This window comes from Novosphingobium sp. BL-S-19, assembly GCF_055521675.1.
This window is the reverse complement of record NZ_CM145498.1, coordinates 2,497,695-2,552,775: the sequence shown is the minus strand read 5'-3', so window position 1 is coordinate 2,552,775 and position 55,081 is coordinate 2,497,695. Positions and strand designations below refer to the sequence as shown.

At 65.2% G+C, this 55,081-nt stretch carries 53 protein-coding genes, 3 tRNA genes and 1 pseudogene (2 of these 57 only partly in view); 34 read left to right on the top strand and 23 right to left on the bottom strand.

What is annotated here, in order from left to right; all coding sequences use genetic code 11:
- A protein-coding gene (locus ACZ1JV_RS20220; protein WP_465150244.1) for a S8 family peptidase crosses the window boundary here: on the top strand, positions 1-113 show its final stretch. Its footprint begins 2,269 nt before the window's first position; 113 of the gene's 2,382 nt are visible here — the last part of the coding sequence; the start codon falls outside the window, past its left edge; the stop codon is at positions 111-113.
- A 48-nt stretch (positions 114-161) separates the two neighbouring features.
- Here the strand turns inward: ACZ1JV_RS20220 and ACZ1JV_RS20215 are convergent, their stop codons facing one another.
- Positions 162-809, bottom strand: a complete 648-nt coding sequence (locus tag ACZ1JV_RS20215) for an RBBP9/YdeN family alpha/beta hydrolase (protein WP_465150243.1) — start codon at positions 807-809, stop codon at positions 162-164.
- A gap of 272 nt (positions 810-1,081) precedes the next feature.
- Here ACZ1JV_RS20215 and gor point away from each other — a divergent pair, with 272 nt between their 5' ends.
- From gor to ACZ1JV_RS20165, 10 genes and pseudogenes are all read left to right on the top strand, one after another.
- Positions 1,082-2,428, top strand: a complete 1,347-nt coding sequence (gene gor / locus ACZ1JV_RS20210; protein ID WP_465150242.1) for a glutathione-disulfide reductase — start codon at positions 1,082-1,084, stop codon at positions 2,426-2,428.
- 334 nt (positions 2,429-2,762) lie between these two features.
- A complete protein-coding gene (locus ACZ1JV_RS20205) occupies positions 2,763-4,289 on the top strand; it encodes an acyl-CoA carboxylase subunit beta (RefSeq protein WP_465150241.1) in 1,527 nt (508 codons plus the stop codon).
- Positions 4,290-4,559: 270 nt separating this feature from the next.
- Positions 4,560-5,741 (top strand): beta-ketothiolase BktB, encoded by a 1,182-nt coding sequence (gene bktB, locus ACZ1JV_RS20200; protein WP_465150240.1) that lies wholly within the window; start codon positions 4,560-4,562, stop codon positions 5,739-5,741.
- Positions 5,738-6,175, top strand: a complete 438-nt coding sequence (mce, locus tag ACZ1JV_RS20195) for a methylmalonyl-CoA epimerase (RefSeq protein ID WP_465150239.1) — start codon at positions 5,738-5,740, stop codon at positions 6,173-6,175. The genes bktB and mce overlap by 4 nt, the downstream gene beginning before the upstream one ends.
- A gap of 50 nt (positions 6,176-6,225) precedes the next feature.
- Positions 6,226-8,376 carry a methylmalonyl-CoA mutase gene (scpA, locus tag ACZ1JV_RS20190; RefSeq protein ID WP_465150238.1) on the top strand — a complete coding sequence of 717 codons (2,151 nt, stop codon included), beginning with the start codon at positions 6,226-6,228 and terminating at the stop codon, positions 8,374-8,376.
- A gap of 89 nt (positions 8,377-8,465) precedes the next feature.
- Entirely contained in the window at positions 8,466-9,518 is a 1,053-nt protein-coding gene (gene bioB, locus ACZ1JV_RS20185; protein WP_132385593.1) for a biotin synthase BioB, read from the top strand.
- 17 nt (positions 9,519-9,535) lie between these two features.
- Positions 9,536-10,372, top strand: a complete 837-nt coding sequence (locus ACZ1JV_RS20180) for an alpha/beta hydrolase (RefSeq protein WP_465150237.1) — start codon at positions 9,536-9,538, stop codon at positions 10,370-10,372.
- Positions 10,354-12,377, top strand: a pseudogene (locus ACZ1JV_RS20175) (ATP-binding protein). Before ACZ1JV_RS20180 ends, ACZ1JV_RS20175 begins: the two are co-directional and overlap by 19 nt.
- A complete protein-coding gene (locus ACZ1JV_RS20170; protein ID WP_465150236.1) occupies positions 12,378-12,749 on the top strand; it encodes a tRNA-binding protein in 372 nt (123 codons plus the stop codon).
- A complete protein-coding gene (locus ACZ1JV_RS20165; RefSeq protein WP_465150235.1) occupies positions 12,749-13,531 on the top strand; it encodes a thioesterase family protein in 783 nt (260 codons plus the stop codon). The genes ACZ1JV_RS20170 and ACZ1JV_RS20165 overlap by 1 nt, the downstream gene beginning before the upstream one ends.
- A 149-nt stretch (positions 13,532-13,680) precedes the next feature.
- Here ACZ1JV_RS20165 and ACZ1JV_RS20160 read toward each other — a convergent pair whose 3' ends face one another.
- The 4 genes from ACZ1JV_RS20160 to ACZ1JV_RS20145 all read right to left on the bottom strand — a co-directional run bounded on the left by ACZ1JV_RS20160 (position 13,681) and on the right by ACZ1JV_RS20145 (position 17,154).
- Positions 13,681-15,078, bottom strand: coding sequence for a peptide MFS transporter (locus ACZ1JV_RS20160; protein ID WP_465150234.1), 1,398 nt, complete (start codon positions 15,076-15,078; stop codon positions 13,681-13,683).
- 114 nt (positions 15,079-15,192) lie between these two features.
- Positions 15,193-15,378, bottom strand: a complete 186-nt coding sequence (locus ACZ1JV_RS20155; protein WP_465135515.1) for a DUF3008 family protein — start codon at positions 15,376-15,378, stop codon at positions 15,193-15,195.
- Positions 15,379-15,472: 94 nt separating this feature from the next.
- Positions 15,473-16,588 (bottom strand): 3-dehydroquinate synthase, encoded by a 1,116-nt coding sequence (aroB, locus tag ACZ1JV_RS20150; protein WP_465150233.1) that lies wholly within the window; start codon positions 16,586-16,588, stop codon positions 15,473-15,475.
- Complete coding sequence (locus tag ACZ1JV_RS20145; RefSeq protein ID WP_465135513.1) at positions 16,579-17,154, bottom strand: shikimate kinase; 576 nt, start codon at positions 17,152-17,154, stop codon at positions 16,579-16,581. Before ACZ1JV_RS20145 ends, aroB begins: the two co-directional genes overlap by 10 nt.
- A gap of 106 nt (positions 17,155-17,260) precedes the next feature.
- Here ACZ1JV_RS20145 and ACZ1JV_RS20140 point away from each other — a divergent pair, with 106 nt between their 5' ends.
- From ACZ1JV_RS20140 to ACZ1JV_RS20125, 4 genes are all read left to right on the top strand, one after another.
- Positions 17,261-17,395, top strand: a complete 135-nt coding sequence (locus ACZ1JV_RS20140; RefSeq protein ID WP_465150232.1) for a hypothetical protein — start codon at positions 17,261-17,263, stop codon at positions 17,393-17,395.
- Positions 17,392-19,287 carry a hypothetical protein gene (locus tag ACZ1JV_RS20135; protein WP_465150231.1) on the top strand — a complete coding sequence of 632 codons (1,896 nt, stop codon included), beginning with the start codon at positions 17,392-17,394 and terminating at the stop codon, positions 19,285-19,287. The genes ACZ1JV_RS20140 and ACZ1JV_RS20135 overlap by 4 nt, the downstream gene beginning before the upstream one ends.
- Positions 19,288-19,303: 16 nt before the next feature.
- A complete protein-coding gene (locus ACZ1JV_RS20130; RefSeq protein ID WP_465150230.1) occupies positions 19,304-20,203 on the top strand; it encodes a tyrosine recombinase in 900 nt (299 codons plus the stop codon).
- A gap of 88 nt (positions 20,204-20,291) precedes the next feature.
- Positions 20,292-21,782 carry a M48 family metalloprotease gene (locus ACZ1JV_RS20125; protein ID WP_465150229.1) on the top strand — a complete coding sequence of 497 codons (1,491 nt, stop codon included), beginning with the start codon at positions 20,292-20,294 and terminating at the stop codon, positions 21,780-21,782.
- 103 nt (positions 21,783-21,885) lie between these two features.
- Here the strand turns inward: ACZ1JV_RS20125 and ACZ1JV_RS20120 are convergent, their stop codons facing one another.
- Together ACZ1JV_RS20120 and ACZ1JV_RS20115 are read right to left on the bottom strand one after the other, a co-directional pair.
- Positions 21,886-22,059, bottom strand: a complete 174-nt coding sequence (locus tag ACZ1JV_RS20120; RefSeq protein WP_395333779.1) for a Flp family type IVb pilin — start codon at positions 22,057-22,059, stop codon at positions 21,886-21,888.
- A gap of 127 nt (positions 22,060-22,186) precedes the next feature.
- On the bottom strand, positions 22,187-22,375 hold the full coding sequence (locus ACZ1JV_RS20115; RefSeq protein ID WP_465135508.1) for a Flp family type IVb pilin: 189 nt from the start codon (positions 22,373-22,375) through the stop codon (positions 22,187-22,189).
- Between the two features lie 75 nt (positions 22,376-22,450).
- Between ACZ1JV_RS20115 and ACZ1JV_RS20110 the strand changes: the two genes are divergently transcribed.
- The 4 genes from ACZ1JV_RS20110 to ACZ1JV_RS20095 all read left to right on the top strand — a co-directional run bounded on the left by ACZ1JV_RS20110 (position 22,451) and on the right by ACZ1JV_RS20095 (position 23,263).
- The gene (locus tag ACZ1JV_RS20110; RefSeq protein WP_465150228.1) at positions 22,451-22,885 is read left to right on the top strand and encodes a (deoxy)nucleoside triphosphate pyrophosphohydrolase; all 435 of its coding nucleotides are present in this window, start codon (positions 22,451-22,453) and stop codon (positions 22,883-22,885) included.
- Positions 22,886-22,929: 44 nt separating this feature from the next.
- Positions 22,930-23,006, top strand: a tRNA-Arg gene (locus ACZ1JV_RS20105).
- 47 nt (positions 23,007-23,053) lie between these two features.
- Positions 23,054-23,130: transfer RNA gene (locus ACZ1JV_RS20100), tRNA-Arg, on the top strand.
- 56 nt (positions 23,131-23,186) lie between these two features.
- Positions 23,187-23,263: transfer RNA gene (locus tag ACZ1JV_RS20095), tRNA-Arg, on the top strand.
- Between the two features lie 93 nt (positions 23,264-23,356).
- Here the strand turns inward: ACZ1JV_RS20095 and ACZ1JV_RS20090 are convergent.
- Both ACZ1JV_RS20090 and ACZ1JV_RS20085 read right to left on the bottom strand, forming a co-directional pair.
- Positions 23,357-24,679 (bottom strand): chloride channel protein, encoded by a 1,323-nt coding sequence (locus ACZ1JV_RS20090; protein WP_465150227.1) that lies wholly within the window; start codon positions 24,677-24,679, stop codon positions 23,357-23,359.
- Positions 24,680-24,920: 241 nt separating this feature from the next.
- Positions 24,921-25,475: a hypothetical protein gene (locus tag ACZ1JV_RS20085; RefSeq protein ID WP_465150226.1), complete on the bottom strand. Its 555-nt coding sequence runs from the start codon at positions 25,473-25,475 to the stop codon at positions 24,921-24,923.
- Between the two features lie 413 nt (positions 25,476-25,888).
- On the opposite strand from ACZ1JV_RS20085, the gene ACZ1JV_RS20080 reads away from it, so the two are divergent.
- The 3 genes from ACZ1JV_RS20080 to ACZ1JV_RS20070 all read left to right on the top strand — a co-directional run bounded on the left by ACZ1JV_RS20080 (position 25,889) and on the right by ACZ1JV_RS20070 (position 29,671).
- Positions 25,889-27,421 (top strand): phospholipase D-like domain-containing protein, encoded by a 1,533-nt coding sequence (locus ACZ1JV_RS20080; RefSeq protein WP_465150225.1) that lies wholly within the window; start codon positions 25,889-25,891, stop codon positions 27,419-27,421.
- Positions 27,418-28,029: a GTP cyclohydrolase I FolE gene (folE, locus tag ACZ1JV_RS20075; RefSeq protein WP_395333773.1), complete on the top strand. Its 612-nt coding sequence runs from the start codon at positions 27,418-27,420 to the stop codon at positions 28,027-28,029. The genes ACZ1JV_RS20080 and folE overlap by 4 nt, the downstream gene beginning before the upstream one ends.
- A 223-nt stretch (positions 28,030-28,252) precedes the next feature.
- Positions 28,253-29,671: a hypothetical protein gene (locus tag ACZ1JV_RS20070; protein WP_465150224.1), complete on the top strand. Its 1,419-nt coding sequence runs from the start codon at positions 28,253-28,255 to the stop codon at positions 29,669-29,671.
- A 210-nt stretch (positions 29,672-29,881) separates the two neighbouring features.
- On the opposite strand, the gene ACZ1JV_RS20065 is transcribed toward ACZ1JV_RS20070, so the two are convergent.
- The gene (locus ACZ1JV_RS20065) at positions 29,882-30,562 is read right to left on the bottom strand and encodes an SDR family NAD(P)-dependent oxidoreductase (protein WP_465150223.1); all 681 of its coding nucleotides are present in this window, start codon (positions 30,560-30,562) and stop codon (positions 29,882-29,884) included.
- A 170-nt stretch (positions 30,563-30,732) separates the two neighbouring features.
- A complete protein-coding gene (locus ACZ1JV_RS20060; RefSeq protein ID WP_465150222.1) occupies positions 30,733-31,212 on the bottom strand; it encodes a redoxin family protein in 480 nt (159 codons plus the stop codon).
- Positions 31,213-31,548: 336 nt separating this feature from the next.
- On the opposite strand from ACZ1JV_RS20060, the gene ACZ1JV_RS20055 reads away from it, so the two are divergent.
- On the top strand, positions 31,549-32,061 hold the full coding sequence (locus tag ACZ1JV_RS20055; RefSeq protein WP_465150221.1) for an S-adenosyl-L-homocysteine hydrolase: 513 nt from the start codon (positions 31,549-31,551) through the stop codon (positions 32,059-32,061).
- Between the two features lies 1 nt (position 32,062).
- Here the strand turns inward: ACZ1JV_RS20055 and ACZ1JV_RS20050 are convergent, their stop codons facing one another.
- From ACZ1JV_RS20050 to ACZ1JV_RS20035, 4 genes are all read right to left on the bottom strand, one after another.
- The gene (locus ACZ1JV_RS20050) at positions 32,063-32,710 is read right to left on the bottom strand and encodes a molybdenum ABC transporter ATP-binding protein (RefSeq protein WP_465150220.1); all 648 of its coding nucleotides are present in this window, start codon (positions 32,708-32,710) and stop codon (positions 32,063-32,065) included.
- Entirely contained in the window at positions 32,700-33,398 is a 699-nt protein-coding gene (modB, locus tag ACZ1JV_RS20045) for a molybdate ABC transporter permease subunit (protein ID WP_465150219.1), read from the bottom strand. The genes ACZ1JV_RS20050 and modB overlap by 11 nt, the downstream gene beginning before the upstream one ends.
- A gap of 12 nt (positions 33,399-33,410) precedes the next feature.
- The gene (gene modA, locus ACZ1JV_RS20040) at positions 33,411-34,181 is read right to left on the bottom strand and encodes a molybdate ABC transporter substrate-binding protein (protein WP_465150218.1); all 771 of its coding nucleotides are present in this window, start codon (positions 34,179-34,181) and stop codon (positions 33,411-33,413) included.
- An 80-nt stretch (positions 34,182-34,261) separates the two neighbouring features.
- Positions 34,262-34,642 (bottom strand): winged helix-turn-helix domain-containing protein, encoded by a 381-nt coding sequence (locus tag ACZ1JV_RS20035; RefSeq protein WP_465150217.1) that lies wholly within the window; start codon positions 34,640-34,642, stop codon positions 34,262-34,264.
- 252 nt (positions 34,643-34,894) lie between these two features.
- Between ACZ1JV_RS20035 and ACZ1JV_RS20030 the strand changes: the two genes are divergently transcribed.
- Positions 34,895-35,089, top strand: coding sequence for a hypothetical protein (locus tag ACZ1JV_RS20030; protein ID WP_465135495.1), 195 nt, complete (start codon positions 34,895-34,897; stop codon positions 35,087-35,089).
- Positions 35,090-35,096: 7 nt separating this feature from the next.
- Here ACZ1JV_RS20030 and ACZ1JV_RS20025 read toward each other — a convergent pair whose 3' ends face one another.
- The 4 genes from ACZ1JV_RS20025 to ACZ1JV_RS20010 form a co-directional block, all read right to left on the bottom strand.
- A complete protein-coding gene (locus ACZ1JV_RS20025; RefSeq protein WP_465150216.1) occupies positions 35,097-36,533 on the bottom strand; it encodes an efflux transporter outer membrane subunit in 1,437 nt (478 codons plus the stop codon).
- Positions 36,534-36,535: 2 nt separating this feature from the next.
- Positions 36,536-38,068: a DHA2 family efflux MFS transporter permease subunit gene (locus ACZ1JV_RS20020; protein WP_465135493.1), complete on the bottom strand. Its 1,533-nt coding sequence runs from the start codon at positions 38,066-38,068 to the stop codon at positions 36,536-36,538.
- A 12-nt stretch (positions 38,069-38,080) separates the two neighbouring features.
- On the bottom strand, positions 38,081-39,190 hold the full coding sequence (locus ACZ1JV_RS20015; RefSeq protein ID WP_465150215.1) for an HlyD family secretion protein: 1,110 nt from the start codon (positions 39,188-39,190) through the stop codon (positions 38,081-38,083).
- A gap of 143 nt (positions 39,191-39,333) precedes the next feature.
- On the bottom strand, positions 39,334-40,212 hold the full coding sequence (locus tag ACZ1JV_RS20010; RefSeq protein WP_465135491.1) for an alpha/beta fold hydrolase: 879 nt from the start codon (positions 40,210-40,212) through the stop codon (positions 39,334-39,336).
- 178 nt (positions 40,213-40,390) lie between these two features.
- On the opposite strand from ACZ1JV_RS20010, the gene trxB reads away from it, so the two are divergent.
- Positions 40,391-41,359: a thioredoxin-disulfide reductase gene (gene trxB / locus ACZ1JV_RS20005; protein ID WP_465150214.1), complete on the top strand. Its 969-nt coding sequence runs from the start codon at positions 40,391-40,393 to the stop codon at positions 41,357-41,359.
- A 205-nt stretch (positions 41,360-41,564) separates the two neighbouring features.
- Here trxB and ACZ1JV_RS20000 read toward each other — a convergent pair whose 3' ends face one another.
- The 4 genes from ACZ1JV_RS20000 to ACZ1JV_RS19985 are packed head-to-tail and all read right to left on the bottom strand — an operon-like array spanning position 41,565 to position 44,359.
- Positions 41,565-42,356: a hydrolase 1, exosortase A system-associated gene (locus tag ACZ1JV_RS20000; RefSeq protein WP_465150213.1), complete on the bottom strand. Its 792-nt coding sequence runs from the start codon at positions 42,354-42,356 to the stop codon at positions 41,565-41,567.
- Positions 42,353-43,027 (bottom strand): alpha/beta hydrolase family protein, encoded by a 675-nt coding sequence (locus tag ACZ1JV_RS19995; protein ID WP_465150212.1) that lies wholly within the window; start codon positions 43,025-43,027, stop codon positions 42,353-42,355. Before ACZ1JV_RS19995 ends, ACZ1JV_RS20000 begins: the two co-directional genes overlap by 4 nt.
- A 25-nt stretch (positions 43,028-43,052) precedes the next feature.
- Positions 43,053-43,316, bottom strand: a complete 264-nt coding sequence (locus ACZ1JV_RS19990) for a phosphopantetheine-binding protein (RefSeq protein WP_465135487.1) — start codon at positions 43,314-43,316, stop codon at positions 43,053-43,055.
- A 38-nt stretch (positions 43,317-43,354) separates the two neighbouring features.
- Positions 43,355-44,359 (bottom strand): GNAT family N-acetyltransferase, encoded by a 1,005-nt coding sequence (locus tag ACZ1JV_RS19985; RefSeq protein ID WP_465150211.1) that lies wholly within the window; start codon positions 44,357-44,359, stop codon positions 43,355-43,357.
- A 35-nt stretch (positions 44,360-44,394) separates the two neighbouring features.
- Between ACZ1JV_RS19985 and ACZ1JV_RS19980 the strand changes: the two genes are divergently transcribed.
- From ACZ1JV_RS19980 to ACZ1JV_RS19940, 9 genes are all read left to right on the top strand, one after another.
- Positions 44,395-45,930 (top strand): acyl-CoA ligase (AMP-forming), exosortase A system-associated, encoded by a 1,536-nt coding sequence (locus ACZ1JV_RS19980; RefSeq protein ID WP_465150210.1) that lies wholly within the window; start codon positions 44,395-44,397, stop codon positions 45,928-45,930.
- On the top strand, positions 45,927-47,153 hold the full coding sequence (locus ACZ1JV_RS19975; RefSeq protein WP_465150209.1) for a pyridoxal-dependent decarboxylase, exosortase A system-associated: 1,227 nt from the start codon (positions 45,927-45,929) through the stop codon (positions 47,151-47,153). The genes ACZ1JV_RS19980 and ACZ1JV_RS19975 overlap by 4 nt, the downstream gene beginning before the upstream one ends.
- Positions 47,154-47,321: 168 nt before the next feature.
- Positions 47,322-47,966, top strand: coding sequence for an XrtA/PEP-CTERM system exopolysaccharide export protein (locus ACZ1JV_RS19970; RefSeq protein WP_465135483.1), 645 nt, complete (start codon positions 47,322-47,324; stop codon positions 47,964-47,966).
- Positions 47,967-47,983: 17 nt separating this feature from the next.
- The gene (locus tag ACZ1JV_RS19965) at positions 47,984-49,504 is read left to right on the top strand and encodes an XrtA system polysaccharide chain length determinant (RefSeq protein WP_465150208.1); all 1,521 of its coding nucleotides are present in this window, start codon (positions 47,984-47,986) and stop codon (positions 49,502-49,504) included.
- Positions 49,505-49,517: 13 nt separating this feature from the next.
- Positions 49,518-50,567, top strand: coding sequence for a P-loop NTPase family protein (locus ACZ1JV_RS19960; protein ID WP_465150207.1), 1,050 nt, complete (start codon positions 49,518-49,520; stop codon positions 50,565-50,567).
- Entirely contained in the window at positions 50,564-52,303 is a 1,740-nt protein-coding gene (locus tag ACZ1JV_RS19955; protein WP_465150206.1) for a preprotein translocase subunit YajC, read from the top strand. The genes ACZ1JV_RS19960 and ACZ1JV_RS19955 overlap by 4 nt, the downstream gene beginning before the upstream one ends.
- Positions 52,304-52,326: 23 nt before the next feature.
- Positions 52,327-53,547 (top strand): XrtA/PEP-CTERM system-associated ATPase, encoded by a 1,221-nt coding sequence (locus tag ACZ1JV_RS19950; RefSeq protein ID WP_465150205.1) that lies wholly within the window; start codon positions 52,327-52,329, stop codon positions 53,545-53,547.
- A 32-nt stretch (positions 53,548-53,579) separates the two neighbouring features.
- Positions 53,580-54,488, top strand: coding sequence for an XrtA system polysaccharide deacetylase (locus tag ACZ1JV_RS19945; protein ID WP_465150204.1), 909 nt, complete (start codon positions 53,580-53,582; stop codon positions 54,486-54,488).
- Positions 54,485-55,081, top strand: partial view of a FemAB family XrtA/PEP-CTERM system-associated protein gene (locus ACZ1JV_RS19940; protein WP_465150203.1) — the 5' portion only. It continues 477 nt past the right edge of the window; the window shows 597 of its 1,074 coding nt (coding positions 1-597); the start codon lies at positions 54,485-54,487; the stop codon falls past the right edge of the window. Before ACZ1JV_RS19945 ends, ACZ1JV_RS19940 begins: the two co-directional genes overlap by 4 nt.

Genomic DNA, 55,081 nt, shown 5'->3' with positions numbered 1-55,081 from the left:
CCTTCGGGTTCGAAAAGGGCGGGGAAGCCTCACAACTGCGCCTTGCCGCTGCCGCGCGGGCCGATGGCGGGGATGTACGTCTGATGGGCACTTGGCGCCTGAAGCTACGCTAAATGCAAAACCGCCGGGAACGCGCAGGTTCCCGGCGGTATGAAGCAAAATCAGGAGCGGTATTCGAGCCCTTCCGACCAGTCTCCATGCGTGGGGACGTGCGGCGCGCTATCCGAAGGCCGTGTGTTCATCAGGCGATGCAACAGCCGCTTACCGTCTTCCCAACTGCCGATCTTCGAATCGGCATTGATGTGGCCGGCATCGCCCGCATCCTCGAACTGGCTGCCCCATTGCCGGGCCAGCAGCTTGGCGGTGGGAAAGCCGATCCACGGATCGTTGCGGCTGGCGACCAGAATGGAGGGGAAGGGCAGGGCGTCAGCCGGCGTCGGCGCGAAGCCGTTCAACCGGTCGTCGCGCGGGAAGAAGTCCACTTCCGGCGGGGCGACCAGCAGGGCGCCGATCACCGGGCTGGACCAGCCGGGCTGTTCGAACTTCGCCCACCATGCCGTCAGCAGGCAGCCCAGGCTGTGCGCCACCAGCACCACCGGCCGCCCAGCGCGCTGTACGGACAGGTTCAGGCGGTTGATCCAGGTGTTGCGATGCGGCTTTTCCCATAGGCCAAGGTCGACCATCTGGGCATCCTCCATCTCGTCCGCCCAGCGGCGTTGCCAGTGGCCGGCGCCGCTCCCGTCAAGGCCGGGGATGAGCAGGATGAGAGGCTTTTCGGCAGGCGCTGCAGGGGTTTGCGTCTGTGCCATCAATCTTCTCCCAAAGGGGCGCCCGCCGGCAAGGGGATCGGGGGAAGCGGCGGGCGACATGGCTTTCTATAACTCAACCAAAAAAGTTGACAATGACTCTGCGCCCAGCAGAGAGCGGATTTCGACGATCCGATTTGAAGTGGTTTCGAGGGGGAAGCAGGTCAGTCGCAAATGACCCGTTGGCAATCCGCGTGCCCATGCCCCATATGCGCCCCGCAAAAGATAACGCCCCCATCATCCTTTCAGGCGACGGGTGCACAGGAGCAAGCCGCATGTCCGAATTCGACTATGATCTCTTCACCATCGGCGCCGGATCGGGCGGCGTGCGCGCCAGCCGCATTGCCGCATCGCACGGTGCGCGCGTGGCGGTGGCGGAGGAGTTCCGGGTCGGCGGCACATGCGTGATCCGCGGCTGCGTGCCCAAGAAGATGCTGGTCTACGGCGCCCACTTTGCCGAGGATCTGGAAGACGCCAAGCACTTCGGCTGGGATATTCCGGAAGCGAAGTTCGACTGGCTGAAGCTGCGCGACAACGTGCTGGGCGATGTGGACCGGCTGAACGGGCTCTACACGCAGACGCTTTCGAACAACAAGGTGGAGATCTTCCACGAGCGCGCCGTGATCACCGGGCCGCATGAGATCACCCTGTCCAGCGGCGAGAAGAAGACCGCCAAGGTGATCCTGATCGCCACCGGCGCGCGTCCGCACGTGCCCAGCTGCCCTGGCCACGAACTGGGCATCACGTCCAACGAGGCATTCCACCTCGACGCCATTCCACGCCGCATCCTGATCGCCGGCGCCGGCTATATCGCCAACGAATTCGCCGGCATCTTCAACGAATTCGGCGCCAAGGTGACGCTGATCAACCGGTCCGACCAGCTTCTGCGCGGCTATGACGAGCAGCTTCGCGACCGTTTGCTGCAGATCTCGCTCGCCAAGGGCATCGACTTCCGCTTCAACGCGGACTTCCGCGGCATCGAGAAGAACGACGACGGCTCGCTGACCGTCACCATGACCAACCACGAGCCGCTGGTGGTAGATTGCGTGATGTTCGCCACCGGCCGCGTGCCCAATGTCGAAGGGCTGGGGCTGAAGGACGTCGGCGTGGAACTGGACGACCACAACGCGATCAAGGTCGACGAATATTTGAAGACGAGCGTCGATCACATCTACGCAGTCGGCGACGTGACCAACCGCGTGCAGCTTACCCCGGTGGCGATCCGCGAGGGCCATGCCTTTGCCGATACCGTGTTCGGCGGCAAGCCGACGACGGTGGACTATTCGTGCATCCCTTCGGCCGTGTTCAGCCACCCGCCGATCGGCGCGGTGGGGCTTACCGAGGCGCAGGCGCGGCAGAAGTATGGCGACATTGCCGTCTACACCAGCGACTTCCGCCCGATGAAGAACGTCGTCGCCCATCGCAACGAACGCTCGCTCTACAAGATGATCTGCGAGGCGCACACCGGCCGCCTGCTGGGCCTGCACATGATCGGCCCGGATTCGCCGGAGATCATCCAGGCCGCCGCCATCGCGGTGAAGGCCGGGCTGACCAAGGCCGATTTCGACGCCACCGTCGCCGTCCACCCGACGATGTCGGAAGAGCTTGTGCTGATGAAATGAGCGCAGACGGGGTCTCTGTCCCGTTCCGAATGCAAATGTCGCAACCGCCTCGGCGCGGGAGTGAAGAAAGCCCGGGGGTCGCTAGTGTCAGGCGGCCTGCCGGGCTTTTCGTTTTCGACCTGTCCTGGGCGGTCGATATCGCGAAATTGCGCCATTCCATCGGCAGGGCGTTGCTCATCCATCACCGGGGCGAATTTACCGTCAGAACATTACTCCGACCATTTAACCGAGCGATTAAAACTATTGACCTGAGGCGTTCGACCTGCCTTAGCAGTCACAGCAAATTCGCGCCGAGCGGCCAGTCGAAGGCCGGGGTCATTGCAAGGGATAACGGATGTCAGCCAATATCGCTGAAATGGAGAAGCGCCGCGCCGCAGCAAAGCTGGGTGGTGGTGAGAAGCGCATTGCCGCGCAGCACGCCAAGGGCAAGCTGACCGCGCGGGAGCGTCTCGACATTCTGCTGGACGAAGGCAGCTTCGAGGAATTCGACCTCTACGTCGAGCATGACTGCACCGACTTCGGCATGGAAAGCCAGCGCATCCCCGGCGACGGCGTCGTCACGGGTTCTGGCACCATCAATGGCCGCCTTGTCTATGTGTTCAGCCAGGATTTCACCGTGTTCGGCGGCTCTCTGTCGCACCGTCACGCGCAGAAGATCTGCAAGCTGATGGACAACGCGATGAAGGTCGGCGCGCCGGTGATCGGTCTCAACGATTCCGGCGGCGCGCGCATTCAGGAAGGCGTGGCCTCGCTCGGCGGTTATGCCGAAGTGTTCCAGCGCAACGTGCTCGCATCGGGCGTGGTGCCGCAGTTGTCTCTGATCATGGGCCCCTGCGCGGGCGGCGCGGTCTACTCGCCGGCCATGACGGACTTCATCTTCATGGTGAAGGACAGCTCCTACATGTTCGTCACCGGGCCGGACGTGGTGAAGACCGTCACCAACGAAGTCGTCACGCAGGAAGAGCTGGGCGGTGCCGTCACGCACTCCAGCAAGACCTCGGTGTCGGATCTCGCGCTGGAGAACGATATCGAGGCGCTGCTGGCGGCGCGCGATTTCTTCGACTTCCTGCCGCTCAACAACCGCGAGGAAGTGCCCGAGCGTCCCTGCGCCGATCCGTGGGACCGTGCCGAGGAAAGCCTCGACACCGTGATTCCGCCTTCGGCCAACCAGCCTTACGACATGCATGAGGTGATCAAGAAAACGCTCGACGAGGGTGATTTCTTCGAGGTTCAGCCGCTGCATGCCGGCAATATCATCGTCGGTTTCGGCCGTATCGAGGGCAAGACCGTGGGCGTCGTCGCCAACCAGCCGATGGTGCTGGCGGGTGTGCTGGACATCAACTCGTCCAAGAAGGCCGCGCGTTTCGTGCGCTTCTGCGATGCCTTCAACATCCCGATCATCACTTTCGTGGACGTTCCGGGCTTCCTGCCGGGCACCGATCAGGAACACAATGGCATCATCAAGCACGGCGCCAAGCTGCTGTTCGCCTATGCCGAGGCGACCGTGCCGAAGATCACCGTGATCACCCGCAAGGCCTATGGCGGCGCCTACGACGTTATGGCGTCCAAGCACCTGCGCGGCGATCTCAACTATGCCTGGCCGACCGCCGAAATCGCGGTGATGGGCGCCAAGGGCGCGGTGGAGATCATCTTCCGCGGCCTCTCGCCCGAAGGCATTGCCGAGAAGACCAAGGAGTACGAAGACCGCTTCGCCAACCCCTTCGTGGCGGCGAGCCGGGGTTATATCGATGAGGTTATCTACCCGCACTCGACCCGTAAGCGCATCGCGCTGGGGCTGCGCAAGCTGCGGACCAAGAGCCTCGAAAACCCCTGGAAGAAGCACGACAACATTCCGCTGTGAGTGCGATGTTGATCCCTTTGATCGTAGCGGTCGGGTTCGTTTTGATGGCGGTCGATATGTGGCGCCGGGCTGGCTTGGCCGCGAAATCCGGACGGTTTGCAATGCGGGGTGCGGTGATCTCGCAAGAGGAACAGCCCAAGAGATTCAAATTCTACGTATTCGCGTTTCGATTTTTGTCTCTCTGGGCCGTTCTTCTAGCCGGGCAAGGGGTCTTCACTTTTGTAATTAGGCCGCATTAACGTCGGTCAGGGGTAGAGGTAGGCTGTAATCATGGAAGACATCTACATCGTCAGCGGCGTGCGCACGGCAGTCGGCGATTTCGGCGGCTCGCTGAAGTCGTTCATGCCGTCCGATCTCGGCGGCAAGGTCGTGACCGAGGCTCTGGCCCGTGCAGGCGTTTCGCCCGAGGACGTCGGCCATATCGTCATTGGTCAGGTCATGCCGACCAGCGCCAAGGACGAAATGCTCAGCCGCGTGATCGGCATCAATGCCGGCGTGCCGTTCGAAGTGCCTTCGCTGACGCTCAACCGCCTCTGCGGATCGGGCGTGCAGGCCATCGTTTCGGCCGCGCAGATGATGAAGCTGGGCGAGGCGGGGATCACCGTTGCGGGCGGCGCGGAATCGATGTCGAACGTGCCCTATCACGACCACGGCGTGCGCTGGGGCAAGAAGATGGGCGCCAACACGCAGGAAGACGCGCTGACGGTCGGCCTGTCGGACGCCATCGGCGGCTACCACATGGGCATTACGGCAGAGAACGTGGCCGAGCGCCACTGCGTCACCCGTGAGGACATGGACACGCTTGCCGCGACCAGCCATCAGCGCGCCTCTCGCGCGATTGCGGAAGGTCGCTTCAAGGACCAGATCCTTCCCATCGAAGTGAAGACCCGCAAGGGCGTCACCGTCTTCGATACCGATGAACATGTCCGCGCCGACACCACTGTCGAGACGCTGGGCAGCATGAAGCCCGCCTTCAAGAAGGACGGGGCGGTCACTGCCGGCAATGCCTCGGGCATCAACGACGGCGCTGCTGCCGTGGTGCTGGCAACCGCTTCGGAAGTCGAGAAGCGGGGCCTCAAGCCCATGGCGAAGATCGTCGCCTGGGGCCATGCCGGTGTCGAGCCTGCCTACATGGGGGAAGGCCCGATCAAGGCGGTGCCGGTGGCGTTGAAGCGCGCCGGACTCTCGCTTGACCAGATCGACGTGATCGAGAGCAACGAAGCTTTCGCCGCGCAGGCTGCCGCCGTTTCCAAGGTGCTGGGCTTCGATCCGGAGAAGGTGAACCCCAACGGTTCGGGCGTTTCAATCGGCCACCCGGTCGGCGCCACCGGCACGATGCTCGCCATCAAGTGCATGTACGAGTTGAAGCGCACCGGCGGGAAGTACGGCCTTGTCACCATGTGCATCGGCGGCGGGCAGGGCATCGCCCTTGTGCTGGAGAACGTGGCGTGAAGCTCGGTCGCCTCAACCACATCGGCGTCGCCACCCCCGATCTCGACGCCTCGATTGCGTTCTATCGCGATGTGATGGGTGCGACTGACATTACCGAGCCGTTCGTGCTGGAAAGCCAGCAAGTGCGCGTCTGCTTCGTCAATACGCCTGGCGAGGACGGCACGGCCGGTACGCAGATCGAACTGCTCCAGCCAACTGCGGCGGATTCGGCCGTGGGGAAATGGCTGGAAAAGAACCCGCTCGGGGGCCAGCACCACATCTGCTACGAAGTGCCGGACATTCACGCGGCCAAGGCATGGTTCGAAGGCCTTGGCAAGCGCGTGCTGGGTGAGCCGCGCATGGGCGCGCACGGGACGCTGATCTTCTTCGTCCACCCCAAGGACATGGGCGGTCAGCTCACCGAGATCATGGAAACGCCCAAGGGCGCTCACTGAGAAAAATTACGGTCCGCGGCAGTGAGAGCGGGCCGGAAGGGATGCGGAATATGGCAGACATCAACGACTGGAAGGCAGCCGCCGACAAGGAGGTCAAGGGCAAGGACCTGACCTGGAACACGCCCGAGGGTATTGCGGTGAAGCCGCTCTACACTGCCGAGGATGTGACCGTCGATCCCGGCCTTCCCGGCTTCGCGCCGTTCACGCGCGGCGTGCGCGCTTCGATGTATGCCGGCCGTCCCTGGACCATCCGCCAGTACGCGGGCTTCTCCACCGCCGAGGAATCGAACGCTTTCTATCGCCGCAACCTCGCGGCGGGTCAGAAGGGCCTTTCGGTCGCCTTCGACCTTGCCACCCATCGCGGTTACGACAGCGACCATCCGCGCGTTGTGGGTGACGTGGGCAAGGCCGGCGTCGCCATCGATTCCGTCGAGGACATGAAGATCCTGTTCGACGGCATTCCGCTCGATAAGATGTCGGTCTCCATGACGATGAACGGAGCGGTGATCCCGATCCTGGCCTTCTTCATCGTGGCCGGTGAAGAGCAGGGCGTAGACCGCAAGCTGCTCGACGGGACCATCCAGAACGACATCCTCAAGGAGTTCATGGTCCGCAACACCTACATCTATCCGCCAGAGCCTTCGATGCGGATCATCTCGGACATCTTCGGCTACACCAGCCGGGAGATGCCGAAGTTCAACTCGATTTCGATTTCCGGCTATCACATGCAGGAAGCCGGCGCCACGCAGGTGCAGGAACTGGCCTTCACCATCGCCGACGGCGCGGAATACGTGAAGTACGGCGTGGCATCGGGCCTCGATATCGACAAGTTTGCAGGCCGCCTGTCGTTCTTCTTCGCCATCGGCATGAACTTCTTCATGGAAGTGGCCAAGCTGCGCGCCGCACGCGTGCTGTGGCACCGCGTGATGACAAACCTTGGCGCCAAGGACGAGCGTTCGAAGATGCTGCGCACCCACTGCCAGACTTCGGGCGTGAGCTTGCAGGAGCAGGACCCCTACAACAACGTCATCCGCACCACGATCGAGGCGATGGCCTCGATGCTCGGCGGCACCCAGTCGCTGCACACCAACGCGCTGGACGAGGCGATTGCGCTGCCGACCGACTTCTCGGCCCGCATCGCCCGCAACACGCAGATCATCATCCAGGAAGAGACCGGCATGTGCAATGTCGTCGATCCGCTGGGTGGGTCCTATTACATTGAGGCGCTGACGCAGCAGCTGGTTGACCAGGCGTGGGAGATCATCGAGCGCGTGCAGGCTGAAGGCGGCATGGCCAAGGCGGTCGCCGCCGGCTGGCCCAAGGCGATGATCGAGACCGCCGCCGCGGCCCGTCAGGCCCGCGTGGACCGGGGCGACGACGTGATCGTCGGCGTCAACAAGTACCGCCTTGCCAGCGAAGATCTGCTGGAAACGCTGGAAGTGGACAACGCCAAGGTCCGCGAAGGCCAGATCGCCCGCATCAACAAGATGAAGGCGGACCGTGACGAGGCTGCTTGCCAGGCCGCGCTCAAGGCCCTGCGCGACGGTGCCGCCGCGCCCGCCAGCATCGAGAACAACCTGCTCGCGCTCGCCGTGGAGTGCGCTCGCGCGCGCGCCACGCTGGGCGAGATCAGCTCGGCCATGGAAGACAGCTTCCAGCGCTATGGCACCCAGCCGACCCCGGTGAAGGGCGTCTATGCAGCGCCTTATGAGGGCGACAGCCGCTGGCAGCAGGTGCTGGACGGCGTGCAGGCGGTGGAACGCCGTCTCGGCCGCAAGCCCAAGGTGCTGGTCGCAAAGATGGGCCAGGATGGCCACGATCGCGGCGCGAACGTGATCGCCTCCGCCTTCGGGGACATGGGCTTCGACGTCGTTTCCGGCCCGCTGTTCCAGACTCCGGAAGAAACCGTGGTGCTGGCGCTGGATAGTGCGGTCGACGTGGTCGGTGCGTCCAGCCTTGCGGCCGGGCACAAGACGCTGATCCCCGAACTGATCCAGAAACTGCGCGAAGCCGGCCGCAGCGACATCAAGGTGATCGCCGGCGGCGTCATCCCGCCGCAGGACTATGAATACCTGCGCAATGCGGGCGTTCAGGGCATCTACGGCCCCGGCTCCAACGTGGTCGAATGCGCCGCCGACGTGCTGCGTCTGCTTGGCCACAACATGCCGCCGCTTGGATCCACGCTGGAAGCGGCGGAATAAGGACGGTGATGCTGGATCGACGCCGCGCTTGCCCCTATGACCGGGGTTTGGCCGCGCGTCATCCCGCGCGCACCGCCTGAGGAATGACTATGACCGAAACCCCCGCCGTCACTGCACGAAACGACTGGACCCGTGAGGAAATCGCGGCGCTGTTCGACCTGCCGTTCACCGAACTGGTGTTCCGCGCAGCCGAAGTCCATCGCGCCAGCCATCCGCACAACGAAGTGCAGCTTTCCACGCTGCTTTCGATCAAGACCGGCGGCTGCGTGGAAGACTGCGGCTATTGCTCGCAGTCGGTTTCGGCCAACAGCGGCGTCAAGGCGACGAAGCTGATGGAAGTGCAGCAGGTGCTGCAGCGCGCGGCGCAGGCGGCGGATCAGGGCTCCACGCGCTTCTGCATGGGCGCCGCCTGGCGCAACCCCAAGGACCGCGACATGCCCGCCATCATCGAGATGGTGAAGGGCGTGCGCGCCATGGGCATGGAAACCTGCATGACGCTGGGCATGCTGACGCCCGATCAGGCGGACATGCTCTCCGAAGCGGGCCTCGACTACTACAACCACAACATCGACACCTCGCCCGAGCGTTACGATCAGGTGATCACCACGCGCACGATGGACGACCGCCTCGATACGCTGTCGAACGTGCGCATGGCGGGCATCAACGTCTGCTCCGGCGGCATCGTCGGCATGGGCGAGACGCGCGCCGACCGCGTGGGCTTCGTCCACACGCTGGCGACGCTGCCCGATCACCCGCAGTCGGTGCCGGTCAACGCGCTGGTTCCCGTGAAGGGCACCGTGCTGGGCGACATGCTGGCCGATACCCCGCTCGCCAAGATCGACGACGTGGAATTCGTGCGCACCGTGGCGGTCGCGCGCATCACCATGCCGCTGTCGATGGTGCGCCTCTCGGCCGGCCGCGAATCGATGTCCGAAATGACGCAGGCGATGTGCTTCATGGCCGGCGCGAATTCGATCTTCACTGGCGACAAGCTGCTGACCGCGCCGAACTCCGGCGACGACAATGACGCGGCGATGTTCGCCCGCCTTGGCATCAAGCCGATGGCCATCGAGTTGACCCCGGCGCAAGTCGAAGCCCAGCGCATGCCCAAGGGCTGCGCGAAGCTGGAAGCTGCCGAGTGATACACCGGGCAGGATCAATGCTGCTGGCGCTGTCCTGCCTTGCTTTTACGCCGGGCGTTGCGGCTGCCGCAACGCCCGCTGCGTCTCCGATCACGATCGGCGAGACGCATCTTGTCACCTTTGCAGATGGCGATCAGAGACAGATCAACGTCTACCTTCCCGAAGGCTATGCGAAAGGAAACGCGCGTTACCCCGTCCTCTATCTGATCGACGGGGGGCTCTCTCAGGATTTCCTGCATGTCGCCGGATCCACCGCGCTCAACGCCGTGTGGGGCCGCTCGCTGCCGGTCATCGTCGTGGGGATCGAGAGCAAGGACCGGCGCGCCGAACTGATCGGCACACCGGGTAACGCCGCGCAACAAAAACAGTATCCCACCGCCGGGCATTCGGCTCAGTTCCGCGCTTTCCTGCGCGATCGGGTCAAGCCCCTGATCGAAGCGGACTATCGCACCAATGGCGATGACGGTGTGATCGGCGAGTCGCTCGCCGGGCTGTTCATCGTTGAAACGTGGTTGCGTGAACCCGGCCTGTTCCACCGCTATGCCGCCATCGATGCGAGCCTGTGGTGGGACGACGGCGCGCTTTCGAAATCGGCGGCGGGGCTTCTTGCTGCCAAGCAGCCGCGTGGTTCCCTGTTCCTCACCTATTCCAATGAGGGGCCTGAGACCGCCGAGGCGGCAGAGCGCGTTGCCGGTGTGGGGGGCTCGCTCGTCTGCCTGTCCCCGCGCACCGACCTGACCCACGCGACTGCTTATCACGTCCTTTCGCCGCAGGCGCTGCAATTCCTGTTTCCGACCGACAACAAGCATGACCCCGAATGGGGCTTCGAGGTGACATGTTCAAAAAGATCCTGATCGCAAACCGTGGCGAGATCGCCTGCCGCGTCATCAAGACTGCGCGCCGCATGGGTATCCAGACGGTGGCCGTCTATTCGGACGCCGATGCCCGCGCGCCGTTCGTGCAGATGGCCGATGAGGCCGTCCACATCGGCCCCGCGCCCGCGCGCAGTCGTACCTGATTGCCGACAAGATCATCCAGGCCTGCAAGCAGACCGGCGCCGAAGCCGTCCATCCGGGCTACGGCTTCCTGTCCGAACGTACCTCCTTCGCAGAGGCGCTGGCCGCAGAGGGGATCGAGTTCATCGGCCCTCCCGTCGGCGCGATCGCTGCGATGGGTGACAAGATCGAGTCCAAGAAGCTTGCCAAGCAGGCCGGCGTCAACGTCGTGCCCGGCTTCGTCGGCGAGATCGAGGATACCGAGCACGCCGTGCGCATCTCGAACGAGATCGGCTATCCGGTGATGATGAAGGCCTCGGCTGGCGGCGGCGGCAAGGGCATGCGCCTTGCCTATAGCGAGCAGGACGTGCGTGAGGGCTTCGAGAGCGTGAAGCGCGAAGGCCTGAACTCCTTCGGCGACGACCGCGTCTTCATCGAGAAGTTCATCCTCAACCCGCGCCACATCGAGATCCAGATCCTGGGCGATAAGCACGGCAACATCCTCTACCTGAACGAGCGCGAATGCTCGATCCAGCGTCGTCACCAGAAGGTGGTGGAGGAAGCGCCGTCGCCCTTCGTCACCGAAAAGATGCGCAAGGCCATGGGTGAGCAGTGCGTCGCCCTGTCGCGCGCGGTGGGTTACTACTCGGCGGGCACCGTGGAACTGATCGTCTCGGGCGCGGACCCGACGGGCGAGAGCTTCTACTTCCTCGAAATGAACACCCGTCTTCAGGTGGAGCACCCGGTTACCGAAGCGATCACCGGCGTCGATCTGGTCGAGCAGATGATCCGCGTCGCCGCCGGCGAAAAGCTGGAGATGACGCAGGCCGATGTGAAGATCGACGGCTGGGCCATCGAAAACCGCGTCTATGCCGAAGACCCCTATCGTGGCTTCCTGCCCTCGACCGGCCGCCTCGTGCGCTATCAGCCGCCGGTGGATGGCTGGACCGATGACGGTTCGGAGAATGGCCGCCGCGGTGTGGACGGCATTCGCGTCGATGACGGCGTCTACGAAGGCGGCGAAGTCTCGATGTTCTATGACCCGATGATCGCCAAGCTGATCACCTGGGGCGAAACCCGCGACGAGGCGGCAGACAAGCAGGTCGCCGCGCTTGACCTGTTCGAGATCGAGGGCCTTGGCCACAACATCGATTTCGTCTCGGCCATCATGCAGCACCCGCGCTTCCGCTCGGGCGAGCTGACCACGGGCTTCATTGCCGAGGAATATCCCGAAGGCTTCACCGGCGCGCCTGCGTCCGAAGAACTGAAGGGCAAGCTGGCCGCCGTCGCTGCCTTCGTCGCCACCGCGCGGGCCGACCGTGCGCGCCGCGTCGACGGGCAACTGGCGCCGCGCCGTCTGGCTCCGCCTTCCGAATGGACCGTCACCATCGACAAGGCGCCGTATGAGGTCGTCATCGACGATGAGGACGTCACCGTGAACGGCGTCTCGGTCGAACTGGCGATGGAATACACGCCGGGCGACAGCCTGATCGAAGCGGAGATCGACGGCGAAGCCATCGGCATCCGCGTTGCGCCCACGCGCACGGGCCTGAAGATGACCACGCGCGGCGCGATCCACGATGTGCTGATCCTGCCCAGCCACATCGCCTCGCTGAACAAGCACATGATCGAAAAGATCCCGCCGGATCTTTCGAAGTACCTGATCTGCCCGATGCCGGGCCTGCTCGTCGCGCTCCATGTGGGTGAGGGCGACAAGGTGGAGGCTGGTCAGCCGCTTGCCGTGGTTGAGGCCATGAAGATGGAGAACATCCTGCGCGCCGAGAAGTCGGGCGTGGTGAAGGCGGTCAATGCCAAGGCGGGCGAAAGCCTTGCGGTGGACGCCGTGATCCTCGAAATGGAATAAATGCATCTAGACCACGACCCCGCCGCACCTGCGGCCGAGCAGATTTCCTTCGACGATTTCCTGAAAGTGGACATCCGCGTCGGCACCATTGTCGCCGCGGAAGTCTACGAGGGAGCGCGCAAGCCAAGCCTGAAGTTGCGGATCGATTTCGGCCCCGGCATCGGCGAGCGAAAGAGCGTAGGGCAAGTCGCCGCGCTCTATTCGCCGGAGGAACTGATCGGCCGGCAAGTGGCGGCGGTCGTGAACTTTCCCACGCGGCAGATCGGCAAGGCGCTGTCCGAGGCATTGACGCTCGGCTTCGCGGACGAGGAGGGCCGGGTGGTCCTCTTCGCGCCGGACAGCCGCGTTCCCAACGGTTCAAGGTTGTTCTGATGACGGGTTTTGCCGCGCTTTTGGCCGCAGCGGAAGAGATCGATGGCGGTTTCGCCTTCGACATTACCGAGGACTGGCTTCAGGGCCGCACCGCTTACGGCGGGCTGACTTCGGCTCTGGCGCTGGCAGCGGCGCAGCGCGTCGATCCCGAATTGCCGCCGCTGCGTTCGGGCCAGTTCGCGATGATCGCCCCGCTGGCGGGTCGTGTCGAAGCGCGGGCGCGGATCGTGCGCAAGGGGCGCAATGCCACCTGGGTTGCGGCGGAACTGTCGAACGAGAAGGGCGTCGGTTTCAGCGCCAGCTTCGTGTTCATGCGCCAGATCGAAAGCGCGGCGGATATCGCCGGCTATCCGATGCCGGAAGGCGTGAATCCCGTTGCCGATGCCAAGCCGGTGCCGATGGAGGTCGCTCCCGAATTCCTGAAACGGAATTTCGATGCGCGCTTTGCCCTGCCGAAGTCGGCGTTGGGTGAAGCGGACCTGTGCTGGTGGGTGCGCCTCAAGGAGCGTGACGGGCTCGATCCGGCGTTGGAGGCGGTGCTGATCGGCGATGCCTTGCCGACGGCGGTGCTGCCGCTGCTCAATTTCCGCGTGCCGATCAGTTCGATGCACTGGCACGTCAACATGCTGGAGCCCGCGCCGACGACCGAGGACGGTTGGTGGTTGCTGCGCTCCACCAGCGAATTCGCGCGCGATGGCGGGGCCAGCGAGCATATCCTGCAGTGGAATGCTGCGGGCAAGCCGGTGATTGCCGGAATGCAGTCGGTCGCGGTGTTCGGCTGAGGGGGCTGTCCCGCCAACCCTGCAATATCAAAAACCCTCGTCGCCCCCGCGAAGGCGGGGGCCCCGCTTGTTCTTTCTCGCGAGGTCGGAGGAAGAAAGCGGGATCCCCGCCTTCGCGGGGATGACGAGGTTATTGTTTGTCTGTCCGGTCAAGCCGCCTTCGGCTCACCCGCCAGTGTCTTGCCCAGCAGGATCTTGAACGCGGCAAAGGCGATCAGGCCGAAGGTCGCGGCGCCGACGTGCATCAGCCAGAACGACACGGTATCCATCGAGGAATACCAGCCGCCGACGATGCCCACTGCCTTGTTGGCGCCGAAGAACGCCAGATAGTAGATGCCCACCACCGTCGCATTCAGCGAACGCGGCGCGATCTTGGTGAAGAGCGCGAGGCTCACCGGCATGATGTGGGCAAAGCCGATCGAATTGAACAAGTGGAACATCACCGGCCAGAACAGGCCGATCTTTCCGCCTCCGGCCGTCGCCGCCGCAATCACCAGGCACATGCCGCCGGTCATCGAGAACAGCGATCCGATGATCATCTTGCCCAGTTCGTCGGGCTCACGGCCGGTACGGTCAGCATAGAACTTCCAGAACGCGGCCACGGCCACCAGCATCGAGAAGCTGAGCGTGGCGTCGACGGTGATCATCCAGCTGGACGGCAGGGTGATGCCGAAGAAGGTAAGCTGGAACTTGGCATCCGCCCAGACAAGGTAGGCGTTGAAGATTTCCTGATTGGTCAGCATCGCGATGGCCAGCACCGGCACCAGCACGGCCAGCGCGCCAAGGCGTGGCCAGTCCGATTTGGTGAGGCGTGTGCGCTGCGTCTTGTCGGCGCCCTTCGGTGCGCGATTGTCGGCCGGCAGCCACGGCTGCGCCTTCAGGTAGAGCAGCAGGCCGAACACCATCACCACGCCGGCCGCGCCGAAGCCGTAATGCCAGCCGACTTCCTGGCCCAATGTGCCCGAAATCAGCGGCGCGGCGATCACCGAGACGTTGATGGCGATGTAGAAGATCTGGAACGCCATCGCGCGGCGCAAGTCGTTGGGGCCGTAAAGTTCGCCCACCTGGCTGGCGATATTGCCCTTGAACAGGCCGACGCCCACCACCAGAGAGATCAGCGCGAAGAGGAACATCCCCTCGAACGCCATCAGGAAGTGGCCGATGGACATGACCACGGCGCCAGCGATCAGCGTTGCCTTGCGGCCCAGCCAGCGGTCGGCGATGATTCCGCCCAGGATCGGCGTCAGATAGACGAGCGAGGTGTAGTCGCCGAAGATCGCCGAAGCGAGCGGCTGTCCGTCCAGCCCGGCATAGTGCCAGCCGCGCAGCCACGACAGGCCCAGAACTTTGCCCACGTTCTCGGGCAGCAGCAAATACTTGACCATGTAGAGCACGAGCAGCGTCTGCATGGAGTAGTAGGAAAAGCGCTCACACCCCTCGACGAACGAGAGATAACCCAGCCCACGCGGATGGCCCAGGAAGGCGCGATCGTCTCGCGCCGCTTCCTCGGGGAAGTCGAGCTGGGCGGTAGCTTCGGCAACAGTCATGGCGATCCCGGAAATATTGTTATTTTTGAAAGACGTTTATGTTCTTGGCGCATGCGTATAATGGCGTGGTCGGGAAATGTCACGCTATTGACGTCATGACGTCGCATCGGCGTCTCAGTCTGAGACGTGCTCGGGCTTGCCCTTGCGTTTGGTGGAGGCGAGTTCCTCCAGCTGCTTCTCGGTCATGCTTTCGGCCATTTCGCGGGATGCGCCTTTGAGGTCGCTCTTCTTCGTCTCCCCGCGCTTGGCGGAGAGGGCCGCACCTGCGGCTTTCTGCTGGGCTTTCGATTTTGCGGGCATGGCTGATGCTCCCTTGCCGTGATGCAAGAGATGACACGCAGCATGCCATGAAAGTTCCCGAGGGCTGCCGAAGCAGCCCCATTCGGATCAGATTTTAGACCGGATCGCGGGCCAGTTCCTCGTCGAGGAACACGGCCACATCCTCCAGCGAGATTTCGCGGTCGAGGTAGGTCTGGCCGATGCCCTTCATCAGCAGGAAGGGCAGGGTGCCGGCGTCCATCTTCTTGTCGTGAAGCATGTGCTCCACCATCGCGCGGCCATCGCATTCGAGGCCGAGCGCGGAGAGGCTGGCGGGCAGGCCGATCTCGCCGATATGGCGGGCGACATGTTCGGCGCTCGCCTGCGGCATCAGGCCCCGGCGGGCGGAGTAGCGCGCGGCCAGTACCGTGCCCAGTGCCACGCCTTCGCCGTGGAGCAGGCGAGTGGAGAAGCCGGTTTCCGCTTCCAGCGCATGGCCGAAAGTGTGGCCAAGGTTCAGCAGGGCGCGCTTGCCGGTGGTTTCGAACTCATCCTCGGCAACGATGCGCGCCTTGCTCGCCACCGAATGGGCCACGGCATATTCGCGCAGCGCCGCGTCGCCTGCGATCATGGCGGCGGCATTGGTGTCGCACCATGCGAAGAAGTCGGCATCGTCGATCAGGCCGTACTTCACCACTTCGGCATAGCCGGCCAGCAGATCGCGGCGGGGCAGGGTTTCCAGCGCGGACAAGTCCGCCAGCACCAGCGAGGGCTGGTGGAACGCGCCGACCAGGTTCTTGCCGGCCGGCGTGTTGATCGCGGTCTTGCCGCCGACGCTGGAATCGACTTGCGCCAGCAAGGTCGTCGGCACCTGGATGAACTTGCAGCCGCGCTTCAGCACGGAGGCGCAGAAACCGGTGAGATCGCCGATCACGCCGCCGCCCAGCGCGATCACGCTGTCCCCGCGCTCCACGCCCAGTTCCAGCAGCCAGTTCACCGTCGCGGCCAGTTCGTCCCACGACTTTGTGGCCTCGCCCGCCGGCAGGATGCGCCAGTGCGGCTCATGCCCGTTGTCGCGTAGCGATCGTTCCACCACTTCGCCCCATGCCGCGTGGACATGGGCGTCGGTGACGATCGGCACGCCGCGTTTGCGCAGCAGACCCCGGCAGTTCGGCACGAGTTCGGCGAGCAGCCCGGCGCCGACGCGCACTTCATAAGGGCGTCCGGCGATGTCGACGGAAATCACAGCCATTGCGATAGTCCCTGAAGTACCTTGTTGATGGTCTGCACATGCGGGCCGGGGGAGCTTAGCACGTGAATGGGGGCCTGTTCGTAATGCGGGCGCCGATCCTCGCGCAGGCGGGCCAGTATATCGCGCGGGTCGCCGCCTTGCAGCAGCGGGCGATTGTCCTTGCGCGCCGTGCGATCGACCAGTGTTTCCACTTCGCTGTCCAGCCACACGGTAATCGCGTGTTCCAGGATCAGCGCGCGCGTTTCCGCATTGCAGAATGCCCCGCCGCCGGTGGCAAGCACGGTGGGTTCGGCGCCAGAACCGAGCAGGCGGGCAATCACCCGCCGCTCCCCGTCGCGGAAATAGGATTCCCCGTAGGTTTCGAAAATCTCGGGGATGGTCATCTGGGCGGAACGTTCGATTTCCTCGTCCGCGTCGACGAAGGGGAAGTCCAGCAGGGTGGCAAGCCGTTTGCCGACGCTGGACTTGCCGACGCCCATCATGCCGACCAGCACGATGGGGCGATCGATCCGCCGGGCGAGGGCAGCAATTTCTTGCGCGGAAAAGCGGGTCTGTTGAACGTCCATTGCCCCACCGCCTATAGTTGCGCTAGGTCGCAGCGCAAGCATCGGTGAAGGAAGGCGAGTGACGGTACCAAAGGGCAGGCGAAAGCTTTCGGGAGCGATCCCGGGCGTGACTGTGGCCGTGGTGATCGCGATCGTGGTGGTAATCGGGGGGCTGGCCTGGGTTGACGGTGGTCACCGGCAGGTCCGCGATATCGTCCAGCCGGTGAAGGTCCCCGACCAGAAGGTAACGCAGACGCCATGATGAACGCTCGCATTCGCGCCTGGCACGTGATGGCCGGCACCGCGCTGGCGCTCACCTCCGTTTGGGCCATGGCGCAGGACGGCCCCGAATCGCTTCTGCCCAAAGGCTTCGAGCAGCCGACGCCGACTCCCACACCCGCCCCGGCCAAGGCGCCCGCAGCGGCGCCGGCGAGCGGAGGCAGCGCCGCGCCCGCACCGCGTGCCACCTCCACGCCGGTGATCCAGCAGCTTCCGAGCATTGCGCCGGCCGCCATTGATGCGAGCGGCGGCATTCCTGGCCTGACGGCGCAGGGCGGGCTGACGCGCGTGCCCACGCTTGAAGAACTCGAACGCATGTCGCCCGAGGATTTCGAGGATCTGCTGGGCAACAAGATCGATCTCGACATGCCGCCGCAGGCGCGCCGTTCGATGGAGCGCGTCGGCCTGATCGACGATAGCGAAGGCGGCTTTGCGGCTTCCTCGCTCTCGACGATGAACTGGACGGTGGTGGAGGCGGCGCTGGCTGCCAATCGCGGGCAGCTCGTCTCGCGCTGGGGCCATGTCCTGCTGCGCCGCGCGCTGATCTCGCGCCTTTCGCCGCCCGCCGGCATGAGCCCGCAGCGCTTCCTGGCGCTGCGCGTCTCGCTGCTGCTGCGCATGGGTGAAAGCGATGCCGCGCGCGCCGTGCTGCAGGATATCGATATCGCCAATTACACACCCGAACTGGGCGATCAGGCGTTCGAGACTTACCAGCGCACGGCCGATTTCACCGGCCTGTGCCCGGTCTTCTCCTCGGTCGGTTCGCTGCGCGACGATGCGCAGTGGAATGCGGCAAAGTCCATCTGCGAGGCGTTCCGCGGCAGCGGCGCTTCGGCCATGGCCAAGCTGGACAAGATGCGCGTGCGCGGATCGATGGACCGCATCGACGTGCTGCTGGCGCAGAAGTATGCCGGAGCCGCCGGACGATCGCGCAAGGCAGTGACGATCGAGTGGGACGGCGTGACGACGATGACGCCGTGGCGCTACGGCCTTGCCAATGCCGTTGGCCTGACGCCGCCGGACAGCGCCATGGAAGATGCCGGGCCGTTGTTTGACGACATGACTGCGCTGGCGCCGATGGTGGGGCTGACGCGCCGAGCGGCTGCCGCCGATCACGCTGGCGCTACCGGCGTCCTCTCCAACGCGGCGATGGTCGATCTCTACAGCCAGCTCTATTCCGATCCGGAAGTGAGCGGCGATTGGCAACAGCGCGCGGAAACGCTGCGCAATGCCTATGTGCTCGACGATCCTTCGGCACGCTTTTCGGCGATGCAGAGCCTGTGGAGCAGCGCGAGCGGCGCCGATGCCACGTATGCGCGGCAGGTGCTGACCGCCGCTGCCGCTGCCCGCATCACCCCCAGCAAGGACATGGAGGAGCAGGCACCGCTGCTGCTGACCTCGATGCTGGCGGCCGGATTCGATGCCAATGCCCTTGCATGGTCGCCCGTGGTGGCATCCGGCAGCCAGGGCTGGGCACTGCTGGTGCTTGCCGCGCCGGGGCGGATCCGGGCGGTGGGTTCCAGCGCGGTTAGCACTTACCTCGATGCGGACGACAGCACCGACAAGCGCCGCAGCGCCTTCCTCGTTGCCGGTCTGGCGGCGCTGGGGCGCATCGAGCAAAGCGATGCTGGCAGCTTCTCCGGCCAGCTTGGCCTTGGGCTGGATGGTTCGACCCGCTTTACCGAGGCGCTGGATCATGCCGCTGCCAATGGCGATCAGGCGGGTGTGGCGCTGCTGGCCGGGCTGGGCATGCAGGGCGGCGATTGGCATCTTATGACGCCGCGCTATCTCTTCCACATCGTTTCCGCCCTGCGCGCCGTCGGGCTGGACGCGGAAGCACGGATGATCGCGGCCGAGGCAGTAGCGCGGGCCTGATGGAGCCGATGCGGCGATGAGCCGGGCAAGGTCGCCATCAGGATCTTCAGCTGCCGAGCGTTTCCTGACGATGCTGGCGGCCGAGCGCGGCGCGGCGGCCAATACGCTGGCGGCCTATCGCCGCGATCTCGATGCGGCGGCCGATGAGGTGGGCGATCTCGTCACGGCGCAAGGCGATGCGCTTGCCGGATTGGGCAAGGCGTGGAGCGCGGTTGCGCCCGCGACGCTCGCCCGCCGCTGCTCGGCGCTGCGCCAGTTCTACGGCTTTCTTGTCGACGAAGGGCTGCGGGAAGATGATCCCTCTCCCTCGCTGCCGCGCCCGCGTACGCGCCGCGCCTTGCCGCGCCTGCTGTCGCGGGACGAGGTGGAGCGCTTCCTGACGCAGGCCGAGGAAGAAGCTGCGGCAGACAAGCCCGAATCGGTGCGGATGCTCGCCTTGCTGGAATTGCTATACGGTTCGGGGTTGCGCGCCAGCGAACTGGTGTCGCTGCCGGTCGCGGCAGTGCCGCGCGATGCGCCGTTCCTTCACGTTACCGGCAAAGGCGGGCAACAGCGGATGGTTCCGGTCAGCGGGCGCGCCCGCGCGGTGCTTTCGCGCTGGCTGGCGGTTCGGCCGGAGGGATCGCGTCACCTTTTCCCCTCGCGCGGCGAAAGCGGCCATCTCACGCGGGTGCGGCTGTTCCAACTGCTGCGCGATCTTGCGGTTCGTGCGGGCCTCGATCCGGAACGCGTCTCTCCGCACGTGCTGCGCCATGCTTTCGCCACGCACCTGCTGGAAGGCGGGGCGGATCTTCGCGTGCTGCAGACCCTGCTCGGCCATGCCGATATTGCCACCACCCAGATCTACACGCATGTCGAAAGCGCGCGACTGGTGGCCCTGGTGAATGCACGGCATCCGCTGGCACGGCAGGGATAGGGCTCCTTCCACTCTCCCGAACGCTCTTGCGGAACAGGGGCTTGTCCGGCCAGTTGTCTACGGCAACCAAGGTGCGAAGGGAGAAGCCATGACTGTAGGAAAGGTGGGGCGGGGCCGGGGCGCGGCGCTGTCGGGCGCGATTGTGCTGGCCCTGGCACCGGGCAGTGTGGAGGTGGCCACGGCGGCTGCGGCCTACCCGGCCGTCACCGCGATCAGCCAGGCTGACAAGGCGCAAGGGGCCAAGGCCCATCCCGATCTTCTGGCGGAATTCGGCGGCGCGGTGACCGGGCCGCAAGCCGCTTACGTGGAACAGGTGGGCAAGAACATCGCCGTCCAGTCCGGCCTTTCCAACGCGAAAGGCGACTTCACGGTCACGCTGCTCAATTCCTCGGTAAACAACGCTTTCGCGATTCCAGGCGGCTATATCTACGTCACCCGCCAGTTGACCGAACTGATGAACAACGAAGCGGAACTGGCAGGAGTGCTGGGCCACGAAGTGGGCCACGTGGCCGCGCGGCACTCCGCAAAGCGTCAGCAGGCGGCGAATCGCAACCAGATTATCGGCGTGCTGGGCTCCATCCTGTCCGGCGTCCTGCTGGGTGACAGCGCGCTGGGGCAGTTGGGTCAGCAGGTGGCCACGCAAGGCACGCAGATGCTGACGCTGCAATATTCGCGCTCACAAGAGCAGGAGGCGGACCGGCTGGGCATCACTTACCTGAAGCGGGCCGGGTACGATCCACGGGCGATGGCGACAGTGCTGGACAGTCTGGCGCGGCAGAATGCGCTGGAAGCGCGGCTCAACGGCAACTCGGCGCGGGTGCCCGCATGGGCATCGACGCACCCCGATCCGGCTTCGCGCGTGCGCGATGCTCAGTCGCTTGCCGGCAATGGTGCCACCGGAACCACGAATCGCGACATGTTCCTCTCGCGAATCGACGGCCTGACTTACGGCGACGATCCGCATCAGGGGGTGATCGACGGTACCCGCTTCATCCATCCCGACCTGAAGCTGGCGTTCCAGGCGCCTGCCGGCTTCTACATGGTCAACGGCACGCAGACGGTTTCGATCAGCGGGCAATCGGGTAAGGCGCAATTCGGCGGTGGCCGGATGGGCACGGGTCTCGACGCTTATATCGACGAGGTCTTCGCCGGGTTGACCGACAAGGGGCAGGCGCGAATCCGGCCCGACAGTGTCGAGCGCGCAACCGTGAATGGTATTCCCGCCGCCTATGGCGTGGCGCGGGTGCAGACTTCGGGCAATCAGGTGGAAGTAGCGGTCTTCGCTTACGACTTCGGTGGCGGCAATGCCTATCACTTCCTGACGATGACGAAAGTAGGGGGCGTTGGCGTCTTCAACCCGATGTTTAAGTCCATGCGCCGCATCTCCGCTGCCGAAGCGGGGCAGGTGCGGCCGCGCCTGCTGCGGGTGGTGACTGTCAAGGCGGGCGACACTTCGCAGTCTCTGGCCGCGCGCATGGCCTTTTCCGATGCGCAACTGGACCGTTTTCTGGTGCTCAACGGACTGCAGGCGGCGGACCGGCTGGTGCCGGGGCAGAAGGTGAAGATCGTCACATACTGAAAAGGCCCCCGGTTTCCCGAGAGCCCTTCAAGATTGCCGAGCCGGAAACGGAAAAGGGCGGCAGGTTTCCCTGCCGCCCTGAACCGTTTAGCTCGAAAGCTTCTTACGAGTTCGTCGAACCCAGGGTCGACGAGGTCTTCGAGAAGGTCGAGGTGAGCTGCGAGCCCATGCCCTGCATGGCGGCGATCGCGGCAACAGCGATGAGGGCGGCGATCAGGCCGTATTCGATAGCGGTGGCGCCTTCTTCGTTGCGACGCAGCTTGGCGAGAAACTTCATGGTATGTCTCCTGATGTAAAGCAGTCTTCTGTACCCGGTCCATCCCGCCTGGCGTCTCGCTTCAGCGCTCCGGACAATTTCGCTTTTAGGTTGGAAGTGTTGAAAAATGTTTAAGTTGGAATTTTCTTCAGCTTGCGGAGATTGCAGTAGATGACTTCGAAGCGATGCTATTCCACATGCCAACAGCTTCATCGGCGGCGCCGCTGATTGCTACGACAACCATAAGTACAATCAATCCAAGGATCAGTCCGTATTCGACGGTGGTGGCGGCGGTTTCTTCTTTAAGAATTCGCACACCGATCGATCGAACAGTCATGATGCACCCTGCAGTTCTCCAGAACACTCTCGGGGATGCCATCGTGGCGTTAACGAGTTCCTAATAAGGGTATCGATGCTGGAAAATTCTTTTACACCGATGGTCGTCGTCGCCGTGGCGCTCGTGCGCGAAGACGGGCGGGTGCTGATGCAGCAGCGACCCTTCACCAGTATGCACGGCGGGCTATGGGAATTTCCCGGAGGCAAGGTCGAGCCGGGCGAAAGCCCGGAAGCGGCGGCCGTCCGCGAACTGGACGAGGAACTGGCGCTGGGGCTCGATCGCACCGTGCTGGAGCCGGTGAGCTTCGCCAGCGGGCGAACCGGGGACGGGGCCCGGTCGCTTGTCATACTTCTTTACGTTTGCCGCGAATGGCGGGGCGAGCCGCACCCGCACGAGGCGGAGGCGCTTGGCTGGTATGCCCCCGAAGCCATCGAAACGCTGGCAATGCCGCCGCTCGACTATCCTTTGGCAGCGGCCTTGTGCAAATTCCTGCGCTCAAGTGCGATATAGGCGTTGACGGGGGGCGGATCCCTTTCTATTGGCGCCACTCCAACGCGCCCGTAGCTCAGCTGGATAGAGCATCAGACTACGAATCTGAGGGTCGGACGTTCGAATCGTTCCGGGCGCGCCACTTTCCTTTCGGGGAAATCGTGGCCTTGGTTGGATAGAAATTGGCACGCGCCCGTAGCTCAGCTGGATAGAGCATCAGACTACGAATCTGAGGGTCGGACGTTCGAATCGTTCCGGGCGCGCCATTTCTCCATAGAGAGGTTTCCAGACCTTTCGCCGTATGGATACATAGGGCATCTGCGCGCCCGTAGCTCAGCTGGATAGAGCATCAGACTACGAATCTGAGGGTCGGACGTTCGAATCGTTCCGGGCGCGCCACTTGCCTCACAACAGCAACCCTCGATTATTCGGGGGTTTTTTATTATCTGCGCGGCGCGCGATCGGGCGGCGCGAATCGCATCGCCCGTCGCTTTAGCTGCCAGCCTTCGCCTCATCGGAAGCCTGCGGGCGAGCGAAAGCGCGCGACAGGCCGTGGTAGAGCTTTTCCTTGCAAACCAGCGTGCTGGCGGCATCGGCGATGATGGCGGTTAGGAACAGCGGCACGATCATGCCGCGGCTGGCGGTGGTTTCCATCAGGATGATCACGGCCGTCAGCGGTGCACGCACTACTCCTACGAAATAGGCGACCATGCCCAGCAGCACGATGGCCGGGGCCGGATCGTCCGGAAATCCGTAAGACAGCAATTGCCCCAGTCCCGCGCCTACTGAAAGCGAGGGGGCAAAGATGCCGCCCGGCGCGCCGGAGACGGCCGTGGCCGCCGTGGCGAGGAATTTGGCCGGGCCGAACCAGGGGGAGGGGTTTGCCGTCCCCTCGATCATGTGGCGCGTGGTTTCGTAGCCGGTGCCCCAGGTCGATCCGGTAAGCACGCCGGTTACCGCCACGATCATCCCGCAAACCAGCGCCAGCGTGACTGGCCGAGTCCGGGCCGTCTGAAACAAGGGGTGCGTGCTGCGCGAGAAAGAAAGCAGGGTGCGCGAGAACAGGCCGCCCAGCACGCCGCCCGCAACGCCCGCCACGGGTGTGATCAGCAGGACGGAGGCAACGCCCAGCGTCTGCCGCATGGCGCCGAAATAGACGTAGTCGCCGGCCACCGCCAGGCTGACGAGGCCGGATATCACCACGGCCCCCATCACCAGCACCGCGACCTTCTGTTCGAAGGCGGCGGCAAGTTCCTCGATCGCGAAGGCGACACCGGCCAGCGGCGTGTTGAAAGCCGCGGCCACGCCGGCGGCGCCGCCGGCGATCAGCACACCGGCGGAGATCGGCACGCGCAGAATGCGGTGGCAGGTGACCATTATCGCGGCGGCAACCTGCACGGTGGGCCCTTCGCGCCCCACCGATCCGCCCACCAGCAGCATCACCGTGGTCAGCAGCAGCTTGGCGATGGCGGTCGGCAGCGAAAGCAGGCGTGAATTGGCGAGTTGCAGGTCGTGTCCGGCGGCCATGACCTGCGGGATGCCCGATCCCTTGGCGGCCGGCGCCCAGCGCTTGGTAATGGCAACCGTCGCCGCGAAGACCAGCGGGGTCATCACCAGCGGCGCATAACGATGCTGGGCCTGGAACTGCGTGAAAATCTTCTGCGCCAGATCGCCCATCCAGGCGAAGACTATGGCGATCATGCCCAGCGCCACTGCGCCGAGCACCGTCGCTGCGCGCCTGCGGGCCATGGCGAGCGAACTGTCGAGGCCGGGTGCCGACTTCTGGAATGAGCGAAAGTGTTCCAGGGGCGTCATTCGGTTCCGATCATCTCATCGCGGCAAGCCCGAAAGCGGGCGGCCCGGCTCAGGCGCCGAAAGGCAGGCACCAAAATAGGCGAGGGGGGCGATCGTCGCAAAGCGGCAGATCGACGCCCTAGTGGGCCAACACGGGGTATTATCGCAAGGACTTTGGCCGAAAAATGCAAAAGGCCCGGGATCGGCATTGCGATCCCGGGCCTCCATCCCATCAGGTCCCCGGCAAATCCGGGGCCGATTTTTACTTGCCGCTGGAGCCGCCAGCAGCACCCTGAACCGATGCGTTGAACTGGGCGGCGGTCACGCCGACAGCCAGCGCACCGTCGGCGCCAAGGCCGATGGTGTTCTTCTTGAGCGAGACGGGCGAGCCGGTCTGCAGCGCCACGGTCACGTTATCGCCCTCAACCTTGCTGACGGTGCCGAGCACGACGCCGTCGCTGCTTTTCAACGGCGCGTCGGGCACCAGCGCAGTGGCCAGCGCTTCGCCGGTCTTGGCCTGCGCGCCCTGCACGGCGGCTTCCAGCTGGGCCTTGGTCATGCCGATCGTCAGACCCTTGTCACGGGTGACGAAGGCAGACTTGGGCAGGCCCGCGCGTGCGACGCCGGTGTTGACGGTCACCACGTCGCCCTGCACGGCCTCTACCGAGCCCACTTCATTGCCTTCGGCATCGAATACCTTGGCGCCGGCAGTCGGCTCGGCTGCGGCGGCAGCGGTTGCCGGTGCGGCCTGCGCCATGGCGGCGCCGGGAACGAGCGTGGCTGCGGCAAGCGCGGCGGCGATGATCGATTTCTTCATGGCGTACTCCTTCTCGATGCGGAAGCCGACCCAACGGCGACCGACACGCAGCCCTCCAACGCAAGAGGGCCCTCAAAAACAGGTCCGGAAAGTTGACGACCCGGACGATACGATCCGGCCAGAGCCGGAACCCGCTCCGCGCGCCGTTGCGCGTGGGAAGGAGCGGGGTGAAAGACATGCTTGTTTGCATGTGCGTAACGGAATGGCGGGTGAACGGTGCCGGATCAACCGCTGGGCCGACCTCGTTTTGCGATGAAACGGCCCAAACCCGTCGTTTCGTTCGCTGTATGCGGTGAACTGCGTAACGGCGGCGAAATGCCATGGCCCTTGCCGCAGGGAACATGTTGCGCTCTTGTTCGCTAGGTGCAGCACCTGGGTACGCGCGCGCGATTGAGATCGAACGGGGGAACGCATTGGAAAGCGAGATTTTGAAAGAGGCGGAGGAGCCTGCCGTCTCTCCGTCGGTCTGGCGCTATGCGATGGCGCGCCGGGCGCATGTGGTGATCGACGCCGCAGACTACTTCTCCGTGATTCGCGAAGCGATGGAATCGGCGCGGCAGCGGATTTTCATGATCGGCTGGGATTTCGATTCGCGCATCTTGCTCACATCCGGCCGGCGCTGGTGGCAGGGCGGCCGCAAGGACCGGTTTCCGGCACGCCTGGGGTCGTTCATCATCTGGCTGGTGCGAAGCCAGGCACGGCTGGAGATTCTGCTGCTGAAGTGGAACGTCTCTCTGGTGAAGTCGCTGTTTCGCGGCACCATGGTGATCGACCTGATCCGCTGGGCCTTTCGCGATCGCATCCACTTCCGCTTCGACGGCGCCCATCCGATCGGCTGCAGTCACCATCAGAAGATCGTGGTGATCGACGATGTGTTCGCTGCCTGTGGAGGCATCGACATGACCTCCGACCGTTGGGACACGCCCGAGCATCGCCCGCACGACCCGCGCCGCCGCAGGCCCAGCGGCCGGCTCTACGGCCCCTGGCACGACCTGACGATGGTGATGGAAGGCGAAGTGGCCGGCACGCTGGCCGAACTCGGGCGGGCGCGCTGGGCGGCGGCCGGGGGCAACGAGATCGTGCCCTGCGCCCCGCAGGACTTCGTACCCTGGCCCGAAGGACTGGTGGCCGAGTTCGAGAATGTGGAGATCGGCATAGCCCGCACGCGCGCGGAATATGACGGCTGCTCGCAAGTCGCAGAGATCGAGCAGCTTTTCGTCGAGCAGATTCGCCGTGCGAAGCGCTTTATCTATGCGGAGACGCAGTACTTCGCCTCCCGCGCGGTGGCGGAGGCGATTGCCGAGCGGTTGCTGGAGGATGATCCGCCGGAAATCGTCATCATCAATCCTTTGAGCGCCAGCGGCTGGCTGGAACAGGTGGCCATGGACACCGCGCGCGTGGAACTGGTGAAGACGCTGCGCAATGCCGATCACGCCGGCCGCTTCCACATCTTCCACCCGCGCGCGGCGGACGGCGAGCCCATCTACGTCCATGCCAAACTGCTGATCGTCGATGACGAGATTCTGCGCGTAGGCTCGGCGAACATGAACAACCGGTCGATGGGTCTTGATTCGGAGTGCGACGTGTTCATCGATGCGGCACGCCCGGCCAATGCCCATGTGGTTCCAGCCATCCGCGCCTTGCGCATTCGATTGCTGGCGGAGCACTGCGGGAAGACCGAGGACGTGATCGCGGAGGCGCTGGATCGTTACGATTCGATGGCCGCGATGATCGAAGGTCTTGTGCCCACGGGCAAACATCTCGAACGCTTGCCCTTGAAACATCTCTCCGATGCTGAAAGAGCGCTGGGGGAAAGCGCTCTGCTCGATCCGGAACGACCCGGTGAGATGTTCGAGCCGATCGAGCGGCGCGGTCTGTTCCGCCGCAAGGGGCAGCTTATGCGGCTGCGCCTACAGGAAAGATTGCGAAGGAGTATCAAGGGATGAGCAGCCTGGTCGGTCCCGACGAGGACAGCCCTTTCGAAAAGAAGCCTGCGGTGCCGGAAGACGTGCAGGAAGCGATCCGCACGCTGATCCGCTGGTCCGGCGACGATCCGGAGCGCGAAGGCCTGCTGGACACGCCCAAGCGCGTGGCGCGGGCGTGGAAGGAATACTGCCAGGGCTATGGCGAGGATCCGGCCATCCACCTCAGCCGCGTGTTCGAGGAAGTGGGCGGCTACGACGAAGTCGTGCTGCTGAAGGACATTCCGTTCCAGTCGCACTGCGAACACCACATGGCGCCGATCATCGGCAAGGCGGCGATCGCCTATCTGCCGCGCGATCACGTGGTGGGCATCTCGAAGCTCGCCCGCGTGCTGCAGGGCTATGCGCAGCGCCTGCAGATCCAGGAACGCCTGACCGCCGAAGTGGCCGAATGCATCTGGACGCATCTGAAGCCGCACGGCGTTGCCGTGGTGATCGAGGCGAGCCACGCCTGCATGTCCGCGCGCGGCGTGCGCACGCCGGGCGTCAGCATGATCACCAGCCGCATGATGGGCACGTTCCTTGAAGACGAGCGCAGCCGCAAGGAAGTGCTGAGCCTGATGGGCTACTGAGGCGGGCATTCTGGCGCGGCACCGGCCCACTCCCCCACCCGACCTCCCAGATTCTACCCTGTAGGGAGGTCGGGTGGGGGAACGGGCCGGTGCCGCACAATTTGCGTTTCGCGAATTTTCAAACCGGCGCTTATCCCCGTTTCCGCGCGCCGGGAGCTTGAACGGCTCCCGCCGTGCGGCGATGGAGGCTTGGCGGCGCCCTTCGCGCCGCGCCGGGGGTAGTTTGAGCGGTTTCAAGAATAGCGTCGAAGGGCAGGGCGCCCCTCTGCTGCGTTACGGGGCTGCGCTGGTTCCGGCCGTGATGCTTTGCGTGCTGTTGCTGCGCAGCGTCTGGGATGTCGACATCTTCTGGCAGTTGAAACTGGGCGAGATCATCCTTGCCCACGGCGGCCCGATTTCCCGCGAGCCGTTTGCCGCGCTTCATCTGGGCGAGCCGCTGCCGGCGGTAGGCTGGCTGGCGCAGGCGAGCATGGCCTGGGTGCGCTCACTGGGTGGCTGGGGCCTGCTGCGGGTGTTCGATTCGCTGGTCTGGCTGGGCGGGTTCTGGGCCGTCGCCGCCGCCTGCCGCCACCGCAGCGCTACCGCGCCCGCAGTCGCGCTGGCACTGGCACTGGCCTTCTTCGCAGCCTTGCCGACCGCCAGCATCCGGCCGCAGAGCTTCGCGGCGCTGTGCTTCGGCCTGCTGCTGGCGCTGATGCAGCTACGCCTGCGACCGCTGCTAACGATCGCGCTCGGTGCGCCGCTGCTGGTGCTCTGGCAGAATTTCCACCCCTCGGCGAGCATCGGTGTGCTGACCTTGGGCATTCAAACCGTCGCCGGCGGCCTGCTTTGGCTGCGCGACCGCAATCGCCCGCTGCCGGTTGCCCCTGCCGTGCTGACGCTGGTCGCCATCGCGGCGATCTTCGCGACGCCGGACGGTTTCTCCATCCTCGCCATCTCCGCCACCAATACCGAAATGAGCCTGGCCATCGGCGCCAGCGAGTGGCGCCCGCTGTGGATCCCGGCGAATTGGAACAACGCGGTGCCGGTGGTGATCGTGCTGCTGTTGACGGCGCGCATCGTGCTGCGTGGGCGTCGCTACGATCCGGCCGAAGTGCTGGTAGCACTGGCGCTGCTGGTCATGACGATCTTCGCCTATCGCTTTGTGCTGTTCTGGGCGCTGGCGATGGTGCCGGTGATCGCGCGCGGGGCGAGTTCGCAAGAGCGCGCACTTGCCGCCCCACGCTGGTTGCCCGCTGCCGCCGTCGCAGTGGTGGCCTTGGCCTTGCCGTTTCTGGCGCCCACGCGCTTTGCGCCGAGCCTGCCGCTGGAGAGCATAGCGCGGCTGAAACAGGAAAACCTGCGCGGCACGGTCTATGCGGATTTCCCGTTCGGCGGCCCGGTGATCGATGCCGGATGGCCTAACTGGCGCGTGGCTTACGACGGGCGCTACTACCGCTACAGCCACGACGAATGGCAGTACAACGGCGGGATCGAGAACGGCTATGTCCCGCTGGTGGACGTGATCGCCAAGTGGCACCCGGTGGCCTTCGTCATTCAGGAAGACCACAATGCGCCGATCGCCGGGGAACTGGCCAGATCACCGCGTTGGAAGCGGATATTCCGGGGTGCTGACGGGGTGGTGGTTTACGTCCGGCGCTAGCCTTCCGACCCAGCTTGCCCAGAGCTAGCTAAGCGCCCCCAAGACCCCCAACCCCGTCGCCCCCGCGAAGGCGGGGGCCCCGCTGCCTTTCTGCGACATCGCCAGAAAAGCGGGATCCCCGCCTCCGCGGGGATGACGAGGTAATATGAGTTAGGGCAGGGGCGGTCCCGACCCAAATCGGTTCAGTCGCAAGGGTCCGCGCAAGCCGCCTCAACCGCCGCGCGTAACCGGCAGCAGTGCACCCGTCACCGCGCGCGCGGCGTCGGAGGCGAGGAACAGGATCACGTCCGCAATCGCCTGTGGTTGCACCCAGGTCGAGAAATCGGCGTCCGGCATATCGGCGCGATTGGTGGGCGTATCGATGATGCTGGGCAGGATGGCGTTCACGGTGACGCCGGTGCCGGCCAGTTCCTCGGCCAGCGCTTCGGTCAGGCGGTGGACGCCGGACTTGGAGGCTGCATAGGCGCCCATGCCCATGCCCGCCTTCACGGCGCCGCCCGCGCCGATGCTGATCACGCGCCCGGCAGCCGAAGCCTTGAGCGCCGGCAGCGAGAGCTGGGTGATGGTCGCGGCGGTCGTCAGGTTCATCGCCTGCATCTTCGCCCACGAGGCGAGCGATCCGCCTTCCAGCGTTTCCCAGATGAAGCCGCCCGCGATGTTCACCAGCACGTCGATGCCGCCATGCGCGGCCGCTACCGTGTCGAGCGCGGCGCGGGTTGCGGCTTCGTCGGTCAGATCGACGCCGCCGATATCCAGCGCGCCGGCCAGGGGCTCGCGGGCCGAAGGGGCGAAGTCTATGCGGGCGACCTTGTCGCCTTGCGCGGCGAAAGCGGCGGCGACGGCGCTGCCGAGTATGCCAAATCCACCAGTGACGATAACCGAACGGGCCATGGAAATTCCTCTCTTTGCGCGGACGCTATCGCGCCGGTCGGGGAGGGGCAAGCCGGGCCGGACTATCGGGTGTGAGCCAACGCCCTACCGATGCTCAGGAAAAAGGCGGCGCCTCCATTCGGAAGCGCCGCCTTTTCAAATTGTCAGTCTGAAATCAGAGCTGGTCCGGTTCAGAGCTGGCCCAGCATGTAGTCGGCCGAGCTGACTTCGAAAGCGCCCGGCGCTTCGACGTTCAGCTGTTCGACCACGCCGTCGTTGACGACCATCGAGAAACGCTTGCCGCGCTCACCCATGCCGAAGCCGGTGCCGTCCATCACGAGGTCGATCGCCTTGACGAAATCGCCGTTGCCATCTGCCAGCATGGCCACGTCGTCGGAGCCCGAGGCCTTGCCCCATGCGCCCATCACGAAAGCGTCGTTCACGGCGGTGCAGGCGATCGCATCGATGCCCTTGGCCTTCAGTTCCTCGGCCTTGTCCACGAATCCGGGAAGGTGCTTGGCAGAGCAGGTGGGCGTGAAGGCGCCGGGCACCGAAAACAGCGCGACTTTCTTGCCTGCGAAGAAATCGGCGGTCTGAACCGGTTCGGGGCCGCTTTCGCCGGCCTTGATCAGCTTTACGTCAGGCAGCTTGTCACCAACGGCGATGGTCATGGATTTATCCTTTGTCTGCAAATGAATCGCGGATGCGCGCTGATATAGGGCGGCAGTGCGCAGGCGCAAACGGTGCGCGTGCCGAACGTGGTTAAAATCGCCTTCACCTGAGCCATTAAAATCCGGTGAACCACTGCGTGAGAGCTTGTCTGCGGGGTTCGGCAAATGCCGGATCGTCGGAGGAGGCAAGCGATGATGAGCATGAAGCGCGTCGCCGTAGGGGGACGACATAATCGAGGGGCACTGGGCCATCGAACCTCGCGCGGCGGCGAACGTCGCTTGTTGGTTCGAGGGACACTGGGCCATCGAACCTCGCGCGGCGGCGAACGTCGCTTGTTGGCGGGGTCGATCATGGGTCTGGTGGCGGCGCTGGCGGTCGGCCTGTCCGATCCGGCACACGCGGCCAAGCCGGGCATCGAAAAGAACAAGGCCGGGCCGGTTCCGGCCGCAACCGCCGGGGCGGGCGACAGCGCGGAGCAGTTGCGCCGGCTCGACATCATGCTGATGGTGACCAGCCTGCGCTGCCGCCGGACTGCCGACGACTTTCAGGCGGACTACGGCGATTTTACGCAGGAGCATCTGGCCGACCTCAACGATGCGGCGCGCGCACTTCAGGCCGGTTTCGTCGGGCGTTACGGCGATCAAGGGGCGACCCGCGCGCTGGACAAGATCAGCGTGGTGATGGCGAACCAGTATGGCGCCGGGCATCCCTGGCTCAATTGCCACGAATTGAAACAGATCACGCGCGGTTTGGCGCATAGCCATGGGCGCGGGGCGCTGGTGGATGCGGCGCAGGAAGTGCTGGCGGATCAGCGTCCGCGCACGGTGGTAGCGCTGGCGCTCAAGTGAATTAGGTCGAGACACCGGCCGGCGCGGGAACTTCGATCACCCGGTCGGCCAGCCGGTCAACTTCGGCCCGGTCGTGGCTGACGTAGAGGATCGGCAGGCGCAGTTCGTCGCGTACGCGCTCGATCACGCGCAGGATTTCCTCGCGCCGCTCCGCATCGACGGAGGCAAGTGGTTCGTCCATCAACAGGAAGCGTGGGCCGGACAGCAGTGCGCGGCCGATTGTAACGCGCTGCGCTTCGCCGCCCGATAAAGTGGCAGGCATTCGTTCCAGCAAGTGCCCGATGCCCAGCACCTCCAGAGCGGTATCGAGTTCCAGCCAGCGGTGCTCGGGCGAGGCAATACGCCAGCCGTAGAGCAGATTGTCGCGCACGGTCTTGTGCGGGAACAGGCGCAGGTCCTGGAAGATATAGCCGCAGCGGCGGCGTTCGGGCGGCAGGTTGATGCGGCGTTCGGCATCGAACAGGATGTCGCCCGAAACCGCGATATGGCCGCGCGATGGCTTCGCCAGGCCGGCGATCATGTCCAGCAGCGTGGTCTTGCCCGCGCCGGACGGGCCGAACAGCGCGGTCAATCCGCCTTGTTCGGCGCGGAAGGCATAGTCGAACGTCCGTTTCCCGCGCTTGAGGCTGAGCGAAACGTCAAATGACATAGCGCATCGCCCCCGCTTGGTTACGGCGTGCCATCCATTCGGAAATCACCAGGGCGCCCAGCGAGAGAGCGATCGAGAGGCCCGCCAGTCGCGCCACCTGCCATTCCGCGCCGGGAACCTGCAGGGCGCTGTAGATGGCCAGCGGCAGGGTGCGCGTCTCGCCCGGAATGTTGGAGGCGAAGGTGATCGTGGCGCCGAACTCGCCCACCGAACGCGCGAAGCCCAGCACCAGCGCGGCCAGAATGCCGGGCAGGGTCAGAGGCAGGGTGATCGTGGCGAACGTGCGCCATCGCCCGGCGCCCAGCGTGCGCGCGGCGAGTTCGTAGCGGCGGTCCACCGCCTCGATCGACAGGCGCATGGCGCGCACCATCAGCGGCAGCGCCATGATCGTCGCGGCCAGTGCGGCCCCGGTCCAGCGGAACATGAAGGTGAGGCCGAACGCATTCTCGAAAAAGCGGCCCATCGCGGAGTTGGGGGCCAGCGCGATCAGCAGCAGCCAGCCGGTCACCACCGGGGGCAGCACCAGCGGCAGATGGATCAGCGCGTCGAGAATGATGACCCCCGGAAAGCGCCAGCGCGCCAGCACCCATGCCAGCGCGAAGGCCACCGGCAGCGCGCAAGCCATCGCCACGCCGCTGACCTTGAGCGACAGCAGCAGGACTTCCCATTCCTCTGGCGTCAGGTTCACGCGTGGGTCCGGTTACTTCGTGCCGAAGCCGAACTTGCGGAACACCGCCTTGCCCTCGGCCGAGATCAGGTAGCGGCGGAAACCTTCGGCATCGGCATTGCGCGAGGCGGAAAGCACGGCAACCGGATAGCTGATCGGCGGGTGCGAATTGGCGGGGAACACGCCGGCCACCATCACGGCCGGCTCGGCGCGCGCATCGGTGGCATAGACGATGCCCAGCGGCGCGGCGCCGCGGCCCACCAGCGCCAGTGCGGCGCGCACGTTTTCGGCGGGGGCAAGGTTGTCCTTCACCGAATCCCACACGCCCAGCTTGGTCAGCGCCTGCTTGGCATAGATGCCCGCCGGAACCGCTGCCGGATCGCCCACCGCCAGTCGCCCATTGCCCAGCGCGCGGGCCAGCGGAAAGCCGGGCTTGATGGTGATGCGCTGCGGCTTGGCCTTGGGCGCCACGATGACCAGATCGTTGGTCAGGAACGAGACGCGCGTGCCCTTGCGGACAAGGCCCTTGGCCTGCACTTCGTCCATCCACGGCTCATCGGCGGAAACGAAGACATCGGCCGGCGCGCCCGCCTCGATCTGGCGCGCCAGCGCGGAAGAGGCGGCGAAGGAGATCTTCGGGCGCGGATGGCCCTTCTTCGCCCAGCCATCGGCAGCGGCATTCATCGCCTCCTGCAGGCTGGCGGCGGCCAGCACCAGCGGACCTTCCGACTGCGCGAAAGCAGGCGTCCAGAGCGAGGCGAGCAGGAGAAGTACAGGCAGGAACAGCGCGCGCAGCCGGAGCATCTTGGAAAACCTTCCGAATATATCTGTATCCGGCTGTATATGGTCCGTCCGGTCTTGCCTAGGGTGCCTTCACGTGCAGTTCAGTGCCCGCGCGGTTCGGCCGGGGTTTGCCGCAGAAGCGTTGAAAGCGCGGCCAGATCCGCATTGTCGGCCGCCTGTTCGATCCGCTGCTGCAGCGCCCTGTAATGGGTGAGCACCGTCTCGCCCGCTGCGGTAAGGACGGCGCCGGCACCGCCCGCGCGGCCGGGAGAAGTGGCCACCAGCGGGCTGGCCCAGCAGCGGTTCATCGCATCGACCAGCAGCCAGGCGCGGCGATAGCTCATGTCCATGGCCCGCGCCGCTGCCGAGATCGAGCCATGCGCGCGGATCGACTCTAGCAGGTCTGCCTTGCCCGGACCCATGGCGATTTCGCCGCCGCATACGAGGCGCGACTTGATGGAGAGCAGGGCATGATCGGTCATGAAGGAATTGTCCGTGGTAAACTGGCAAAAGACCTATGCCATGGGAGGCAAGCGGGCAATGTGGAGAGAGATTGCAGGAACGCATCCGTCTGATAGCATGCCGGGTGAAGCCAGTGGCTTCGGATCGCCACGGCCAAAAAGGTCGGGCGATCGGGGACCGGCGGGGGCGATCCGGAACAGGACACGGGGCCTGAACAGGAAAGGAGGCGCAAAGCCTCCACATCGCGCCCGCGCACGAGAGAGGATGCGTGGATGAAGGTCGCTGATGAGAAGACTATCCGTTTCGAACGCCGCATCGACTCGGCGGGGGGAATGGTGATTCCCGCGCCCGCGATGGCGTTGGGAAGCGGCAAGCGCGATGACAAACAGGACGTTCGCTCGCTGATTACCGCCGTGGCGATGTGCGTCGCCTGCTGGCTGGTGCTGGGTTACTACCTGCTGACCTGAGGCCGCTTCAGCGGGCGGCAACGGTTTCCGCCGGCACCCAGCCGCCCGCCGTTGCCGCATAGAGCCGCGCGACGTTCTGGAACTGCCGCGCGCGGGCATCGACCAGCGCCAATCGCGCGTGTTGCGAAGAACGGCTGGAATCCAGCACCTGCAACACGCCGCTGTTGCCCACTTCGAAGCTGCGGCGAGAGAGGCGTAGCGAATGGTCGGCAACCTGAGCCGCCGTCTCTCGTGCGCCGAGTTCGCGGGCGTCGTTGCCCAGTGCCGAAAGCAGGCCGGATACTTGACCGAAGGCTTCGGTGACGACTTGCTTGTATTGCTCGGCAGCCGCCCTTGCTTCCGCCTCTGCCCCGCGCTTTTCGGCCTTCAGCGTGCCGCCGTGGAAGATCGGCGCGGAAATTCCGACGAAGATGTCGAACGCGTTGAACTTGCTGCTGAACATACTGGCGATTTCGGATGTCGACTGGCTGGTCGTCGCGCCCAGCGTGATGTCCGGATAGAGGTTGGCGGTGGCGACGCCCACTCCGGCGACGGCGGCGTGGAGCCGCGCTTCCGCCTCGCGAATGTCCGGGCGGGAATGGACCATCGTGGAGGGCAGGGCGACCGGCACATTGCTCGGCAGCACGAAAGCGTCGAGATCGAACCCGGTCTCACCCAGTTCCTGCGGCGAAATGCCAAGGAGAACCGCCAGCATCGCGCGGCCTTCGGCCAGTTGCTGTTCCAGCCCTGGCAAGTCTGCCCGGTCGTTGGCGAGCTGGCCTTGGGCGCTGAGCGCTTCCACTTGCGTGCCTTCGCCCGCCCGGTCCCGCTTCTGGGTGAGCGTGACGTTGCGCTCATCCTCTGCGATCAGCGCGCGCTCGGTCGCCAGCCGGTCGTTCAGCGCGGCGATGGCAAGCACTTGAGCGACCACGCGGCCTGCGATCAGCAGATGCGCCGCCTCGGTCGCGCGTTCCTCCGCCTCGGCCTCCGCGGCGGCGCGTTCCAGCGCGCGGCGGTTGCCGCCGAACAGGTCGAGGTCGTAGCTGACGCCGCCGCCCAGCGTGTAGAGATCGAACTTCGGATTGGGGATCGCGCCGAATTGGGAATCGCTGGAAAGTCCGAAGGCAGCCAGATTGACCCGCTCGTACTCCGCGCGGGCATTGGCATCCAGTTGCGGCAATTGCCTGCCGGCCACGGCGGCGACCTGCTGGCGTGCCTTTTCCAGCGTCGCGCGCGACGCGGCCAGCGAGTGATTGCCTGCGAGCGCCTGCGCTACCAGCGTATCCAGCTGGGCATTGCCGAAAGCCTTCCACCAATCCGCCTGCGCCGCTTCGCCCAACGATGCGCTTGCGGCCGCGGCGCCATAGCCCGCTTGGGCTGAAGGCGGGGCAGGGGGCGCATAGTTCGGCCCCACCGTGCAGGCGGCGCAGAAAAGCAGCGGGACGAGAGTGGCGGTCTTGCGCAAGGTCATTCCCCGATGGGCAGCGTATGGGTGTCCACCTGCATCTTGCGCACGCGCATCATCATCACGAGCGGGATCAGGCAGAGGGTCAGCAGGAACACGGCGTGGAACAGCGTGACGTCGCCCACCATCGTCGCCTGGCGGGAGACTTCGCCATAGATGGCGGACAGGGCCTGCTGCGATCCGAAGTCGAAATCGGGGCGGGCCCAGGCGAACACGGGATTGTCCGGGCGGACGTGCTGCACCAGATCGTTGCGGGACTGGGCGATCAGGTGGAGATATTCGTACTGGATCGCGGAGATTCCCACCGCATTGCCGACATTGCGGGTGAGCGCGAAGATCGCCGCGCCCTCGTTGCGCAAGGCCGGATCCAGCGTGGAAAAGACGATGACGGACAGCGGCACGAAGATCATCCCGCTGCCCAGTCCCTGCACCAGCCCGCAGATGAGCAAGGTGCGCTGGTCCACATAGAGGTCCACGCGCGAATACATCAGCATTCCGGTGCCCATCAGCACCAGCCCGGTGACGATCACCGCGCGCGTATCGACATACTTGAGCACGCGGGAAACGATCAGCATCGACGTCAGCGTGCCGATCGCACGGGGCAGGCTGATGAAGCCCGCCTGCAGCGCCGAATAGCCGAGTAGCGACTGCGTCATCACCACGATCATCGGGATCGTAGCAAAGGCCACCACGCCGATCATCATCGAAAAGATCGATCCGATCGCGAAATTGCGGTCCTTGAACAGGCTGGGCCGGATGAAAGTGTCCCGCGCGGTCGCCATGTGCACGACCATCAGATAGGTCGCCACCGAGCAGATCAGCGCATAGATGCGGATCTCTCCGGAATCGAACCAGTCCAGATGCTCGCCGCGGTCGAGGATCAGCTGCAATGTCGTTAGCGCGATGGAGACCAGTATGAAGCCCAGCAGATCGAACCGCGTCTGCAATCGGCTGGGGCGGCGGCGCAGGAAGGCCAGCATTCCCAGGAACGAGAGTGCGCCGAACGGCAGGTTGATGAAGAACACCCAGCGCCAGGACAGCGCATCGGTCAGCCATCCGCCCAGCGTCGGCCCGATGATCGGCCCGGCCATGGAGCCGAGCGCGAAGATCGCCATGGCCTTGCCGTGTTCCTCCGGCGGGTTGATATCCAGCAGGATCGCCTGGCTCAGCGGCACCAGCCCGGCGCCGCAGGCTCCCTGCAGGAAGCGGGCGAGGATGATCGTCTGGAGATCGGTGGCCAGCCCGCAGAGCGCCGAGGCCAGCGTGAACCCGGCGACCGAGAACAGCATCACATTCTTGCGCCCCACGCGCCCGGCCAGCCAGCCGCTGAGCGGTGTGGCGATGGCGCTGGCGACAAGGTAGCTGGTAAGCACCCACAGCACCTGCTCCTGAGAGGCGGAGAGGCTGGCCTGCATGTGCGGCAAGGCGACGTTGGCGATGGTCACGTCCACCGCCACCATCGTCGATGCCAGCATGCAGGGCACCGTGATCAGCAGCCGCTCAAGCGGCGGCGGGTAGGCCGAGGTTGCCGGCATGACCCGCGCTCCTCAGCGCTTTTGGGGTGCGGTCTTGGCCGTCGTATCGGCGGCGAAGAGATGGCGCTGGTGCCCGGTATCGACCGTGACCGTGGCGGAAAGTCCGGCGCCCAGCGGCAGGTTCCCCGCCGGTTCGTCCAGCGTGATCTGCACGGGCAGGCGCTGCACCACTTTCACCCAGTTGCCGGTGGCGTTCTCTGCAGGAAGGACGGAAAAGCTGGACCCGGTGCCGGGGCTGAAGCTCTGGACATGGGCCTTCAATGCGCGGTCCGGGAAAGCGTCCAGCTTCACCGTCGCCGGCTGACCCGCGCGCATGTAGTGAAGCTGGTCTTCCTTGAAGTTCGCCTGCACCCAGAAGTTCTGGCCGGTCAGCATGAATACCGCACGGCCGGGCGAGACGTAGTTGCCGACCTGAAGCTGGTTCCCGCGGGTGACGACGCCGTCCTGCGCCGCGCGCACTTCGGTATCGCCAAGGTCGATGCGGGCCTGCGCCAGCTTCGCGGCAGCCTTGCGCACTTCGGGCAGGGCGGATGTGTCGCCGTCGATATGCCCGGCCAGACTGGCGCGCAGGCTTTCGACGCGCGCCTCGGCAGCGGCAATGGCCTGCAGCGAGGCACGTGCCTCGGTCGCGGCCTGTTCGTACTGCGCGCGCGAGGAAATGCCTTCGCCGGTCAGCGATTTCTGACGGGCGGCTTCGCCCACGGCGAAATCGTGGCGTGCCTTGGCGGTGGAAACTTGCGTCAGGGCCTCGCGGTAATCGGCGCGCAGCGAAGCCGCATCGGTTTCCGCCTTGGCCAGTTCGGCTTCGGCGGAATCGACGGCGGCGGCGAAGTTGGTCGGGCGGATGCGGAACAGCACCTGCCCCTTGCGAACGCGGTCGTTCTCATGAACTTCGATGGCGACGACAGTACCCGCGATATTGGGGCTGACCGCGACCATGCCGGTCTGCAGTGCGGCGTTGTCGGTCTCTTCATAGCGACCGCCGGAAAGATAGAACCAACCCGCGCCGGCCAGCACGATCAGCGGGCCGGCAATCATCAGCACCGCCCGCAGGGAGCGCCGCTTTGCGCGTGGGACCGAAACAATGTTGTCTTCGGCCTTGATCGAGGTTTCGGCGTTCATGCGTTCCTATGCCCTTGGTGCGCGCTGGGGCCGAGACTCGGGCCCGGAACTTCTGCGCGCAGATACTAAGCATAGTTATTATCAGCAATACAACCATCGCAAGGGTGCGCATCGGGTGATCGCGATTGCGATCATGTCGGCCGTCACCTGGCGAGGAACGCTTTCACGTCGCCCATGAACCGGTCGAACTGGTCATGGTGCAGCCAATGCCCGGCATCGTCGTACTCGATCAGCTGCGCCGTCGGGAAATAGTCGATCCGCCCGTCGATCGAGGGGCTCTGCGAGAAGCTGTTCTTCCCCCACAGCATCAGCATCGGGCAGGTAATCGCCTGCCACAGTGCGGTAACGTCGCTGGTCGGCATGTCGGAGACCGACCAGATGTTGACGTAATTGTCGAACTTCCAGCTCCAAGTGCCATCCTCGTTCCGGTTGGTGCCATGGATGGTCAGGTGGCGGGCCTGCTCGTCGGTCAGGAAGGAGTTCTCTTCCTTCATGCGCTCATAGGCGTCACGGCGGGTGGCGTATTTGCGGGGTGTGCGGCCGGCGGCCTTGCGCTTGTCGTCGATCCACTGGCGCAGCCGTTCGCCCACGCCGCGCTCTTCCATCTGGCGGCGGATATGCGGCGGCGGCCCGAGTCCTTCGATATTGACGAACTTCTCCACCTTGTCGGGGAACAGCCCGGTGAAGCGCGTGGCGATGCCGCCGCCCAGCGAATGGGCGATGATCGTCACCTTGTCATAACCCAGCGTGTGCACCAGCTGCGCGAAGTCGTAGACCATCGCGTCCATGCCGTAGTGGCCTTCGGGGGACCATTCGGAATCGCCGTGGCCGCGTAGGTCCGGGCAGATCACGTGCCAATCGCGCCGAAGCTCCTCGGCCACCCAGTCCCAGCTGCGGCAATGGTCGCGCCCGCCATGCTGCAGGATCAGCGGCGGCGCGTCGACATTGCCCCAGTCGACATAGTTGAGCCGCAGGCGCTGCGAGACGAAGTGGTTGGAAGTGGGGCCGAGTTGTGTGTCCATCGGCTGAGCGTGGTCCGCCGCGCGGGGCCCGTCAACCACGGCGAAGCGATGATTTGCGGGGATCAAGTATTTCCATGAGGACCGGAACGCTTGGCAAACCGGGGGTCTTGCCCCTATCTCGCGCCCCGACGATTTTCACGAATTGCATTGTTTGAGATTCAGGCCGGAGGCTTCGTAAATGGCGACCACGCACAAGACCCGCATGCTCATTATCGGTTCCGGCCCCGGTGGCCTGTCCGCCGCGATCTATGGCGCGCGCGCTGGCATGGAGCCGATCGTGGTGCAGGGTCTTCAGCCCGGCGGCCAGCTGACCATCACCACCGATGTCGAGAACTATCCCGGTTTCCGTGAAGTGATCCAGGGCCCGTGGCTGATGCAGGAGATGGAGGCGCAGGCCGTCCACGTTGGCACGCGCATGATGTACGATGTGATCACTTCGGTCGATCTGGAAGGCCCGGTGTTCCGCGCCGTGGGCGATTCGGGCGACATCTACGAAGGCGACACGCTGGTCATCGCGACCGGCGCACAGGCGCAGTGGCTGGGCGTTCCGGGTGAGCAGGAGCTTTCGGGCAAGGGCGTGTCCGCCTGCGCCACCTGCGATGGTTTCTTCTATCGCGGCAAGAAGGTCGTGGTGATCGGCGGCGGCAACACCGCCGTGGAAGAGGCACTCTACCTCACCAACCACTCCGACGAAGTGACCCTGATCCACCGCCGCGACACGCTGCGCGCCGAGAAGATCCTGCAGGATCGCCTCTTCGCCAATCCGAAGATCAAGGTGGTGTGGAACAAGCGCGTCGAGCGCTTCATGGAAGGCGAGAACGGCGAACTGCGCGCGCTGGCCCTGATCGATACGCACACCGGCGAGCAGAGTGAAATCCTCACCGACGGCGCTTTCGTTGCCATCGGCCACGCACCGGCGACCGAACTGTTCAAGGGCAAGCTGCCGATGGACGAAACCGGCTACCTGCTCGTCGAACCCGGCACGCCGAAGACCGAAATCCCTGGCGTCTTCGCCTGCGGCGACGTGATGGACCACACCTACCGCCAGGCGATCACTGCCGCCGGTACGGGCTGCATGGCCGCGCTCGATGCCGAGCGCTACCTTGCCCATCGCGACTTTGCCGAAGCGGCGAAGGTCGAGGCGTAAGCATCAGTGGGGCGGGAAGGCACGGCTTTCCCGCCTTGCTTTGACCATTGCCCCTAAGTAACGCTGCCCAAATCCCGTCATCCCCGCGAAGGCGGGGATCCCGCTTGTTCTTGAGGCGTAGCGCGAGGGAAGCGGGGCCCCCGCCTCCGCGGGGGCGACGGAGTTTGATGGGCGCTGTTGAAGGGCGCCGCCGAAAGCCGCCCGTTCAGTGTGCCGTCACAGCCTCAAGACATGCCAACACCTGACCTGCCAGCCAGTCCTGCGCTATCGGCTCGACAAAGCTATGCGAAGCCTCCGGGCATGATTGCAGGCGGGCGTCGGCCTTGTTCCAATTCGCCGCGAAGGCGAGCCCGGTACGATCCCGCCCCGCGACCAGAAACCGGACCGGTCCTCCGAACTCCGCAATCCCCGCCGCGATTTCCGCGGCAAGTCCCTTCGGCGCGGACGGAGCAGGGCGCGCGGCCGCCAGCAGACTGCGCAGCAGCGGGCCCACCGCCACTTTTCCGGTAAGAAGCCGCTTCAAAGCCGCCGGATCAGCAAGTCGGCGCCGATAGTGATCGCGCACGACTTCGGCGGGAGCATCGTCGGCGGCATCCTCGTCGAACGTCCATGGGTTCGACAGCACCAGCCCATCCAGACCCGCGCCACCGGCCAGCATCAGCGCGCTGGCGGCATCGCAATTGCCGAAGCCGACCACGCGGGAGACTTGCGGGCATTGCACGCGGAGCGCGGCAATCGCGGCGGCCATGTCCGGGCCGCTGGAACGAAATCCCCGGTTGTCTCCCGTGCTGTCGCCCACGCCGCGCCGGTCGAAACGCAGCACTGGATAGCCCTCGGCAGCGATGCGCGCGGCGAGCAGGGCCTGCCCGTTCCACGCCCCGGCGCGGGTCTCGTTGCCACCGGAAACAATCAGCAGTGCCGTGGTTCCGGCAGCTTCATCGAGACTGGCGGCAAGCTCCGAGCCTTCGCAGGCGAACGTGAAATGCCGCCGTGTCATCCGCGCACCCCCTCAATCAGCAAGGCGGCCAAGGCATCGGCCTGTGCCGCATCCTCGTCCGGCTCGGCGCGCAGCCAGAGGCCGCTGCCGCCCAATTGCTCCTGCGCGATGACGGGCACTGACGGATCGGGTGCGAGCGCTTCCAGATCGCGGAACAATGCCGGACCCAGCGGATATCCGGCCAACACGATGCCATCGCGATGCGCCGTTTCCGTCAAGACCTCGCGATTTTCCTCCCGCCCGGCCTCGCGACTGGCGAGCATACGGGCGCGCAGCATCGAGCGCAGGATATTGGCTCCCTTCACTGGCGCATAATGCCACGCGGAAAGTCCGGCCGGGGTGAACAGGCATCCTCCGCGCAGGGCGAGCACATGGGTTGCGCCGAAATGATCGGCTGCAGCCGTCATCGCCGCGCGCCAGCTTTCGGCGTCCTGATCGCGAAGATCGCGCAGGCTTTCGTTGGTTCCGGGAAGGTCGGGCAGAAATGCATCGATGTCCGCACGGTCGAGCCGCCGCATGACTTCGGCGCAGAAACGCCGCAGGCGGTTCGCTTCGTCGAAAAGTGCGGGAACGATCAGCAGGCGCGACGCGCGGCCGCGATCGCAGGCGAGGGCATATTCCTCGCTCGCACCACCTTCAGGCAGGGGGCAGGGCCAGGTGAGGGGGCTCATCGGGCGATCCCCCCATCAAGGCAGGTCAGGCCGTGGCGCGCTTGGCCTTGGCGAATTCCAGCAAGGCGCCGAAAGTCTCCAGCATCTCGCCGTCGATCTCGTCGTCCTCGATGATGATGTCCAGACGGTCTTCCAACTCGGTCAGCAGGCCGGCAACGGCCATCGAATCGAGTTCGGGCAGGTGTCCGAACAGGCCGGTATCGGCCTGAAAAGTCTCGGCTTGTCCCTGCTTCAGGCCCAGCACGTCCGTCAGGATGCGGCGCAGCAGCAGGTCGGTGTCGTCTTGCATGGCCCCTCTCTTCGGGCATTGTCGTAATCTCCGCGCCTCTAGCCGCGCTTCGCGGCTGCGGCAAGGCGGCGCGCGCCGTGTTTGGCGATATGCAGCCAGTTTCTGGGATCAAGCGGCCGATACATCTCCAACCTGTATCGCGGCCGCACAATTTCCATCCAGTCGCGCTTGTAGGGATCGTCGCCCGTGCCGAAATCGACGAGGTCTACCTTGTCGATGTCGATCACATGGCGGAACAGCGCCGCGCTCAGCACCGATCCGGGGGAGAATGGCTTGGCGCTTTCCCGATGGGCGAGCTTGTGGATCCACGCGGTGCCGCCTTCCACCGTCCACATCTGCGCGGCCACGGCCTCTCCGCCCACAAGGGCGACGCCCAGCCGCAGCCGCCCGGCGGCGCCTTCGGCCACCGCAAAGGCACGCAGGAATGCGGGGCTGCCTTCCGCCGTCTTCCAGCTTTCGGCGTAGATGTCCTCATAAGCCGCCCATGCAGCGGCGTCGAAATGATCGAAGACAGCCGTCGTCACTTTGCCGGACTTGCGCTTCAGCGTGGTGCGCAAAGGGCCGGGGCGAGAGGCGATATATTCGTCGTAATCGCGCCCGGCGATCAGCAGCACGTGATTGGTATCGCACCGCGAGCGGGAGACGACCCAGCCGGACTTGCTGAAGGCCTGTTCCAGCCGCGTGGCGCTGCCTTCTTCATCGGGGACGCCATGCAGCGTCACCCGGTGCGCGCGTTTGCCCAAATCGCGGGCCAGCGCGGTGAGCGGCTCATCGGATTTTGCGAGAAGAGGCCGAAAACGGAACGAATACCAATTGGATAGTGCCTTAAGCTCACCCGATTTCCCGGTCAGCGGCAGCACCGCAAGCTCGTTCCCGTCGCGCGCCACGGCCATCAAGGGGGCGATACCGCAATGTTCGGCCAGCATCGCAAACCACTCCAGCCGGTCGAACGGCGCACGCTGGTTGCTCTCGGACAGCCACAGCGCTAGCGGGCCATCCGATTGCACTTGCTTAAGATCGCGGTGATAATCGACGTTTACCACGTAGCTACGAACCTCTTGCGGAGCCTTTCCTCACCATGAGCGGCAGTCCCGAAAACCCGATCCTGCCGCTCGACCATCTGGCGCTGCGCGGGGCAGACGATGCCCCGGCGCTGGTGTTGCGCGGAGAGACGCTGGACTACAAGGCCTTAAGATCGCGTGTCTCTCGCGTTGCGGCATGGTTGGCACGTGAAATTCCCGAAAAAGGCGCGCGTGTCGCCACCTGGGCGGCCAAAGGTGAACTGACCTGCTTGATGCCGCTGGCGGCGGCGCGGGCGGGGCTGGTGCATGTGCCGGTCAATCCGCTGCTGAAGCACGCGCAAGTGGCGCATATCCTTGCGGACAGCGGCGCGGTTATGCTGATCGGCACCCCTGCGCGGCTGGCGACCTTGGGCGAAGCGGACGTTCCGGCTGCCTGCCGTCTGGTGGAGGAAGCGGCGGCGTTGGCCAATGCGCAGGAATTTGGCGGCGATCTGGCGCCATCGCAAGCCGATCCCGACGATCTGGCCGCGATTCTGTACACCAGCGGTTCGACCGGGCGGCCCAAGGGTGTGATGCTCAGCCATGCCAACATGTGGCTGGGGGCGGAGAGCGTTCACGACTATCTGGGCCTTGCTTCGGATGATCGCACGTTGGCGGTGCTGCCGCTGTCGTTCGATTACGGCCAGAACCAGTTGCTTTCTACGTGGCATGCGGGCGGCTGCGTGGTGCCGCTGGACTATCTCATGCCGCGCGACGTCGTGAAGGCGGTGGAGCGGCACGGGATCACCACGCTAGCTGCCGTGCCGCCGCTATGGGTGCAGATCACCGAACTCGACTGGCCGGTGGAAACCGCTGCCCGGTTGCGCCGCCTGACCAACAGCGGTGGGGCGCTGACCGTGGATCTGGTCCGCCGCTTGCGCGCACTGTTCCCGCAAGCCCGGCTTTTCGCGATGTACGGACTGACCGAGGCGTTCCGCTCCACTTATCTCGATCCCGCGCTGATAGACACGCACCCGACATCGATGGGCAAGGAAATTCCCCACGCAGAAGTGCTTGTAATCAATGATTTGGGAAATATTTCTCAGAATGGAGAGGAGGGCGAACTCGTCCATTCCGGCCCGCTGGTGGCGCAAGGATACTGGCAGGATCCAGAGCGTACGGCGGAGCGCTACAAGCCTGCGCCTGCCGCTTCCCGCTATGGCGGCATGGCGGTCTGGTCGGGGGATCGGGTGAAGCGTGAAGCCGATGGGCTGCTCTATTTCGTCGGCCGTCGTGACGCCATGATCAAGTCCGCCGGCAATCGCATCAGCCCGCAGGAAGTGGAAGAGGCCGCGCTGGCCACCGGCCTCGTCGCCGAAGCCGTCGCGCTGGGCGTGGCCGATCCAAGGTTGGGGCAGGCGGTTCACCTCGTCGTTCGCGCTGCGCCCGGAACCTTGGATAGCGCAGAAGAATTGCCGCGTAAGCTCAAGGAAGAGTTGCCTAATTTCATGATGCCCCAAGTCATTCACTGGCGTGATGCCATGCCCATCGGTCCCAATGGCAAGATCGATCGGACTGGCCTTGCGGCCGAACTTGCGGAGATGGCCTCGTGAAGCCGCTGGGTCCGATACCGGATGGTTACGAAGCCCTCGACGGCGTGCTCGCGGTGGGCGGCAAGCCGGTGACCGAATGGGTTGCGCAGGCCGGTGACACGCCACTGTTCCTCTACAGCGCCGAACTGGTTCGCCGCCGTGTCGCGCAGTTGCGCGCGGCGATGCCGGCGAAACTGGCGCTGCATTATGCGGTGAAAGCCAATCCCTTCGGCGCGCTGCTGACGTTGATGAACGGACTGGTCGACGGCTTCGATATCGCATCCGGTGGCGAACTGGACATCGTGCGCGGCGCCGGGATCGATCTGGCGACCGTCAGCTTCGCCGGCCCCGGCAAGCGTGACCGCGAACTGGAGGCGGCGATCGCGGCCGGTGTCACTCTCAATCTCGAATCCGAGGCCGAGGCGCGCCGTGCCTTCGCCATTGGTGAAAAACTGGGCCGCACGCCGCGCCTCGCCATTCGCGTGAACCCCGATTTCGATCTCAAGGGGTCGGGCATGAAGATGGGCGGCGGTGCCAAGCCGTTCGGCATCGATGCCGAGCGTGTGCCCGCGCTGGTTCGCGAAGTGATCGCCAGCGGCGCGGAATGGCGTGGGTTTCACATCTTCGCCGGTTCACAGGCGCTGGATGCGGCGGCCATCGCGGAAACGCAGGGGCAGACGCTGGATCTTGCCGCCCGTCTGGCCGAAGCGAGCGGCGCGGCGCTGCCGCACTGCAATCTGGGCGGCGGGCTGGGCATCCCCTACTTCCCCGGCGATGTGCCGCTGGATCTTTCGGAAGTGGGCGCGCGCCTGTCGGAGCGGTTCGAATCGCTGCCTGAAATTCTGCGCGAAACGGAATTCTGCATCGAACTCGGCCGCTATCTGGTGGGCGAGGCAGGCGTCTACATCGCCCGCGTGATCGACCGGAAGGTCAGTCATGGTGAAGTCTTCCTGGTCACCGATGGCGGGCTGCACCACCAGCTTGCCGCCTCCGGCAACTTCGGCACGGTGGTTCGCCGCAATTACCCCTCGGCCATCGCCACGCGGTTTGGCGCGCCGGTGAAGGAAGAGGCCTCGATCGTCGGATGCTTATGCACTCCGCTCGATAAGCTCGCGGATAAAGGTGGTTTTCCCCGCGCCGAAGTAGGCGATCTGATCGCCGTGTTCTGTGCCGGTGCCTATGGTGCCAGCGCCAGCCCGGCGACGTTCCTGGGGCAGGGGCCAGCGCGCGAAATGCTGGTCTAACGGCGGCGTCAGCATTAGCGGCAAGTCTGTCCCAACTCGGGACTACTCCCGAATCGGGGTGAATTGGCTAACGCAATGTTCACCCTTTTAACCGATAGCGGAGGCTGGATTCTGCCATGTCCGTATGAGGTGCCTTCCTCCACGGGCCGGCGCTGGAGGAATGTAATTATGCTGCAGTCCCGAATTATCCGCCTTTTGGGCGGCTCCGCGCTGGCCGGCGTGGTGTTGACGGGTTGCGCAGATGCGGCCTCGCGGCCGCAGTTGCCGCCGGCGCAGTTCGTGGCGATGCAGGAGGGGCCGGGCGAGGAATACGTGATCGGGCCCCTCGATCAGTTGACGATCTTTGTCTGGCGCAACCCGGAACTGGGCGCGAAAGTGCAGGTTCGGCCGGACGGACGCATCACCACCCCGCTGATCGCGGACATGCCGGCCGTGGGCAAGACGCCGGCGATGCTGGCGGAGGACATCCGCCTCCAGCTTTCGCAATATATCGAGGATCCGCTGGTTTCCGTGATCGTGGACGGGTTTTCCGGCACGTTCAGCCAGCAGATCCGCATCGTCGGCGCGACCGAGAAGCCGGCGTCGATCCCCTACCGCGCGAACATGACCGTGCTGGACGCGATGATCGCGGTGGGCGGCCTGTCCGAATACGCGGCGGGCAATCGCGCCAAGCTGATCCGGTTCGACAAGGCCAGCGGCACGCAGAAAGAATATGCTCTGCGTCTGGCCGATCTGCTGAAGAAGGGCGAGAGCAAGGCTAACGTCATGCTCAGCCCCGGTGACGTGATCATCATCCCCGAGAGCATGTTCTGAGAGGGGCTTAGGGCGACATGAACGGCCTCTACGAAGAACTGCTGAGCGCGGTCCACAGCGTTTGGCACCGCCGCTGGATCGCGCTGGCGGTGGCTTGGGCGATCTGCCTTGCCGGCTGGCTGGTGGTCGCCCTGATTCCCAATGGCTACGAATCGCAGGCGCGCATTTTCATCCAGCTTGACGATGCCCTGGCAGAGCAGGTGGGCATCGGCGTGGCTGACAAGAAGCGTGATATCGAACGCATCCGCCAGACGCTGACCAGCGCCGTCAATCTGGAGAAGGTCGTGCGCGGCACGCGGCTTGGCGCCACCGTCAATTCGCCCGCGCAGATGGAAGCTGCGGTGCTGCGGCTGGGCAACAAGGTGAAGGTCGTCAGCCAGGAGGACAACCTTTTCCAGATCACCGCCACCGCGGACTACGGATCGTTCTCCGATGCCGAGAATGCCAAGCTGGCGCATGAGATCGCGCAGAAGATGATCGACATCTTCCGTGAGGAAAATCTCGCCGGCGACAAGGGCGACATGGTGGAGACGCTGGAATTCGTGAACCAGCAGCTGCGCCAGCGCGAAAAGGAGCTGGAAAGCGCCGAACAGCGCCGCACTTCCTTCGAAGCGCAGCACCCGGAACTCGCGCAGGGCGGCGTCGCCGTCGTGCAGCGGCTGGATTCGTCGCGCACGCAGCTTCGCGATGTGGAGGCTGATCTGGTGGCGGCGCAGAGCGCGCTTGCCTCCATGGACGGGCAGCTTGCCAGCACCCCGCGCACGCTTCCCGGTACGGCCGGCAGCGGCGCCGGTGCGGCGCTGGCGCGTGCGCAGGCCGACCTCGCTTCGATGAAGGCGCGCGGCCTTACCGACAATCACCCCGACGTGATCGCCGCCCGCAACCAGATCGCCGCGCTGAAAGGCCCGGCGGCGCAGGAAGCGGCGAGTGGCGGCGGCACGCCGAACCCGGCCTATAGCTCGCTGCAGTCGATCCGGGCGGAGCGGCAGGCAGCGGTGCAGGCGCTGGTGGCGCGCAAGGCGGGCCTGCAGTCCGACATCGGCTCGCTCACTGCATCGGCCATTCAGGACCCCGAACTGGCCACCCAGGCGCAGCGGATCAACCGTGACTACGACGTGCTCAAGGAACAGTACGACAAGCTTCTGCAGGACCGTGAGGAGCTGCGCCTGCGCGGCGAAGTGAAGACCGGGCGCGAGGCGGTGAAGTTCCAGGTGGTCGATCCGCCGACGAGCCCGCGCAAGCCAGTGGCGCCTAATCGCCCGCTGCTGCTGTTCGGCGTGCTGCTGGTCGGCATCGGTGGCGGTTGCATGGCGGCCTTTGCCCTCAGCCGCCTGCGTTCCGTATTCGCGACCGCCGGCAGGCTGGAACAGGCGACCGGGCTGCCGGTGCTGGGCGCGATCTCGCAGCACCTTACCGATGGCGCGCGGGCCGTGCGTGCGCGCCGCCTGAAACAGTTCTGCGGTGTTGGCGCCGGATTGGGGGCGCTGTTCGTGGTGTTGCTGGCGGTGGAATTCATCCAGCGCGGCACGGTGGTCTGAGGATACGGCAACGATGACCGAACACAGCAAGCTTCCCGTGCCAGAAGATCACGGTGCAGACGCAGGCGATAACGCGCAGCCGCGCGAATCGCTGATCGAGCGCGCTGCCAGCCGCTTCGACTTTACGCGCATGATGCGTCCGGCGATTTCGGTGCCGCCGGTATCGCCTGTCCCCGTGCAGGCGCCGGTAAAGCCGGTTGCCCCGGTGAAGCCCGTTACGCCTGCGTCATTGGCGGCCCCGGCTGCGGAAGAGGCTGCCGTTCCTGCAGTCGAAACTTCGGCTGCCGCAGCGCCCGTACACGAAGCCGTCGCGCCGCTGTCCTTCACCGGCCTGCGCCACCCGATCGATCGGGATCGGCTGCGCGATCAGGGCCTGATCGTGCCCGAAGGTGCCGTGACCGCGCTTCTGGAAGAGTTCCGCATCGTCAAGCGTCACCTTCTGGTGCAGTCGGCCGAGCTTCGCCGCCAGAACGCCGGTGCCGCCGCACAGCGCGTGCTGATCAGCTCACCCCACCCGGGCGAGGGCAAGACTTACTGCGCGCTCAACCTTGCGCTGGCCATCGCGGCCGAGAAGGAGAGCGAGGTCCTGCTGGTCGATGCCGATTTCGCCAAGCCGTCGATCCTCTCCACGCTGGGCCTCCCCGGCGGGCACGGGCTGATGGACGCGCTGATGGACGAGAGCATCGACGTGGCCGATTGCGTGCTTGGCACCGATGTGCCCGGCCTCTGGGTACTGCCGGCCGGCGATACGACGGTGAACGACAGCGAATACCTGGGCACTTCGCGCGCGGCGCAAGTGCTGGCCCGGCTGACCGAGGGCGCGCCGCGCCGCATCGTCATCTTCGATTCCCCGCCCGCGCTGGCCGCATCGCCCGCCGCCGAACTGGCCAAGCATGTTGGTCAGGTGGTGGTGATCGTGCGCGCAGACCGTACCGGGCAGGGCGCGCTGGAAGATGCCGTCTCCCTCCTGGACGGCTGCCCGAATGTTCAACTCCTGCTCAACGCTGCACAGTTCAGCCCGAGCGGCCGCCGGTTCGGCGCCTATTACGGGTACAGTGGATGAAGTTTGGACGTTCGGTGGCGTGCCTTGCCGGTGCGCTTGTTTCTATTGCCCTGATACCCGCGACTGCTCTGGCCCAATCCATGGGCTATGAGCCTACGGGCGGTTCCTCGGCTTCCGGCGATGGCGCCAGTGGTGCCGGCAGCGATGCCGGCACGCTCGGCAAATCCGGCGGCCGAAAAGGCCGCGGCGGCACCAAGGGCGCGCGCCGTCTGGAAGTATCCCCTTATATCGAGGTGGACCAGATCGTGACGGCGGAGCTTTCGCCGGGCAACGACGTGCTGACCTGGACGCAGCTGGCGGTGGGCGTCGATGCTTCGATCGAGGGGCGCAACAACGCGCTGGCGGCATCGGTCCGCTATCAGAAGCAGATCGGCTGGGGCAAGGCGACCAACGGCGACGTTATCAGCGGCGTTGCGCGTGGCTACACCACCATCGCCCCGGGCCTGACGCTGGAGGCGGGTGCTCTCGCCACGCAGACCAGCGTGGACAATCGCGGCGCGGCGCTTTCCGGCGGACTGGTGCCGGCGAAGTCGCGCACCAATATCTATTCGGTCTACGGTGGCCCTTCGTTCAAGACGCGGGCGGGCGATATCGACCTCTCGGCCGATTACCGGGCGGGTTATACCAAGGTAGACCAGCCCAATGCCTACGTCGCCACGCCGGGGGCGTCGGCCACCGACATCTTCGACCACAGCGTTACGCAAGTGGCCGATGCGGAAGCGGGCGTTGCGCCTTACGTCATCGCCCCCGTGGGGCTGGGCGTGGCCGGCAGCTTCTATCAGGAAGACGTTTCCAACCTTGATCAGCGCGTGCGTGACGCACAGGCGCGGGGGCTGGTGACAGTGCCCGTCAGCCGCACCGTGCGTCTGGTCGGCGCGCTGGGCTATGAGGATGTGCAAGTCTCCAGCCGCGATGTGCTTCGCGATGCGGACGGCAATCCCGTGATCGGCAGCAATGGCCGCTACAAGACAGACAAGAGCGCACCGCGCGAACTGGCCTATGACGTCAGCGGACTGATCTGGGACGTGGCGGTGATGTGGCGGCCCGGCCCGCGCACCTCGCTCACCGCGCATTTCGGCCGGCGTTACGGCGGCACGGCCTATGGCGGCACGCTGGCCTGGGCACCGAACGACCGCAACAGCGTGAACGTGGTGGTCTACAACAACCTGTCCGGCTTCGGCGGCCAGCTCAATCGCGCGATCGACCAACTGCCCGACGATTTCGAGGCGGTGCGCGATCCCGTGACGGGCGATCTGCGCGGCTGCGTATCCTCTCTGGACGGTGGCAACTGCCTTTCGGGCACGCTGGGTTCGGTGCGCTCCGCCGTGTTCCGCGCGCGCGGTTTCGCGGCCAGCTGGTCCACCAAGATCGGCCGTCTCGATGGCGGCGTCGGCTTCGGTTACGACAATCGCCGCTTCATCGCGCGGCAGGATTCGGTGCTGGCAGCCGCGAACGGCGTGATCGACGAAAACTGGTGGGTGGCCGCCTATCTCTCCGGCCGTCTGGGCCGCGAGGCGGGCTGGTCCACCAGTGCCTATGCCAACTGGCTGTCCAGCAACGATTCTCTGACCGGGAACGTGGCTGGCTATGGCGTCAGCGCGTCCTATTACCGGATGCTGGCGCGCCGGCTGCGGGCAACGCTGGCGCTGAGCCTAGACGGGGCAAGCCGTGACGATTCACTCAGCGATGATTATTGGACCGCATCTGCCCTGGCAGGGTTGAGGTACAGTTTTTAAGAGTTTCGTGGGAGAACAGAGAAATGTTCGAAGATTTCTACGGGCTCCGGGCGAGGCCCTTTCAACTCACCCCCGATCCGGCGTTCTATTTCGAGAGCGCGACGCACCGCAAGGCGCTGTCCTACCTGGGCTATGGCCTGGCGCAGGGAGAGGGCTTCGTGGTCATCACCGGCGAAGTCGGCGCGGGCAAATCCACGCTGGTCGCGCACCTGATGGCAACGATCGATCCCGCGCAGCTTACCGTGGGGCTGGTGGTGACCAGCGCGCTGGATGGCGAAGAGATCGTCCACGTCGTCGCGCAGGAATTCGGCTTGCCGGTGGCGGGGCATGACAAGGCATCAGCGCTGGGCGCGATCGAAAGCTTCCTCCATTCGGAAGCGCGTGCCGGCCGCCGCTGCCTGCTGATCGTCGATGAGGCGCAGAACCTTTCGGTGAGCGCCATCGAGGAACTGCGGATGCTCTCCAACTTCCAGCTGGGCGCGCATCCGCTGCTGCAGACGCTGCTGCTGGGCCAGCCGGAATTCCGCGCGACGCTGCTGGAAAGCCCGGAGCTGGAGCAGCTGCGTCAGCGCGTGATCGCCACGCATCATCTGACGGCGATGACCGTGCGCGAAGTGAAGCCTTACGTCGAACACCGTCTGGCTTGCGCCGGCTGGCAGGGGCAGCCCGCTTTTGACGACGATGTCCATGCCGAAATCCATGCGGCCACCGGCGGCATTCCGCGCCGCATCAACCAGGTGCTCAATCGCCTGCTGCTGCTGGGCGCGGTCGAGCAGAAGACGCGGATCGACGCGGAGATGCTGCGCGAAGTGCTGAGCGAGCTGGATGACGATGGCGCCCGCGCGCTGGTCAGCCCGCAGCCGAAGAAGACCAAGGCCAAGGTTTCGGCGCAAGCCGCTGCCGCCGCGCCGGCCATCGCCATCGATACCGCTGCGACCGCCGCGATGATCGAGGCGGCGCTGACGCATCGGGACATGCAGATCGACGAATTGCAGCGCGCGGTGCTGGAACTCGCCGCTGCGGCCGACGAGGCGCGCCATGCGCCTGCGGGTCAGAGCGATGGTGCAGCCGTCGCGGCTTTGCAGGATCAACTGGCCCAGGCCCAGGCGCAGGTCGCCAGTCTGGAAGCGCGCGTGGCGGAGCAGGAAGCGCGCGTGGCGGAGCAGGAAGCGACGCTGCGCCACATGCTGACCATGCTGATCGAATGGTTCGAGGGCGGCGCAGGCCACCGCGCGGCGGCCTGATTCAAACCCGCGTCCCGGAAACGGAGCGAGACATGCGCGATGTGCGCCCGGTAAGCGGGCAGGCGATCAACGGGCTTTCGGTCGATGTCGAGGACTGGTTTCAGGTCGGCGCGTTCGAAACCGTGATCGACCGCGCCCAATGGCCCTCGCTGCCGTGCCGGGTTGAGCGCAACTGCGACGAGATTCTGGCGCTGTTTGCCGATGCCGGTGTCGTCGGCACTTTCTTCACGCTGGGCTGGATTGCCGAGCGGCATCCGGCGATGATCCGCCGCATCGTCGATGCCGGGCATGAGATTGCCAGCCATGGCTGGGATCATGAGCGGGTGTTCCGCATGGACGCGGCACGCTTCGGCGAAGACCTGTCGCGCGCCCGCAAGGCGATAGAGGATGCCGCGGGCACGCCCGTGACGGGGTATCGAGCACCCAGCTTTTCCATCGACGCGCGCACCCCTTGGGCTTTCGACGTGCTGGCCGAGCAGGGCTATCGCTATTCCTCCAGCGTGGCGCCGGTGGTGCACGATCACTACGGCTGGCGAGAGGCCCCGCGTTTCGCGTTTCAGCCCATTGCGGGGGCCGATTTCGTAGAGATCCCGGTAACCACCGCGCTGCTGCGTGGGCGGCGGCTGGCGGCTGCCGGCGGCGGGTTCTTCCGCGTGCTGCCTTATGCCTTCTCCCGCTGGGCGATCCGGCAGGTGAACGGGCAGGGCCGCCCGGCGGTGTTCTATTTCCACCCGTGGGAGATCGATCCCGGCCAGCCGCGTGTCGGCAATGCGCCGTTGCGTTCCCGGCTGCGGCACTACACCAATCTGGGCGTGATGGCGGGCAAGCTGCGGCGTCTGGTGGGCGAATTCCGCTGGGGCCGGATGGACGAACTGGCCGCGCGAGAGGCGGCGGTCGCCCCGATCCTGGCCGAAGCGTTGGCAGAAACGTTGGCGGCATGAACGCGCCGTTTTCGCTGCCGGCCAGTATCCGCCTGCTCGATCTTGCCGACCCGGACGAACAGGCGCGGATCGAGGGGTTCCTGGCACGCCATCCCGACGCCACGCCGTTCCATCGCCCCTGCTGGTTCGTCGCCGCCGCCAAGGCCACCGGCAATCGCGCTCTGGCGCTGGTGCAGGAAAAGCAGGGGGAACTGGCAGCTTTTCTGCCGCTCAACGCGATCCACTCGCCGGTATTCGGGCGGCTGCTGGCCTCCAGCGGCTTCGCCGTCGGCGGCGGGCTGCTCACCACCGATCAGGCAGACCAGGAAGTCATCTTCGCCGCGCTGGAGGAACTGGCGCTGCGCCTGTCCTGTCCTGCCATCGAACTGCGCGGCGGTGTTCTGCCCGATGCGCGGCCGGGCTGGGTGCGCAAGACGGAGAGCCACTGCAACTTCGCGCGCCCGCTTGCCGCGGATGACGAGGCGGAACTGCTGGCGATCCCACGCAAACAGCGTGCAGAGGTGCGCAAAGGGCTGGGCTTCGACCTCGAAATCGAGGTCGGCACCAGCGAGCGCGACCGCGCGGCGCACTACGCGGTCTTTGCCGAAAGCTAT

What these genes read in the sequence shown, in the direction of transcription:
- modA (WP_465150218.1), bottom strand. Translation starts at nt 34,181, where the DNA reads ATGCTCCGGCTGCGCGCGCTGTTCCTGCCTGTACTTCTCCTGCTCGCC.
- ACZ1JV_RS20125 (WP_465150229.1), top strand. Translation starts at nt 20,292, where the DNA reads ATGACTGTAGGAAAGGTGGGGCGGGGCCGGGGCGCGGCGCTGTCGGGC.
- ACZ1JV_RS20155 (WP_465135515.1), bottom strand. Translation starts at nt 15,378, where the DNA reads ATGCCCGCAAAATCGAAAGCCCAGCAGAAAGCCGCAGGTGCGGCCCTC.
- ACZ1JV_RS20010 (WP_465135491.1), bottom strand. Translation starts at nt 40,212, where the DNA reads ATGGACACACAACTCGGCCCCACTTCCAACCACTTCGTCTCGCAGCGC.
- ACZ1JV_RS20015 (WP_465150215.1), bottom strand. Translation starts at nt 39,190, where the DNA reads ATGAACGCCGAAACCTCGATCAAGGCCGAAGACAACATTGTTTCGGTC.
- ACZ1JV_RS19965 (WP_465150208.1), top strand. Translation starts at nt 47,984, where the DNA reads ATGAACGGCCTCTACGAAGAACTGCTGAGCGCGGTCCACAGCGTTTGG.
- ACZ1JV_RS20165 (WP_465150235.1), top strand. Translation starts at nt 12,749, where the DNA reads ATGACGGGTTTTGCCGCGCTTTTGGCCGCAGCGGAAGAGATCGATGGC.
- ACZ1JV_RS19970 (WP_465135483.1), top strand. Translation starts at nt 47,322, where the DNA reads ATGCTGCAGTCCCGAATTATCCGCCTTTTGGGCGGCTCCGCGCTGGCC.
- ACZ1JV_RS20135 (WP_465150231.1), top strand. Translation starts at nt 17,392, where the DNA reads ATGATGAACGCTCGCATTCGCGCCTGGCACGTGATGGCCGGCACCGCG.
- ACZ1JV_RS20180 (WP_465150237.1), top strand. Translation starts at nt 9,536, where the DNA reads ATGCTGCTGGCGCTGTCCTGCCTTGCTTTTACGCCGGGCGTTGCGGCT.
- ACZ1JV_RS20110 (WP_465150228.1), top strand. Translation starts at nt 22,451, where the DNA reads ATGCTGGAAAATTCTTTTACACCGATGGTCGTCGTCGCCGTGGCGCTC.
- ACZ1JV_RS19995 (WP_465150212.1), bottom strand. Translation starts at nt 43,027, where the DNA reads ATGAGCCCCCTCACCTGGCCCTGCCCCCTGCCTGAAGGTGGTGCGAGC.
- folE (WP_395333773.1), top strand. Translation starts at nt 27,418, where the DNA reads ATGAGCAGCCTGGTCGGTCCCGACGAGGACAGCCCTTTCGAAAAGAAG.
- aroB (WP_465150233.1), bottom strand. Translation starts at nt 16,588, where the DNA reads ATGGCTGTGATTTCCGTCGACATCGCCGGACGCCCTTATGAAGTGCGC.
- ACZ1JV_RS20030 (WP_465135495.1), top strand. Translation starts at nt 34,895, where the DNA reads ATGAAGGTCGCTGATGAGAAGACTATCCGTTTCGAACGCCGCATCGAC.
- gor (WP_465150242.1), top strand. Translation starts at nt 1,082, where the DNA reads ATGTCCGAATTCGACTATGATCTCTTCACCATCGGCGCCGGATCGGGC.
- ACZ1JV_RS20205 (WP_465150241.1), top strand. Translation starts at nt 2,763, where the DNA reads ATGTCAGCCAATATCGCTGAAATGGAGAAGCGCCGCGCCGCAGCAAAG.
- ACZ1JV_RS19955 (WP_465150206.1), top strand. Translation starts at nt 50,564, where the DNA reads ATGAAGTTTGGACGTTCGGTGGCGTGCCTTGCCGGTGCGCTTGTTTCT.
- ACZ1JV_RS20085 (WP_465150226.1), bottom strand. Translation starts at nt 25,475, where the DNA reads ATGAAGAAATCGATCATCGCCGCCGCGCTTGCCGCAGCCACGCTCGTT.
- ACZ1JV_RS20020 (WP_465135493.1), bottom strand. Translation starts at nt 38,068, where the DNA reads ATGCCGGCAACCTCGGCCTACCCGCCGCCGCTTGAGCGGCTGCTGATC.
- ACZ1JV_RS19950 (WP_465150205.1), top strand. Translation starts at nt 52,327, where the DNA reads ATGTTCGAAGATTTCTACGGGCTCCGGGCGAGGCCCTTTCAACTCACC.
- scpA (WP_465150238.1), top strand. Translation starts at nt 6,226, where the DNA reads ATGGCAGACATCAACGACTGGAAGGCAGCCGCCGACAAGGAGGTCAAG.
- ACZ1JV_RS20060 (WP_465150222.1), bottom strand. Translation starts at nt 31,212, where the DNA reads ATGACCATCGCCGTTGGTGACAAGCTGCCTGACGTAAAGCTGATCAAG.
- ACZ1JV_RS20065 (WP_465150223.1), bottom strand. Translation starts at nt 30,562, where the DNA reads ATGGCCCGTTCGGTTATCGTCACTGGTGGATTTGGCATACTCGGCAGC.
- ACZ1JV_RS20000 (WP_465150213.1), bottom strand. Translation starts at nt 42,356, where the DNA reads ATGACACGGCGGCATTTCACGTTCGCCTGCGAAGGCTCGGAGCTTGCC.
- bktB (WP_465150240.1), top strand. Translation starts at nt 4,560, where the DNA reads ATGGAAGACATCTACATCGTCAGCGGCGTGCGCACGGCAGTCGGCGAT.
- ACZ1JV_RS20160 (WP_465150234.1), bottom strand. Translation starts at nt 15,078, where the DNA reads ATGACTGTTGCCGAAGCTACCGCCCAGCTCGACTTCCCCGAGGAAGCG.
- bioB (WP_132385593.1), top strand. Translation starts at nt 8,466, where the DNA reads ATGACCGAAACCCCCGCCGTCACTGCACGAAACGACTGGACCCGTGAG.
- ACZ1JV_RS20035 (WP_465150217.1), bottom strand. Translation starts at nt 34,642, where the DNA reads ATGACCGATCATGCCCTGCTCTCCATCAAGTCGCGCCTCGTATGCGGC.
- ACZ1JV_RS19990 (WP_465135487.1), bottom strand. Translation starts at nt 43,316, where the DNA reads ATGCAAGACGACACCGACCTGCTGCTGCGCCGCATCCTGACGGACGTG.
- ACZ1JV_RS19960 (WP_465150207.1), top strand. Translation starts at nt 49,518, where the DNA reads ATGACCGAACACAGCAAGCTTCCCGTGCCAGAAGATCACGGTGCAGAC.
- ACZ1JV_RS19945 (WP_465150204.1), top strand. Translation starts at nt 53,580, where the DNA reads ATGCGCGATGTGCGCCCGGTAAGCGGGCAGGCGATCAACGGGCTTTCG.
- ACZ1JV_RS20120 (WP_395333779.1), bottom strand. Translation starts at nt 22,059, where the DNA reads ATGAAGTTTCTCGCCAAGCTGCGTCGCAACGAAGAAGGCGCCACCGCT.
- ACZ1JV_RS20170 (WP_465150236.1), top strand. Translation starts at nt 12,378, where the DNA reads ATGCATCTAGACCACGACCCCGCCGCACCTGCGGCCGAGCAGATTTCC.
- ACZ1JV_RS20215 (WP_465150243.1), bottom strand. Translation starts at nt 809, where the DNA reads ATGGCACAGACGCAAACCCCTGCAGCGCCTGCCGAAAAGCCTCTCATC.
- ACZ1JV_RS19980 (WP_465150210.1), top strand. Translation starts at nt 44,395, where the DNA reads ATGAGCGGCAGTCCCGAAAACCCGATCCTGCCGCTCGACCATCTGGCG.
- ACZ1JV_RS20145 (WP_465135513.1), bottom strand. Translation starts at nt 17,154, where the DNA reads ATGGACGTTCAACAGACCCGCTTTTCCGCGCAAGAAATTGCTGCCCTC.
- ACZ1JV_RS20115 (WP_465135508.1), bottom strand. Translation starts at nt 22,375, where the DNA reads ATGACTGTTCGATCGATCGGTGTGCGAATTCTTAAAGAAGAAACCGCC.
- ACZ1JV_RS20050 (WP_465150220.1), bottom strand. Translation starts at nt 32,710, where the DNA reads ATGTCATTTGACGTTTCGCTCAGCCTCAAGCGCGGGAAACGGACGTTC.
- ACZ1JV_RS20130 (WP_465150230.1), top strand. Translation starts at nt 19,304, where the DNA reads ATGAGCCGGGCAAGGTCGCCATCAGGATCTTCAGCTGCCGAGCGTTTC.
- trxB (WP_465150214.1), top strand. Translation starts at nt 40,391, where the DNA reads ATGGCGACCACGCACAAGACCCGCATGCTCATTATCGGTTCCGGCCCC.
- ACZ1JV_RS20090 (WP_465150227.1), bottom strand. Translation starts at nt 24,679, where the DNA reads ATGACGCCCCTGGAACACTTTCGCTCATTCCAGAAGTCGGCACCCGGC.